Source organism: Mycobacterium kyorinense (assembly GCF_002101735.1).
Lineage (GTDB): Bacteria > Actinomycetota > Actinomycetes > Mycobacteriales > Mycobacteriaceae > Mycobacterium > Mycobacterium kyorinense.
The window spans coordinates 1-54873 of the sequence record NZ_LQPE01000138.1 but is presented as its reverse complement, the minus strand read 5'-3'; the positions used below and the strand labels follow the sequence as shown (position 1 = coordinate 54873).

At 67.4% G+C, this 54873-nt stretch carries 56 protein-coding genes and 1 pseudogene (1 of these 57 only partly in view); 33 read left to right on the top strand and 24 right to left on the bottom strand.

What is annotated here, in order from left to right:
- Both AWC14_RS17270 and AWC14_RS17265 read left to right on the top strand, forming a co-directional pair.
- Positions 1-443: the 3' portion of a hypothetical protein gene (locus tag AWC14_RS17270; protein ID WP_057003375.1), read on the top strand. It extends 217 nt beyond the left edge of the window; 443 of the gene's 660 nt are visible here — the last part of the coding sequence; its start codon lies beyond the left edge, outside the window; it ends in the stop codon at positions 441-443.
- 13 nt (positions 444-456) lie between these two features.
- Positions 457-990, top strand: a complete 534-nt coding sequence (locus AWC14_RS17265) for a WXG100 family type VII secretion target (RefSeq protein WP_045380302.1) — start codon at positions 457-459, stop codon at positions 988-990.
- An 8-nt stretch (positions 991-998) separates the two neighbouring features.
- Here AWC14_RS17265 and AWC14_RS17260 read toward each other — a convergent pair whose 3' ends face one another.
- Positions 999-2378, bottom strand: a complete 1380-nt coding sequence (locus AWC14_RS17260; RefSeq protein ID WP_045380304.1) for an acyl-CoA dehydrogenase family protein — start codon at positions 2376-2378, stop codon at positions 999-1001.
- Positions 2379-2450: 72 nt separating this feature from the next.
- Positions 2451-2864 (bottom strand): WhiB family transcriptional regulator, encoded by a 414-nt coding sequence (locus tag AWC14_RS17255; protein WP_057003376.1) that lies wholly within the window; start codon positions 2862-2864, stop codon positions 2451-2453.
- 143 nt (positions 2865-3007) lie between these two features.
- Here AWC14_RS17255 and AWC14_RS17250 point away from each other — a divergent pair, with 143 nt between their 5' ends.
- The 5 genes from AWC14_RS17250 (at position 3008) to AWC14_RS17230 (ending at position 6448) form a co-directional block, all read left to right on the top strand.
- Complete coding sequence (locus tag AWC14_RS17250) at positions 3008-3748, top strand: helix-turn-helix domain-containing protein (RefSeq protein ID WP_057003377.1); 741 nt, start codon at positions 3008-3010, stop codon at positions 3746-3748.
- An 8-nt stretch (positions 3749-3756) separates the two neighbouring features.
- Entirely contained in the window at positions 3757-4575 is an 819-nt protein-coding gene (locus tag AWC14_RS17245) for a C40 family peptidase (RefSeq protein WP_045378956.1), read from the top strand.
- A 61-nt stretch (positions 4576-4636) separates the two neighbouring features.
- The gene (locus AWC14_RS17240) at positions 4637-5803 is read left to right on the top strand and encodes a DUF4226 domain-containing protein (RefSeq protein WP_045378953.1); all 1167 of its coding nucleotides are present in this window, start codon (positions 4637-4639) and stop codon (positions 5801-5803) included.
- Between the two features lie 13 nt (positions 5804-5816).
- Positions 5817-6134 carry an ESX-1 secretion-associated protein gene (locus AWC14_RS17235; RefSeq protein ID WP_045378950.1) on the top strand — a complete coding sequence of 106 codons (318 nt, stop codon included), beginning with the start codon at positions 5817-5819 and terminating at the stop codon, positions 6132-6134.
- Positions 6131-6448, top strand: coding sequence for a DUF2694 family protein (locus AWC14_RS17230; protein WP_045378947.1), 318 nt, complete (start codon positions 6131-6133; stop codon positions 6446-6448). Before AWC14_RS17235 ends, AWC14_RS17230 begins: the two co-directional genes overlap by 4 nt.
- Here AWC14_RS17230 and AWC14_RS29020 read toward each other — a convergent pair.
- Positions 6440-6583 (bottom strand): hypothetical protein, encoded by a 144-nt coding sequence (locus AWC14_RS29020; RefSeq protein WP_162835656.1) that lies wholly within the window; start codon positions 6581-6583, stop codon positions 6440-6442. The two genes, AWC14_RS17230 and AWC14_RS29020, sit on opposite strands and share 9 nt — an antisense overlap.
- A 69-nt stretch (positions 6584-6652) precedes the next feature.
- Here AWC14_RS29020 and AWC14_RS17225 point away from each other — a divergent pair, with 69 nt between their 5' ends.
- The 14 genes from AWC14_RS17225 (at position 6653) to eccA (ending at position 24069) form a co-directional block, all read left to right on the top strand.
- The gene (locus AWC14_RS17225; RefSeq protein ID WP_045378944.1) at positions 6653-7813 is read left to right on the top strand and encodes a DUF5631 domain-containing protein; all 1161 of its coding nucleotides are present in this window, start codon (positions 6653-6655) and stop codon (positions 7811-7813) included.
- Positions 7814-7849: 36 nt separating this feature from the next.
- The gene (locus AWC14_RS17220; RefSeq protein ID WP_045378941.1) at positions 7850-8167 is read left to right on the top strand and encodes a DUF2710 family protein; all 318 of its coding nucleotides are present in this window, start codon (positions 7850-7852) and stop codon (positions 8165-8167) included.
- On the top strand, positions 8164-9090 hold the full coding sequence (locus AWC14_RS17215) for a transglycosylase SLT domain-containing protein (protein WP_045378938.1): 927 nt from the start codon (positions 8164-8166) through the stop codon (positions 9088-9090). The genes AWC14_RS17220 and AWC14_RS17215 overlap by 4 nt, the downstream gene beginning before the upstream one ends.
- Before the next feature lie 2 nt (positions 9091-9092).
- Positions 9093-10574, top strand: coding sequence for a type VII secretion protein EccB (eccB, locus tag AWC14_RS17210; RefSeq protein ID WP_057003378.1), 1482 nt, complete (start codon positions 9093-9095; stop codon positions 10572-10574).
- Positions 10575-10576: 2 nt separating this feature from the next.
- On the top strand, positions 10577-14656 hold the full coding sequence (locus AWC14_RS17205; RefSeq protein WP_045378933.1) for a type VII secretion protein EccC: 4080 nt from the start codon (positions 10577-10579) through the stop codon (positions 14654-14656).
- Between the two features lie 30 nt (positions 14657-14686).
- A complete protein-coding gene (locus tag AWC14_RS17200; RefSeq protein ID WP_193393847.1) occupies positions 14687-14968 on the top strand; it encodes a PE domain-containing protein in 282 nt (93 codons plus the stop codon).
- 9 nt (positions 14969-14977) lie between these two features.
- Positions 14978-16147, top strand: coding sequence for a PPE domain-containing protein (locus tag AWC14_RS17195; protein ID WP_052425585.1), 1170 nt, complete (start codon positions 14978-14980; stop codon positions 16145-16147).
- A 160-nt stretch (positions 16148-16307) separates the two neighbouring features.
- Positions 16308-16622: a hypothetical protein gene (locus AWC14_RS17190; RefSeq protein ID WP_045378930.1), complete on the top strand. Its 315-nt coding sequence runs from the start codon at positions 16308-16310 to the stop codon at positions 16620-16622.
- A 21-nt stretch (positions 16623-16643) separates the two neighbouring features.
- On the top strand, positions 16644-16934 hold the full coding sequence (locus tag AWC14_RS17185) for a WXG100 family type VII secretion target (RefSeq protein ID WP_045378927.1): 291 nt from the start codon (positions 16644-16646) through the stop codon (positions 16932-16934).
- A gap of 47 nt (positions 16935-16981) precedes the next feature.
- Positions 16982-17776 carry an ESX secretion-associated protein EspG gene (locus AWC14_RS17180; protein ID WP_235215907.1) on the top strand — a complete coding sequence of 265 codons (795 nt, stop codon included), beginning with the start codon at positions 16982-16984 and terminating at the stop codon, positions 17774-17776.
- Positions 17777-17780: 4 nt separating this feature from the next.
- On the top strand, positions 17781-19262 hold the full coding sequence (gene eccD / locus AWC14_RS17175) for a type VII secretion integral membrane protein EccD (protein WP_081968147.1): 1482 nt from the start codon (positions 17781-17783) through the stop codon (positions 19260-19262).
- The gene (gene mycP, locus AWC14_RS17170) at positions 19259-20785 is read left to right on the top strand and encodes a type VII secretion-associated serine protease mycosin (RefSeq protein ID WP_045378921.1); all 1527 of its coding nucleotides are present in this window, start codon (positions 19259-19261) and stop codon (positions 20783-20785) included. The genes eccD and mycP overlap by 4 nt, the downstream gene beginning before the upstream one ends.
- Positions 20782-22290, top strand: a complete 1509-nt coding sequence (gene eccE, locus AWC14_RS17165) for a type VII secretion protein EccE (protein ID WP_052425584.1) — start codon at positions 20782-20784, stop codon at positions 22288-22290. Before mycP ends, eccE begins: the two co-directional genes overlap by 4 nt.
- 6 nt (positions 22291-22296) lie before the next feature.
- Positions 22297-24069 carry a type VII secretion AAA-ATPase EccA gene (gene eccA / locus AWC14_RS17160; RefSeq protein WP_045378918.1) on the top strand — a complete coding sequence of 591 codons (1773 nt, stop codon included), beginning with the start codon at positions 22297-22299 and terminating at the stop codon, positions 24067-24069.
- A 21-nt stretch (positions 24070-24090) separates the two neighbouring features.
- On the opposite strand, the gene AWC14_RS17155 is transcribed toward eccA, so the two are convergent.
- Together AWC14_RS17155 and AWC14_RS17150 are read right to left on the bottom strand one after the other, a co-directional pair.
- A complete protein-coding gene (locus AWC14_RS17155) occupies positions 24091-24531 on the bottom strand; it encodes a nitroreductase family deazaflavin-dependent oxidoreductase (protein ID WP_045378915.1) in 441 nt (146 codons plus the stop codon).
- Between the two features lie 15 nt (positions 24532-24546).
- Entirely contained in the window at positions 24547-25380 is an 834-nt protein-coding gene (locus AWC14_RS17150; RefSeq protein WP_045378912.1) for an NmrA family NAD(P)-binding protein, read from the bottom strand.
- Between the two features lie 114 nt (positions 25381-25494).
- Between AWC14_RS17150 and sigI the strand changes: the two genes are divergently transcribed.
- Positions 25495-26367, top strand: coding sequence for an RNA polymerase sigma factor SigI (gene sigI / locus AWC14_RS17145; protein ID WP_045378909.1), 873 nt, complete (start codon positions 25495-25497; stop codon positions 26365-26367).
- 5 nt (positions 26368-26372) lie between these two features.
- Positions 26373-26792 carry an SRPBCC family protein gene (locus AWC14_RS17140; RefSeq protein WP_045378906.1) on the top strand — a complete coding sequence of 140 codons (420 nt, stop codon included), beginning with the start codon at positions 26373-26375 and terminating at the stop codon, positions 26790-26792.
- Positions 26793-26798: 6 nt separating this feature from the next.
- On the opposite strand, the gene AWC14_RS17135 is transcribed toward AWC14_RS17140, so the two are convergent.
- Positions 26799-27938 (bottom strand): MinD/ParA family ATP-binding protein, encoded by a 1140-nt coding sequence (locus AWC14_RS17135; protein ID WP_081968146.1) that lies wholly within the window; start codon positions 27936-27938, stop codon positions 26799-26801.
- A gap of 645 nt (positions 27939-28583) precedes the next feature.
- Between AWC14_RS17135 and gltB the strand changes: the two genes are divergently transcribed.
- Entirely contained in the window at positions 28584-33167 is a 4584-nt protein-coding gene (gene gltB, locus AWC14_RS17130) for a glutamate synthase large subunit (RefSeq protein WP_085241372.1), read from the top strand.
- Complete coding sequence (locus AWC14_RS17125; protein ID WP_045378900.1) at positions 33160-34626, top strand: glutamate synthase subunit beta; 1467 nt, start codon at positions 33160-33162, stop codon at positions 34624-34626. Before gltB ends, AWC14_RS17125 begins: the two co-directional genes overlap by 8 nt.
- Positions 34627-34999: 373 nt before the next feature.
- On the opposite strand, the gene AWC14_RS17120 is transcribed toward AWC14_RS17125, so the two are convergent.
- Positions 35000-35848 (bottom strand): LLM class F420-dependent oxidoreductase, encoded by an 849-nt coding sequence (locus AWC14_RS17120; RefSeq protein ID WP_045378897.1) that lies wholly within the window; start codon positions 35846-35848, stop codon positions 35000-35002.
- Between the two features lie 58 nt (positions 35849-35906).
- On the opposite strand from AWC14_RS17120, the gene AWC14_RS17115 reads away from it, so the two are divergent.
- Both AWC14_RS17115 and AWC14_RS17110 read left to right on the top strand, forming a co-directional pair.
- Positions 35907-36341, top strand: a complete 435-nt coding sequence (locus AWC14_RS17115; protein WP_057003379.1) for a hypothetical protein — start codon at positions 35907-35909, stop codon at positions 36339-36341.
- Positions 36342-36415: 74 nt separating this feature from the next.
- The gene (locus AWC14_RS17110; protein ID WP_045385646.1) at positions 36416-37420 is read left to right on the top strand and encodes a PHP domain-containing protein; all 1005 of its coding nucleotides are present in this window, start codon (positions 36416-36418) and stop codon (positions 37418-37420) included.
- A 2-nt stretch (positions 37421-37422) separates the two neighbouring features.
- On the opposite strand, the gene dinB is transcribed toward AWC14_RS17110, so the two are convergent.
- Positions 37423-38640 carry a DNA polymerase IV gene (gene dinB / locus AWC14_RS17105; protein WP_045385648.1) on the bottom strand — a complete coding sequence of 406 codons (1218 nt, stop codon included), beginning with the start codon at positions 38638-38640 and terminating at the stop codon, positions 37423-37425.
- Between the two features lie 24 nt (positions 38641-38664).
- Positions 38665-39303, bottom strand: a complete 639-nt coding sequence (locus tag AWC14_RS17100; protein ID WP_045385664.1) for a TetR/AcrR family transcriptional regulator — start codon at positions 39301-39303, stop codon at positions 38665-38667.
- A 77-nt stretch (positions 39304-39380) separates the two neighbouring features.
- Between AWC14_RS17100 and AWC14_RS17095 the strand changes: the two genes are divergently transcribed.
- The gene (locus AWC14_RS17095) at positions 39381-40850 is read left to right on the top strand and encodes a flavin-containing monooxygenase (RefSeq protein WP_045385650.1); all 1470 of its coding nucleotides are present in this window, start codon (positions 39381-39383) and stop codon (positions 40848-40850) included.
- Here AWC14_RS17095 and rraA read toward each other — a convergent pair.
- The 10 genes from rraA to AWC14_RS29015 form a co-directional block, all read right to left on the bottom strand.
- The gene (gene rraA, locus AWC14_RS17090) at positions 40847-41329 is read right to left on the bottom strand and encodes a ribonuclease E activity regulator RraA (protein WP_142281734.1); all 483 of its coding nucleotides are present in this window, start codon (positions 41327-41329) and stop codon (positions 40847-40849) included. The two genes, AWC14_RS17095 and rraA, sit on opposite strands and share 4 nt — an antisense overlap.
- Before the next feature lie 2 nt (positions 41330-41331).
- On the bottom strand, positions 41332-41832 hold the full coding sequence (locus tag AWC14_RS17085; protein ID WP_045385654.1) for an Rv3852 family protein: 501 nt from the start codon (positions 41830-41832) through the stop codon (positions 41332-41334).
- A gap of 73 nt (positions 41833-41905) precedes the next feature.
- Positions 41906-42424, bottom strand: coding sequence for a copper resistance CopC family protein (locus tag AWC14_RS17080; RefSeq protein WP_045385656.1), 519 nt, complete (start codon positions 42422-42424; stop codon positions 41906-41908).
- The gene (locus AWC14_RS17075) at positions 42421-43092 is read right to left on the bottom strand and encodes a YcnI family copper-binding membrane protein (RefSeq protein WP_081968385.1); all 672 of its coding nucleotides are present in this window, start codon (positions 43090-43092) and stop codon (positions 42421-42423) included. Before AWC14_RS17075 ends, AWC14_RS17080 begins: the two co-directional genes overlap by 4 nt.
- A 2-nt stretch (positions 43093-43094) precedes the next feature.
- Positions 43095-43751: a DUF6474 family protein gene (locus AWC14_RS17070; RefSeq protein WP_045385658.1), complete on the bottom strand. Its 657-nt coding sequence runs from the start codon at positions 43749-43751 to the stop codon at positions 43095-43097.
- 101 nt (positions 43752-43852) lie between these two features.
- On the bottom strand, positions 43853-44251 hold the full coding sequence (locus AWC14_RS17065; RefSeq protein WP_045385660.1) for a helix-turn-helix domain-containing protein: 399 nt from the start codon (positions 44249-44251) through the stop codon (positions 43853-43855).
- A 335-nt stretch (positions 44252-44586) separates the two neighbouring features.
- On the bottom strand, positions 44587-45285 hold the full coding sequence (locus AWC14_RS17060; RefSeq protein ID WP_045385662.1) for a TMEM165/GDT1 family protein: 699 nt from the start codon (positions 45283-45285) through the stop codon (positions 44587-44589).
- A gap of 282 nt (positions 45286-45567) precedes the next feature.
- Entirely contained in the window at positions 45568-46104 is a 537-nt protein-coding gene (locus tag AWC14_RS17055; RefSeq protein WP_057003380.1) for a hypothetical protein, read from the bottom strand.
- Between the two features lie 166 nt (positions 46105-46270).
- Positions 46271-46894, bottom strand: a complete 624-nt coding sequence (locus AWC14_RS17050) for a superoxide dismutase (RefSeq protein WP_045382076.1) — start codon at positions 46892-46894, stop codon at positions 46271-46273.
- A 153-nt stretch (positions 46895-47047) separates the two neighbouring features.
- A complete protein-coding gene (locus AWC14_RS29015; RefSeq protein ID WP_162835660.1) occupies positions 47048-47203 on the bottom strand; it encodes a hypothetical protein in 156 nt (51 codons plus the stop codon).
- Positions 47204-47583: 380 nt separating this feature from the next.
- Between AWC14_RS29015 and AWC14_RS17045 the strand changes: the two genes are divergently transcribed.
- The 3 genes from AWC14_RS17045 to AWC14_RS17035 are packed head-to-tail and all read left to right on the top strand — an operon-like array spanning position 47584 to position 49824.
- The gene (locus AWC14_RS17045) at positions 47584-47928 is read left to right on the top strand and encodes a rhodanese-like domain-containing protein (protein WP_045382078.1); all 345 of its coding nucleotides are present in this window, start codon (positions 47584-47586) and stop codon (positions 47926-47928) included.
- Between the two features lie 41 nt (positions 47929-47969).
- Positions 47970-48995, top strand: coding sequence for a DUF4328 domain-containing protein (locus AWC14_RS17040; protein WP_045382081.1), 1026 nt, complete (start codon positions 47970-47972; stop codon positions 48993-48995).
- Between the two features lie 4 nt (positions 48996-48999).
- Entirely contained in the window at positions 49000-49824 is an 825-nt protein-coding gene (locus tag AWC14_RS17035) for a glycerophosphodiester phosphodiesterase (RefSeq protein ID WP_045382084.1), read from the top strand.
- A 6-nt stretch (positions 49825-49830) separates the two neighbouring features.
- Here the strand turns inward: AWC14_RS17035 and AWC14_RS17030 are convergent, their stop codons facing one another.
- The 3 genes from AWC14_RS17030 to AWC14_RS17020 are packed head-to-tail and all read right to left on the bottom strand — an operon-like array spanning position 49831 to position 52499.
- Complete coding sequence (locus tag AWC14_RS17030; RefSeq protein WP_081968233.1) at positions 49831-50931, bottom strand: LCP family protein; 1101 nt, start codon at positions 50929-50931, stop codon at positions 49831-49833.
- On the bottom strand, positions 50931-51692 hold the full coding sequence (locus AWC14_RS17025) for a CPBP family intramembrane glutamic endopeptidase (RefSeq protein WP_045382087.1): 762 nt from the start codon (positions 51690-51692) through the stop codon (positions 50931-50933). Before AWC14_RS17025 ends, AWC14_RS17030 begins: the two co-directional genes overlap by 1 nt.
- A 27-nt stretch (positions 51693-51719) precedes the next feature.
- Positions 51720-52499, bottom strand: a complete 780-nt coding sequence (locus tag AWC14_RS17020) for a DUF2470 domain-containing protein (RefSeq protein ID WP_045382090.1) — start codon at positions 52497-52499, stop codon at positions 51720-51722.
- 86 nt (positions 52500-52585) lie between these two features.
- Here AWC14_RS17020 and pheA point away from each other — a divergent pair, with 86 nt between their 5' ends.
- Positions 52586-53509, top strand: a complete 924-nt coding sequence (gene pheA, locus AWC14_RS17015) for a prephenate dehydratase (protein WP_045382093.1) — start codon at positions 52586-52588, stop codon at positions 53507-53509.
- Entirely contained in the window at positions 53506-54195 is a 690-nt protein-coding gene (locus tag AWC14_RS17010; protein WP_045382096.1) for a histidine phosphatase family protein, read from the top strand. The genes pheA and AWC14_RS17010 overlap by 4 nt, the downstream gene beginning before the upstream one ends.
- A 6-nt stretch (positions 54196-54201) precedes the next feature.
- On the opposite strand, the gene AWC14_RS17005 is transcribed toward AWC14_RS17010, so the two are convergent.
- Together AWC14_RS17005 and AWC14_RS17000 are read right to left on the bottom strand one after the other, a co-directional pair.
- Positions 54202-54393, bottom strand: coding sequence for a hypothetical protein (locus AWC14_RS17005; protein WP_045382100.1), 192 nt, complete (start codon positions 54391-54393; stop codon positions 54202-54204).
- A 2-nt stretch (positions 54394-54395) separates the two neighbouring features.
- Positions 54396-54808 (bottom strand): annotated as a pseudogene (locus tag AWC14_RS17000) (metallopeptidase family protein); the annotation flags it as partial.
- Positions 54809-54873: the final 65 nt, after the last annotated feature.

Sequence of the window (54873 nt, the reverse complement as noted above, 5' to 3'; positions counted from 1 at the left end):
AGCGATTGGTGGACGCTGGCGGTGTCGATGCTGCCCGGGCGCGGGTGGACAAGGGCCTCGACGCATGGTCGTTGCAGCAGCAGATCGTTCACTACCCCGGCGACACGTGGCGAATGGGGCAAACCGCGGATCAGTTGTTCACCTCATTGCAGAACACCGCGACCAACTGCGGATCGACGGCGCCCGGCGCGCAGGTGACGGTGACGACGCCGCGCTCGCATTGCCCGAGCATGCAACGAGGCGGCTGTAGTGAAATGGCTGCCGTCCTCGACGTGCCGTTGACCCAGACCAGCGCCCATGTCTATCTGGCGAGTGTCGGCAGTTCGGTCGCCGAGTTGGCTGTGTGGTCGACCGGAAGCCCCGGGGTGGCGTGGGCGGCGCCCAGCGACGCGGACGTGTTCTCCGCGATGAATCCGCAACTGTGCACAGTGTGGGAATGCTGACCAGGGGCCGCGCATGTCGTTCCCGTTCACGATTGCCGAGGTCGAGAAGGCGAATTTCGACGCGTTGACGCAGGCGGCGGGGCAGGTTGGCTCGCATCTGCGGGCGATGCAGCAGCAGCTGAAGGTCGGACAAGAAGCCCTTGAGCGGCTCCGCGGCGGCTGGGAGGGGCAGGCGTCAGACGCGGCGGTCGCACGAGTCGGGCGCACGCTGGAGAAGCAGCAGCGAATCGTTGACGCGCTTCAGCGGGTCCAAAAGGCCTTGTCCGAGAACGGATCCGAATTGTCGGCGACGCGGGCCGGCATTCTGCGGGGCGTCGAGCATTCCGGGCAGCAGGGCTGGCAAGTGGGCAGGGACGGCGGGCTGTCGGCGCAGCAGGGCCGGGTCTTGGATCGGCTTGCCAAGATGAGCCCGGTGACGGCGCTAAAACTGCAGCAGGTTGCCGCGACCAAGTCACTGAACATCAAGCGGCAGTTGGCCGATCTGGACAAGTACGACCGGCAGCTTGCGCGGCAGCTGCGCGAGGTGGTCCACGATCTGGAGGGCTAGGCTGCGATTCAGCGCGGGGGGCGGAGCACTTTCATCGCGATTCGCTTGACCGGCTCGGGAATCCGGTCCTGCACCGACAGCGCGGCCTCGGCCGCACGCGACCGCAGCGGCGCGCCGCGGCCGAACATACGATTCAGCGGTCCACCGGACGGTTCGATCTCGAAATGCAGGGGCGGCGCGCCCTCCGAGGCACCCAATGCCTGGGAGATGACGATGCGTTGGATCTCGCTGGTGCCCTCAAAGATGGTGTACAGCTTGGCATCTCGATACCACTTTTCGACGGGGTGGTCGGTGATGTAGCCCCAGCCGCCCATCGTCTGAATGGCGCGTTCGGTTGCCCGGACCGCGACCTCACTGGCGGCCATCTTCGACATCGAGCCCTCGCCGCGGTCGAACGCAATGCCGTTAGCAGCCATCCAGGAGGCCCGCCAGGTCAGCAGCCGGGCGGCGTCAATTTGAGTGGCCAGCTCGGCTAGCGGAAACGCGATGCCCTGGTTGTCGATGATCGGGCCGCCGAACGCTTCGCGCTGGGTGGCGTAGGTGGTCGCGTATTCCAGTGCGGCGCGGGCGATGCCGATCGCCTGGGCGGCGACCATCGGGCGGGTCTGCTCGAAGGTGCCCAGCGTGGCCGAACCCGACTTTCGCCCACCGGCGACCACTTCGCGGGCCTTTGCCAGCTTGTGTTCGAGTTTCTCTTGCCCGCCAAGCAGATTGGCTTCCGGAACCCGCACGTTGTTGAAGCGCAACTCCGCGGTGTGCGACGCCCGACAGCCCAACTTGTCGAGCTTGCGTACCATCTCAAGCCCGGGCGTGCCGCCCGGGACCACGAACAGCGCCTGGCCGCGGTGACCGAGCTCCTCGTCGACGACGGCGTTCACCACATGCACGTTCGCGATGCCGCCGTTGCCGATCCACATCTTGTGGCCGTCGATGACCCAGTCGCTGCCGTCGCGGCGGGCAGTGGTCCGCAGGTTGCGGACGTCGCTGCCGCCCTCGGGTTCGGAGATTGCCAGCGCGGCCAGTTTGAGGTCGCCCGGTGTTCCGAAGCATTCCGGCGCCCACTGGAGCATCTGTTCAGGGGAGGCGGCCTGGCCGATCGCCGAGAGCGCCAGTGCCGGCATCACGATCGCCAAACCGATTCCGGCGCAACCCCAGAACAGTTCCTCCATGAATATCGGCAGCGACAGCCCCGTCGGGTCACCGATCAGGTCGCGGTAGAACAGCGGACTGTAGAAGCCCTGCTGGGCGGCTTCCTCGAGCACCGGCCAGGGGAATTCCTGGCGCTGGTCATACTCGAGTGCGACCGGGCGGATCACCGATTCGGCGAACTCGTGGGTGCGCTTGGCCAGGTCGTGCTGCGCTGCCGTCGGTGTCAGGTCGAAGGTCATGAATGCGGCCCCTGCCGTCGCGTCGTCCGACTCGAACTGTTGCCGCTTTGGGGACCGATCAAACCCGACCGGTCAGGCGGCCGACTGCGGACCAAGCGGGGTCGGCAGATGAAACACCGCGGTAGTCCTCGGCATGGCGTCGCTCTGGCGACGCGCGAGCAGCGCGGCATTTTCGGGTAGCTGTCGGGAGTTGATGTCGCCGACCGCGATACGGCGCAACGTGTTGTGAGCCTGCGCGAGCTGTTCACGCTTGCGGTACTGCCCTCCCGGCAGTTTCACACCCGCCCACACGCCGTACTCCTCCCGGTGCTCGACGGCGTAGCGGGCGCATCGGCGCTGCTGAGCAAGCGGGCAGCGGCGCAGGCAGAGCAGCCGCGCCTCGGTTGCCGAGCGCTCATACGCGCGGGCCTTGGCGGCGCCGTCGCCACCGTCGTCATCGGCGTAGCCGAACCACAATTCCGGATTGGCTGAGCACGGGTACCCCATTTGGTCGTCCTCCCCTTGCGACTGAAACGTAGCCGGGAGCGTATACGTGTTTATACCGCGCCGCAAGGAAACGCTATGGATTCGTATATTCGTATCTTTGTCAGCGGTGCTGTGTACTATCCGGATATGGCCGGAGCGCTACGGTGAGCCGCGAATCGGCGGGAGCGGCTATCCGAGCTCTTCGCGAGGCCCGGGACTGGTCGTTGGCCGATCTCGCGGCCGTCACCGGTGTCAGCATCATGGGGTTGAGCTACCTGGAGCGCGGCGCCCGTAAACCGCACAAAAGCACCGTTCAGAAGGTGGAAAACGGCTTGGGCCTGCCACCCGGCACGTACTCTCAGCTGCTGGCGGCTAGCGACCCAGAGGCCGAGCTGGCCCGATTGATGTCCTCCACGGCGGCCGAGCCGACGGGCACCCGACCCGCCTCGATCGTGGTCGACCGGCACAGCGACACCGAAGTCCTGGAGAGATACGCCGAGGCCCAGCTGGAAGCGCTCCACACAGTGATCGAGCGTCTACCTGCGAAGACATCAAACGAATATGAGACGTATATTCTCTCTGTGATCGGACAGTGTGTGAAGGCCGAACTCCTGGCCGCTAACTCCTGGCGGGTCGCGGTCAACGCCGATGCGGATTCGGCGGGCCGGATCATGCAGCATTTGGAAGCAATCGACGCCACCCGCAGCGCGCTGCTACAACGAATGCCGGTGAGCCTGAGTGCACGATTCGACCAGGCGTGCTCGCAGTCTTCGTTGCCGGAAACCGTCATCGCGGCACTACTCGGGGTCACCGGCGACGAGATGTGGGACATCCGAAATCGAGGGGTTATCCCCCCGGGAGCGCTCCCACGCGTCCGCGCTTTCGTCGAACACATCAGCAGCTAGGGCAGGACGTGAGCCAGGGGGAGCTGGAGCTTCTGCGGCGTGCCCATCAACTGTTCATGGGCAGCGTCCCCGGCGCGAGCATGGATGCGGTGGCGCTCGACGTACCAGGCGCCGTGCCCGCCACCGGTGCGGGGGCGCAGCGGTATCACCTCGCACTCCACACCAGCCGCGAAGCTTTGCGTTCGGCTGCTCGCACCGATGCTGCGGCAGCGAGTGTTATCGCCGACGCACGTCGGGACCACCTGGCCGCCCGCGGGCACACCAAGACCGTGCTCGACGAAGCCCGCGCCGACGCCGCGGTCGCACCCGACACTCCGATCGCTCAGCGCGAGGCCGCCCGGCGCCGGGTGGCGCGGCTGCGCGCCCAGCGAGTGCACGTGCTGTCGGCTCGTGAGCGGGCCCGCCGGCACCGGGTGGTGTTGCGGCTGCTGCGTTACCGAGCGTCGCGGCGGCGGGCCTTGGGGCTATCGCAGTTGCCTGCGGCAAACGGCCGCACCGGGATCGCGGTACGCGCCGCGCTGTCGCGGCTGGGTCGGCCCTACGTCTGGGGCGCAACCGGACCGGATCGGTTCGATTGTTCCGGGCTGATGCAATGGTCCTACGCGCAGGCCGGAATCCCCTTGAGCCGCACCACTTACCAGCAGATCCATGACGGCGTCCCGGTGCCGCGCGCACAGGTGCGGCCGGGGGATCTGGTGTTCCCGGCCGCAGGGCACGTTCAGATGGCCATCGGCAATAACCTGGTGGTGGAAGCCCCTTACTCGGGCGCCACAGTTCGGATCAGCGCATTGGGCAACAACGTGCAGATCAGGCGCCCACTGCCCTGAGCCGGTCGAGGTTGTTAGCCGATGAATTGTCGCGGGGTAGTGGCCCCGGTACCTTCGCCGCATGGAGGGGCCGCTCTTGCAACACCAGCTCGGGGATGCGGCCGAAGCCATAAGATGCGCTGAATCCCTTCTGGCACACCAGAACTCGACTGCCGCACAGATCGACCTGCAAGTGGTCAACGCGATACTCAATGCGCATGCGAAGACATCAGACGGTCGCGATGCGCTCGACGCCTTGCAACACGAGGTTCAGACGGCCGTGCGGACTCGAACCGATCTGGACACTCCTTCCGGAGCGCGCGATTTCCAGCGCTTTCTGATCACCAAGCTCAGGGACATCCGCACCGTGGTGGCGGATACCGGCCTCGACGATACGTCGAAGTCGGCGCTGATGGCGGCGTGGACGTCGCTATACGACGTCTCGAAAACGGCAGGCGGCGACCAGAGCGACACCCGGCCATCCCCGGGTGGTTCACCGCCGCCGGGCGATCCGCCAGATGTACCGGACGACGAGCTCGATCCCTATCTCGATTCGCTGCTGGCCGACGACCCAGGCCTCATGCCCGCCGAAGCGCCACCACAGGGCGGCGCCACAGCGATGCCGATGCCACCGGCCATGCCGGGCATGCCGAACCTCGGCGGGGGCGGGATGCCGAGTTGGGGGATGCCGGGCGGATTGCCGTCGCCGACGATGCCGGAGATGGACTGGGAACGGCCGGCCGGGCACGACGACGTGGAGGCGGAAGACCCAGTGCCACAAGAAGAATCAGCGCCGACACAAGACGACCACCAGGAGTCCGACGACTCCGCGCCGCCGGCCACGCCGGAGCCTGCGGCGCCCGAAGGGCCAACCACGGTCACACTCCCCAACGGCGAGAGCGTCACCGCCGCCAGCCCCCAGCTCGCCGCCGCGATCAAGGCCGCCGCCGGCGGCACACCCATCGCGGATGCGTTCCGGCAGCAGGGAATCACGATTCCACCGCCCGGCACCGCGGTCGCCGAGCCGGTCGACCCGTCGCGGGTCTCGCCGGGCGACATCGGCATGTTCACCAATCGGCACGCTCTTGCACTCGGCAACAGCAAGGCCCTTCTCGACGGCCAGATCCAGCACATCTCCACCGTCAAGGGGCCCAGCTTCCTCGGCTGGGAGCACCCGCCCGGGCCGGCGGGCGTCGCCGCTGCGCCCGAAACCCCGACACCCACCAGGCCGGCCGCGCCACCGAATTGAAAGAAGAAACCGGATGTCAGAAAGAATCCGCGTGGTGCCGGCGCAGTTGCGCGCCGCTGCCGAGCATCACCAGCAGATGTCGGACTATCTGCGCTCGATCCCGTCGTCGCATCCGGCGATTCAGGACAGTCTCGACTCGCTGGGCCCGATCTTCTGCGAACTGCGCGAGGCTGGACGAGATCTGCTCGACCAGCGACGCCAGTGCTATGAACAGCAAGCCGACGACCATGCCGATATCGCGCACACACTGCGGACAGCGGCAAACATGTGGGAACAGCACGAGGACGACGCCGCGCACAACCTGGGCAACGTCGGTGACGACGCTCGATGAGCGATCCGAACCCCGATTTCGACACCGTTCATCCCAGTGGACACATCCTGGTCCGCTCCTGCCGCGGCGGCTATCTGCACAGCCTCACGCTGAGCGTCGAAGCAATGGACACCGACGCCGCAACGTTGGCCCAGGGCATCTTGCTGGCCGCGGACGTGTCCTACCTCAAGGCGGTGCTGGAAGTGCGCGGTGAGATCGTCGCGGCCGGCCATACCCCGTCTGCCGAGGTGCCGAATGTCCACGACCTCGACGCGGCGGTCGAAAGGTTGCGGGCGCATCGGCTGCACCGATCGGCCCGGTCCCGCCTACGGTAGCCGTGTCGCGGCGGCCGCACCCACGGGCGCGATATCGGTGGGAGGCTCGATGGGATTGGCGCCGAACAACTCTCGCGCACGATCGAGCAACAGCCGCACCTCGTCCAGCTGCCGGTGCAGCGCAGAATCAGCCATGACCCCACGCTAGTCACGCCGCGTGATGCCCACAATTCAGCAAGGCCCGCGCACCGGTACGCTTGGCCGGTGGCGATCTTCGGTCGGATCACGGCGCGTCAGCGCCTCCGGAGAGCGGCTCAGGAATCCCTCGCGATTCCGCCCTTCGGCTCTGCGGTCGACTGCACCCCCTGGGTGGTCGGCGAACTGTGGCCTGCCGAGCTGTCCACGATCACACCCGAAAATGCTTCCGTCGCAAGGTATCTGCGAGCAGAACTGGATCGGATAGTCCGTTCTGCCAACGAGCAGTTACGCACGATCAGGCGAGCGGGGGCGACGGGTCCGGCCCAGCAAGCAGAAGAGGCCCGCGTGGTCGACGGCGCCCGTGCGCTTGCCGCCCAGCGGGTCGAGGCAGCGCTTCGCCAGCTCGACAAGAAGATGGAAGACCTTCCCACCGACAACCTGCCGACGATCTCACCCGGACCCGGTGACGGGCCCAGCGCCGAAGATACACAGCGCCTTCCGGTCATCACCGTGGCGGCGGAGGATCCGGCCGATGAGCAGCCGGCGATTCAGGAGGTGGAGGCTGCGGCCCAGCCCGAATCGGATCAGGAACGGTTGCATCGGCTGGTCGAGTTCATGGCCCGCCAAGAACCCGGGTTGTGCTGGGCGGCGGGGGACCGGGAGAACGGCATAACCGTTGTGGCTACGGACCTTGCCGAGGGCTGGATACCGCCAGGTATCGCGGTGCCGCCCGACGTGCGGTTGCTGCCGCCCCAACGCCGCACCGGGGACGCGGTCACGATTCTCGGTCCCACGACGGTCTCGGCGACCTACGCGCCCGGCGATCCGCTGGCATGGTCTTTCGGCTGGGCAACCGAATTCGACCCCGCCGCATATTCGGTGCGGGCCCGGCGGTTGCCGACCGTCGACGACCTCGGTTGGCTACTGGCCGGGGCCACGCACATGCGTGACGGTCTGCCGCGGATGGTCCATACCCTGGCCAAGGCCGCTGCGGCGAAAACGCCCATCCTGGAAACCGAAATCGAGGAACTGCGCGTGCACCTGGAAACCGCGCGGCTCCAGTTGCTGGCCCAGTACCCGGAAGTGGACCACGCGGCCCTGCTCAACTGCCTGCTGTTGGCCGCCGCCGAAGGCATGGCGAGCGGGGACCGGCTGACGGCGAATTACCACTTCGCCTGGTACCAGGCCCTCAACGCGCCACTACCTAAGAAGCGATCCACACGGTGAATTGACCCCGATCGCGGTGGTGGAAATACTGCGACGATGTCGGGGGTGGGCAGTCGCGCAGAGCTGAGCGACAGCGGTCTCGTCGAGGCCGTTCTGCGGGATCTGAGCGAAGCTGCCGACCGTTGGGCGGCACTCGTCGCCGAGGCCGAGACCGTCAGCTACAGCGTCGATTTGGGCGACGCACATGTGGTGACCAATGCGGACGGCAAGCTGATCGCGTTGACGTTGCACCCGGACGTCATGGCCGGCTACACCCATGTCGAACTGGCCGACCGCCTGAACCTCGCGATCGCGGCGCTGCGTGCAGAGGCCGAAGTCGACAACCGGGCCAGATACGGCGGCAGCATCCGATGAGCCCGGATCCACTGACGCTGCAGGCATTCGAGCTGTTGCATCGCGCCCACAGCCTGTACGGTGTTCAGCCGTCGGTCGGACCCGTCGAACTGGCGAGGCAGGCGGGGCGGCCCGGGATGTCCACGGAAAGCCAGTTCCACGCACCGGCGACCCGGCGCGCGACGGCCGCGCTGAACCATGCCGCGGCGACGGACCACGAAATGGCCACCGTGGTGGCGGACGCCGGCGCCCAACGTGCCCACGGACGTCACGCCAGTCGCATGATCCTGGACGATGCGCATGGCGACCCGATGCCGGCAACCGACACCGTCCTGGGCCGACGAGAAGCCTTGCGCCGCATGGTCGCGCGGCTGCACATGCAACGACGAGGTCTGGTGCGCTCACGTCGACATGCGCGGCTCCTGGCACGGCGGCTGCGCCGGCTCGACTACGGGCACCGGCGCCGCGTCGCGCGGCCGGCGCGCCGTTCCGCCGCTGGTTCCCTGCCGCTCAGCGCAGTGGGATACGAACGCCTTCTTCGGCCGAGCAACCGAACCAGGGACTACATCTGCGCCGCAATGGATCACCTCGGAATCAGTGATCCAGTGGCCCGGCGCAATTGGCTGCACGGATACCAGACACTGATAGCCCGGGAGTCGGGAGGTCGGCCATCAGCGGTCGCGTCGGCGCCGGCCACCGAACCGGGACCACTACAAGCCGACGGCCAGCGGCTGGGCTTCGCACGCGGCATCACGCAGACGATCCCGACCACATTCGCCCGCTACCACCAACCCGGTACCTCGACCAATATCTACGACCCCGTCGCCAACATCTGCGCGTCGATGAACTACGTGATGCACCGCTACGGAGTTAGAGCCAACGGCGACAACCTGATTGCGCTGGTGCAGCAAGCGGACGCGAACCGGCCGCCGAAGGGATATTGATCGTGCCGCTCAACTTGTCCAACCGCGACCAGAATTCGGGCCACCTGTTCTACAACCGACGGCTGCGCGCCGCCATCACCCGATATTCGGTTCGGATGAAACACGACGACCGTAAACAACAGGCCGCCTTGGTGTTGTCGGTGGTGTTCGCGCTGCTCGGTGCAGGCTGGATGGCGTTGCTGCACTTCATGAAACCGGCGGGCCTCGTCGGGCAGTCGGCGCTGATCGGCGACCGGGACACCGGAGCGGTCTACGTGAAGGTCGACGGCCGGCTGTATCCCGCCCTCAATCTGACGTCCGCGCGGCTAGCAGTGGGAAACGCCGGCGCTCCGACCTGGGTCCGGTCCACGGAGATTGCGAGGTATCCGACCGGGCCGATGATCGGCATCCCCGGAATTCCAGATAACCTCGCTGTCACACCGGCATCGACCTCGGCTTGGTCGATATGCGACACCGCGACGTTCGCCGGTAATAACGCATCACCGGTGGTGACCTCGATTGCCGGAGTGCTTCCCGACTCGGCCCCGACGCGACTCGACCAGGCCATCCTGGTGACCCACCGCGACTCGACCTATGTGATCTGGGGCGGGCACCGGTCACGGATTGACCCTGCAGATCGATCGGTGACGTTCAACCTCGGGCTGGATCCTGGCGTGACACGCCCCATAGGCATCTCGAATGCACTGTTCGATGCCATGCCTGCGACGGAACCGATTGTGGTTCCGCCGATTCCCGAAGCGGGAGCCCCGTCGACGTTCTTGGTGGACGCGACAGTGGGCAGCGTGCTGGAAACCCGCGACGCCAACGGTGTGGTCAACGGCTTCTATGTCCTGCTACCGGACGGAGTGCAGAAGATCAGCGGTTTCGTGGCAGATTTGTTGCGGACTGCGGATCCGCAGGGCATCGCCACACCCAGGCTGGTTTCGCCCGGCAAGTTGGTCAACATTCCAACGGTCGACAAACTCAACGTCGACTACTACCCGCTGCAAAAGCTGACGTTTGTCGATACTTCGGCCCTCCCCGTTACCTGCCTCACCTGGTCGAAGCAGCCCGGCGACCATCAGGCCGAGATCAAGATCTTCAGCGGTCGACGCCTGCCGGTGCCGCCCAGCATGGACTCCCACCTGGTGTCGCTGGTGCGTGACGACCGCAGCACTGACTCGGTGGAAGCCGACCAGACATTGGTACTGCCGGGCGCCGCGAATCTTGTTGCAACAACCAGCGGTGTGGTCACCGCTGGTAGCCGGGAGAGCCTGTACTGGCTTTCGCCGCAGGGGGTGCGGTACGGAATCCAGTGGGACAAAACAACCTTGCAAGCGCTGGCGCTGAATCCGCGCGACGCCCTGCAGGCACCGTGGCCAATCCTGCGCACCTTTGCGCCCGGGCCGGCGATCAGTCGGGACTACGCGCTGGTGGCCCGCGACACTGTTGGCGGCGCGGTCGCGCCGCTTCCTGCCGTGAGTCATGGTGGGGCGGAAGGGTAGCCATGTCGAAACGCGGGTTCGTGCTGGCTGCCCGGACGGCAGCGCCGACGGTTCCGCCCACCCGGGTGGCGGTTGATCCGCCGCTGACGCTGCCCGAGCATGAACCGCGAAACATCCTGCTGATGATCGCCCTGCCGGCCGTTTTGGTGGGGATCCTGGGAACGCTGGTGGTGATGTACACCTCCGGTATCCGCTCGCTGCAGTCCGGGTTCTTCCCGATGATGGGGCTGTTCGGTTTCGGTGCCCTCATGGTCAGTGGGCGTTTCGGTCGAGGCCGCCGGATCACTTGGGGTGAACAGGAAAAGCGGCGCCGCGCCTACTTGCGTCAACTGGACGAGCACCGCGACCAGGTACAGCGCGCCGCGCAGGATCAGCGACGCAGCCAACTGTTCATCCATGCCGATCCGCAGCGACTGGATACCGTCATCGGTGGTCCACGGATGTGGGAGCGCCGACCGGACGACCCAGACTTTCTCGACGTCCGACTCGGGATCGGCGTGCAGCAAACCGGTGACTATGCGGTGTCCCTGCAATGGCCCGACGTCCCGGTTGGCGAAGAGCTAGAGCCGGTGACGGGCGCCGCATTACGGGATTTCATCCTGGCGCACAGCAAGATCCGTGGCATCGGGAAAGTGCTGAGCCTGCGTTCGAAGCCCGGCTTCAGTTTCATCGGTGATCCCGGTGAGCTGCACGGCGTAGTGCGTTCGATCGTGTGCTCGCTCGCTGTTTATCACAGCCCCACCGATCTGAAGGTCTTGGTCGTCACTTGCCGTCCCGGGCAGTGGTCCTGGCTGGTGTGGCTGCCGCACAACCAACATGACGAAATGTTCGACGCCTGCGGGCCGCGACGATTGGTGTTCACCTCACCCACCGAACTCGAGGAAGCGCTCGATACCGAGTTGCACCGCAAAGGGCGAGGGCCGTGGACCCCGCCGATGGGCTCCAGCCCGACGCTGACCCCGGCGCCGATGGAAGCGCGGCCTTGCCTGACGTTAGGCCCGCACTGGCTGATCGTCGACGACATGGTCGGGACGCCCGAGGCCTGGGAGGCGGTCACCGGGCGCAAAGGCATGGCCGGAATCACGGTGCTGCGGTTGGGGACCCGTCCCGGCATCGGGGTAGGTTTCACCGACGACGAGCGTTTCGAGCTGCGCGATGGAAGGCTCTGGCACCGCGACGCGTTCTACGCCGTTCCTGACATGCTCCCGGACAGCACCGCCAACCGCTACGCGCGAATGCTGGCACGGTGGTCGTTGACCGCCACCAGCGAACCGCGCGAAACCGACAGCCAGGGCGGTGAGCTGCTGCGAGCGTTGGGCATCGCTGATCCGCGCCAACTCGACGTCGACCGGCTCTGGGCGGACAGCCGCGGCCGCGGCGACCAGAACTGGGCCCTGGTGCCCGTGGGAGTGAAACCCAGCGGTGAAGTGCAGCATGTCATCCTGCGCGCCAAGGACTTCGGCGGCTTCGGATTTCATTCGGTGGTAATCGGCACGTCCGGTTCCGGCAAGTCGGAATACTTCTTGTCGCTGTGCAGCGGCATTGCGCTGACGCATTCACCAGAAGCGTTCACGGTGATCTTCGTCGACATGAAGTTCGAGTCCGCCGCGCAAGACCTCCAGGGCTTCCCACACGTTGCCGGCTCGCTGTCCAACTTGGGCAACGACGAGCGGCACCTCGCCGAGCGGATGCGCAAAGCCATCAACGGGGAAATCGCCCGACGTTATCGCCTCTTCAAGGAGGCCGGCGCCCGCGACGCCAACGAGTACGAGGAGATGCGTCTGGCCGGCCGTGATCTCGAGCCGGTGCCCATTTTGCTGGTCATCATCGACGAGTACCTCGAGCTGTTCGTCCACCACCCGAGCTGGGTCGACCTGGTGATCCACATCGGGCAAGAAGGCCGTGGATGCAACGTGTTCTTCACGCTGGGCGGCCAGCGCCTGGATCTGTCGTCGCTGAGTAAAGTCAAGAGCAACATCGCTTTTCGGGTAGCCCTGCGCGCCGAGACCGCCGAAGATTCCCGCGACGTGATCGGCAGCGATGCGGCGCTGCACCTGCCGTCGAAAGAAAATGGCTACGCACTGCTCAAGGTGGGCCCGCGAGATGTGGAACAGTTTCGCTGCTTTTACGTGTCGGCGCCGTTTGTGCTGCCCAAAAAAACCGCCCAGATGGCTCGGACCGTCGACCGCAGCTTTTCCAGGCCCCGCCTGCTCACCTGGGAGTACCAGCCGCTGAGCGCCGCGGACAGCGCTGCACTGGTTTCCGACGAGCCGCAACAGGCGGATGAGTTTCTTTTCGACTCCGACGGATTCCGGAAGAAGAAACTCGTCGACGTCATCCGCGAATCGCTGATCTCCCACCCGGCGCGTCCGCCGCACCAGATCTGGCTTCCGCCGTTGGACGTCAGCGAACCGATCGACGCAGTGGTGTCGCGGTGGCGCGGTAAGCCATGGACTGTCGACTACGGGCAGAATCCAGGGCTGCTCCTGCCTGTCGGAATAGTCGATATCCCCGAGGAGCATGCGCAGCGCGTGCACGCGATCGACGCGCAGATGGACAACGTCATGGTGGTCGCCACGGCTCAGCGCGGTAAGTCGACGGCATTGACGACGTTGATTGTGTCCGCCGCGCTGATGTATCGGCCGGAACGGGTCACCTTCTTCTGCATCGGTGCGTCACTGTATCCGGTCGACGACATCCCACACGTGGCCTCAGTGGTGAGCCTGACTGACAGCGAAGGCGTTTCGCGAACCATCGCGGCCATCGAGGGGCTGATCCTCGCACGAGAGGCGTCGTTCAAGCAGTATCAAATCGACGTCGGCGAATTCCGCGAACGACGGTTCGGAGCAGGTGGCGGCAGCACCGATGCCGAGGACAGATTCGGCGATGTGTTCCTTGTCATCGACAACTTCGGCGACCTCTATGACAAGGAGCCCCTCATCGGTGATCGCGCGATCGCCGTCGCCCGGCAGGGCTTGTCCTACGGGGTGCACGTCATCAGCAGCGCCAATGCGTGGCTGGTTGGACAGAAGCAAGCGCTGCTCAATGTGTCGAATGCGCGGATTCAGTTGCGGCTCAGCAATCCGGACGAGACACAGATGGGTACCACTTTCGAGCAGCGCAAGGCGGCGCGAAATACGCTGGACCGGCCGGGCTTCGGCCTTACCAGGCAAGGCTACGAGTTGCTGGTTGCGCTGCCGGAGATCACCGGTGCCGACGGCTCGCGCGTGCCGGCTCACGGGGTCGGGCGTCGAATCGCCGAGATGACCGGCACCCGAAGGCTGGAGAGCCTCGCGCGGCTGCCCGGATCGATTCCGCTGCGCCGGGTGTGGGAGAGCTTCGCCGCCACAACCGAGGCCGCAGACAGCCTGAACATTCCGTTCGCGGTCGGTGAAAGCGCTTTGCAGCCCGTATCGCTGTCGATGCGACGGCTGCCCAATCTGCTCGTGGTCGGCCGCCAATTGTGCGGGAAGACCACCGCTTTGGCCGCGATCGGCCAGGCCATCGTGAGCCGGCTTGAGCCGGCGCAGGCGCAGATCACGATCATCGACCCGAAGACGTCACTGATCGGCCAAATCCGTGCGCCACACGTGCGTACCTACGCGTACACACCTGACCACATCGACGAGGTAATCGCAGATTTGGCGCAGATCATGCGGGACCGGCTGCCGCCCCTGGGCTTGAGCCAGGACGAACTGCTCAACCGGCGCGGCTGGGACGGTCCACACCACTTCGTCCTGATCGACGACGAGCAGGAGCTGCGACCGCACGGCGAGATCGGAAAGCCTGCCTGTACCGCACCGCTGTGGGGTCTGATCGAGCGCGGACGCGAAATCGGGCTGCATGTCATCGCCTCTCGGCTGCCGGGCAACTGGGCGGGGGTGTCGGTGATGAACCCGTTCTTGCAGAAGATGACCAATTCGCGTGCGCCCACGCTGTTCATGGACAACGATCCGGCAGCGGTCAAAGTCTTCGGCCGGATCAGCGCCCAGCAGCTGCCGCCCGGCCGGGGTTTGTTGGTGACCACCGATGGAGCGATCGAGGGGGTGCTCGTCGGCGCTCCCGAGTCAGGCGATCAATGAAAAGGAGATAACGTGTTGCCACTCAACGTAATGCCAGGCGCTGTGGATGCATCGGCGGCTACCGAAGCGGCAATCAGTGCCGAATCCGCCGCAACCACGGCCACGGCCGCGGCCGCGCTCACAGCTGTCGCACCCATGGCTGCGGATCAGGATTCGATCGCGTTCGCTGCTGCACTGAGCGCCACAGGTGTCGCCTACCTTGGGGCGGCCGCCGAGCACGTCGGCCAGCGTGCCGGCTACGCGGGCAGCCAAGCACTCGCGTCCGGCACGTATGTCGCCACCGAGGCGATCCGCGCGGCCAACCTGGCGTAGGCCGGCATCATGCCCGACCCGAGGTGGACCGGCCCACCGGAGACGATCGCGGCCATTTTCGAAACCGGTTGCCCAGCTTCGGTGCTCGCGAACAATGCGGCGTGGGCGGCCGAATCCGGATGCCATGAAGCATCGGCAGGCCTTTCGACGGTCAACATGGCGGCTACCGCCGCGTCGTGGCTCGGCATGGGTGCCAGCGCCTCGACGGCGGCCGGACTGGGCCTCAACGCCGGATTGCAGATGCTGGTCGGTTGGATCGCGGAAAAGATCGCGGTTACGCAGGCTGCCGTGGATGCATTCACAAGCGCGCGATCCGCGGTGATTCCCTCGACCGTGTGTCAGGCCAATCGCGATGAGTGGGCCAGCGCCAACGCCACGAACTTCTTCGGAATGCGCACACCGGAAATCGTGGCGCTGGATACCGAATACTTCGGTGAACACTGGCCGCACAATTCGAGTGTGGGATGGGGGTATTCGGCTGCGCTGGGCAGCTTGACGGCCGCGCTTGCCGTCCCGCCGCCCGTCGCCCCGATGGGCGGATCGCCGGCAGCACCGGCGGCGGCGAGCGAGGCCGTCGCGCAAGCGGCCGCGCAAACCGGCATGAGCGACGCGATGCGTGCGTCCAGTCAAGCCACGCAGACCGCAATCGCGCCGGCCGACACGACCGACCAGGTCGGTGCACTTACGCAGGTACTGCGGGCACCGATGCAAGCGTTGCAGCCGATGACGACGCTGGCGCAGTCGCCGATGCAAGCGGCGCAGGGATCAGCCCGCATGCCTCAAGCCCTGATGCAGTCGGTCACCGGCATGTTCCCGGCGTCGTTCACCACTGCGCCCGAAGCCGCCGCGCCGGCGGCTGTGGAAAGTGGATCGCCGGGCGGTTTACGGGCTGGAACACCAAGCAGTACAGGAGGTATGGGCGGCTACCCGGGTGCCGGCTTGACCAGCTACACCCGTCCCGCCAACGGCTTCGAGCCGCCGACTGGTGGAAGACCGGCCGGGCTGCTGCGCGCCGATTCACTCGGCGCCCTGCGTGAACTGCACGGCCCGACGACGTCGTCGGTGGCAGGCGGCGCATCACTGCCGCTTTCGGCCGGGGTGCCCGCACGCGAGAGTGGCGGGACGGAAAAGAAACGTCCGCGCGTCTCCGTCGACGACGGAGAAGACAAACAGACCTGAAACCTTTGCTGGACTACCGAATCCTGCTGATTCCGAACCGTGTATCAGTGACTCACAGCTTGCCAGCAACTGAAGTGACACTGCGCCGTACGCGCATAGACTTCGAGCCAACCTCCGGGTCGGTGGTCCGGACGGAATGAAAAAAAATCTAGGAGCAGGCATGGCAAACGCTACGATCGTGACACCCGAATTGCTGCGAAGCACCCAGCAAGCCATCGAATCGGCGTTGCAGTATGCAACCGCGGTGGCCAACGACTACCTGAGCGGGCACGAAAACGTCATCAACGTGTCGACCTGGCATGGCCAGGCGGGATTCACGTCGTTGGCCACCGCTGGCCAAATCAACCACGATCTGCAGCAGACCGTAGCGGGCGGTCAGCGCCTGGCCCACGGGCTCGGCCGCGCGGCCGTGCTCATGGAAAACCACGAAGCCGATGCCGCCCACGGTTTCACCGGTCTCTTCGGCGCCAGCTGATCAAGCAAAGGAATCAAGGATATGTCAGACCAGATCACCTACAACTACGGAGCTGTAACGGGTTTCGCATCAGACGTCGCCTCGCGGGCAGCTCAGCTGATGGAAATCCACGACGACATCCAGCACCGCACCCAAGCACTGGCCGACTTCTTCCAAGGTGCCGGTGCAACAGCGTTTTTCGACGCCCAACAACAGATGCTGCACGGCCTGGAGGGTCTCATCCAATCCGTCAGCCAACACGGGCACGTCGTCAACAACACGGCCGAAAGTGCCCAGGCCACCGACCAGGCGATCAGCCAGGCTTTCATTTGAGAAGCCGGTAGTGGGGGCGCTCGGTGTTGACCACCACCGTAGATGGTTTGTGGGTCCTTCAAGTTCTCACCGGTATCGAGGTGATTGCACCCGAGCTGGGACTACGGCCGCATCTGCCCAGCGTCGAAAGCCGCCAACTGGCGCTGGCGCATCCGGTGACCGCCGAATTGCGCGAGCAGGGCGTCGTTGACGCATCAGGGCAGGTCGATCCTCCTGTGCTGGAATGGCTCACAGTGCTGTCCCGCCGGGACATCGCACTGTATGTCCAGCGCCAATCACCGGGCGCGGCGTCGTCGGCGCGGGCGCTTGTGGGGCGATACGCCAATTGGTGGGCGGCGATCGAACGGTCAGCGGAGCTGATCCAGATCCGTGGGGCGGGCGCCGCCAGCACCGAGGACGCCGCGAACGCCGTGCTGAGCACCGTGATCGAAAGCGTATGCGGCCGGGAGCCGCCGGCGCGACTACGGCCGGTGACGATGGAGCTTGCGGCACTGCGTACTGCAGCTGCCGACCCAAAGACATTGCACCGGTTCTTGCTTCACCAGCGTCTCGACGCAGATCAGGTCCAGTTGCTGATGTCGGCCGTCGACGCGAGGCGCACGGTCCAGACGTCTGTCGTGGCGATCCAGTCCGGGCCTGTCCGGGTGCACATCGACGACGGTGCGCTGACCATCATCGACACTCCCGACGGCCGGCTGGTGACCGAGCATGTGGCAGACGGCGGCAGAACGTGGATGATCGTCGCGCCCGGAACGGCGAACAGCATTGCGTCGGCGGCCACCCGCATGGTGCAGCGCCTGCCCGCGGGCGAACGGTGGTATTCGCATCGAAAAGCCGTCTAGGGCAATGGCCAAGGTTGCGTATCCGTCACGCTGCGCCGTCGCGGTGGTGTGCGGCGAACACCTCATTTCTCAGGTGTACCCGGCATCCGTGCCGATCGAGATGTTCATCGACAGCGTCGTCGAGCTGCTCGCCGACGAGCTCAAGCGGCGACGGGCGCGCGGACTATCGACCGGCGTGCCCTACGAGCTACACAGGGCCGACGGAACCCGGCTCGACAACCACAAAACTCTCGACGACCTCGGCGTCGAAGACGGGACCACCTTGGTCCTGGTCCCCAGTGCGGGAGGCGAATCGTTTGAGCCGCACTACGAGTCACTGTCGACTGGATTGGCGCGGATCGGCAAGAAGCTGTTCGCACCGGTCACCGCGAAGACCGCGTCGGACACCGCCGTGATGATTGTCGCGATGGTCGCGGCGACCGTTCTCGCGCTCGCCGGACGGGTCCGGGCCGGCAGCGATTCGCTGGTGCCCAGCATCGTCACCGCAGGATCGGGTGTGGTGGTCGCCGCCGGCGTGGTCGCGGTCCGGCTGTGGTGGCCGCAGCGCACCGACCTCGTCGACGGATTCGCCTGGATCGCAATGCCGCTGCTGGCGACGAGCCTTGGCGCGGCCGCACCGGGGCCGCTCGGAGCTGCTCATCTATTCATCGGTAGTTTCGCGCTCGCGGTGATGAGCTGGGGCATTGCCGCGGCGACGCGACGTCACATCACCGTGGCGGCAACCGTGGTGACCCTGTGCGCACTGGGCGGGGCGGTCGCCGCGGGCCGGATGTGGCGACCCATTCCGGCCCAGAGGCTCGGCATGTGTGCGCTTGTCGCAGTGCTGATGGTCTTGACGCTCGCCCCGACCATCACGCTGTGGGCCACCCGGATCCGGCCACCCCACTTCGGGTCGATTACCGGGCGAGACCTGTTCCGTCGCAGCGACGGTCGGCCGCCTGACACCGTGTCACCGGTCGGCACCGAAGTGGAGGAGGAGCCGGACCTCGACTTCACGCCGAGCGGGGCACAGATCACGGCCGCGGCGGTGCGGGCCAATGCAGTGCTCACCGGAATCTGTGTGGGCGTCGCGGCGGCGCTACCGGCGGGGGTCTGGGCGACCCTGATGCCGGGGTCCGGCCGCGGCCTGGCGGCCGCGATCCTGGCCGGGCTGTTCGTGGTGATTTTCATCAGCCGCGGACGGGCCTTCGCTGACAAACGGCAAGCCGTCGCGCTGGTGTGCGGCGCCGCCGCAGCGATGTGTACCGCCGCCGTCAAATACGTTGTGCACCAGCCACCGCAAGCCATCGAACCGATGGTGTGGGCCGCACTCGCCCTGGCTGGCTTCGGCGGGGCGGGTCTGGTTGCGGCGCTGCTCGTGCCGATCACCCGATTCACGCCGCTGGTCCGAATGGCGGCCGAATGGCTCGAACTGGCGGCGATCGTCGCAGTCGTGCCGTTGGCCGCCTGGATTTCAGGACTGTTCACCTGGGTGCGCATGCGATGACCAGGTGGCCGCGCCGTGTCTGGTCGATGGCGACTGCGACGACGCTGATCGCGTTGCCCCTCAACCTCACTGCGGCGCAGGCCATCCCGGTGCCGAACGTCGACCCCGGCCAAGTGCCGCCAGACATCAGGCCGGCCCCGGATCAGCCCATGCGGCAAAGCAACGAGTGCGCCCGGCCGATAGCGATCGCCGACCCGAACGTGACGGCCACCGCCCCTGGGTTCACGATGCTTAACGTCAGCAAGGCGTGGCAGTACTCGACCGGCCACGGGGTGCCGGTGGCCGTGATCGACACCGGAATCAATCCCACCGGCCGGTTGCCTGTCGTCGCCGGCGGCGACTACATCATGGGCGGCGACGGGTTACTGGACTGTGACGCCCACGGCACCATCGTAGCCTCGGTGATACGCGCTGCACCCCAAGGAATTCCGATGCCTGCCCCGATGCCGCCCACGCCGGCGTACCCGGCTCCGGCGGGCTCTGCACCCGTCGATTCGGCACCACCCGCTCCAGCCGAGCAACCGGAACCCAGTGAGCCGGAGAACCCCGTGGCGCCAGCGCCGCCGCAAGACGCGCCCGACGGCGTCGCCGGGGTTGCGCCGCATGCCGTGCTCATCTCGATCCGCCAGTCCTCCCGGGCCTACGAGCCGGTCAATCCGCAACCTGGCGACGCCGAAACCCGCAGAAAGGCCGGAACACTCGCCACGCTGGCGAAGGCGCTCGTGCACGCGGCCGACATGGGCGCGAAAGTCATCAACATCAGTGTGACGTCGTGTGTGTCGGCGGCCGACCCGTTGGACCAGAGTGCCGTGGGCGCGGCGGTCTGGTATGCCGCCACCGTGAAGGACGCGGTCATCGTCGCCGCAGCGGGAAACGACGGCGAGGAGTCGTGCGTGCAAAATCCCGTCTTCGACCCATTGGAGCCGTCCGACCCGCGTGACTGGCATCAAGTCAAAACCGTGTCGTCGCCGTCGTGGTTCGCCGACTACGTGTTGTCGGTGGGCGCAGTCGATAACACCGGCATGCCGATCAGCAAGAGCCTTGCCGGACCGTGGGTGGCGGCCGCGGCGCCGGGTGTCGGGATCATGGGACTCTCACCGCAAACCGCCGGTGCGGTCAACGCATATCCGCCACACCGCCCCGGCGAACACCCGATGCCGTTTTGGGGAACGAGTTTCTCGGCCGCCTATGTGAGCGGCGTCGCCGCACTGGTCCGCGCCAAATACCCACAGCTGTCGGCCCATCAGGTCATCAACCGGATTGTGCTGACGGCGCATAACCCGCCGCGCGGCGTCGACAATCAGGTCGGCTACGGCGTGGTGGACCCGGTGGCTGCGCTGACGTTCGATGTGCCGCCGGGAGATCGGGTTGCCCCCGGGGCGCAGCGGCGGGTGATCGTCCCGCCCGCGCCGCCGCCGGCACCGGACCGTAGGGCCACCACAATGGCGGTGGTGTTCGCCGGCGCGGTGCTGGCCGCCGCCGTGTTGACATCGATCATCCGCCGCGCTCGGCGGGCACGATGAACGCGGCAGCCACGCTGATTACCGCCGTCGGTGTCCTGCTGGGCGGCCTCACCGGATGTGCAATGAGCGGATACCCCGGTGCGGCAGCGGGTTTAACACTGGGAGTGCTCGTCGGCGTGGCTCGGTTGCGACGCAGGCCGCTGTGGTCGTGGGTGATCTTACGTCTGCGGCAACACCGGCCAATGTCATGGAGCACACCCGCGACAGTGGCCAGCGATCACGCAGTGGCAGGCATCCGATACCAGGACGGCGTCGCAGTTGCCGCGGTTCAGGTGCTCGGAAAGCCGCACACCCCAACGCTGCTCACCGCCTCGGGGTCGGCGTATACCGTGAACGCGCTCGACGTCGCCAATCTGCAGGCACAGCTGCGGCAAAGCCTTGGATTGACCATCGATTCGCTGAGCGTGGTCAGTACCGGTGCACGGCGACGCAGCGGCGCTGACTATCCGCGGGTGTATGACACCTTGATCGGTACCGCTCCCTACGCCGGACGACGCGAGACCTGGATCATCGTGCGCGTCGCGGCGGCGCAGAACGCCGAGGCGCTGCAGTGGCGAAAGTCGCTCGGAACCGCGACGCTGGCCGCCGCGCAGCGAATCAGCAACAGCCTGCGGCAGCAGGGGATTCGAGCGAGGCTGGCAACTGCCACCGAGATCGTCGAACTAGAGCGCCGACTCGGACGGTCCGCGCTCGACGCGGGCGCCCGGCGCTGGAGCTCGGTCCGCAGTGACATCGGCTGGTTGACGACCTACTGCCATCAGCCGCACGACAGCACGGCAGATAACCTGACCCAGGCCTGGGCAATGCCCGCCGAGGGAATAATCCAGAACATCACACTTTGCGGCGACGGGACTGCATCGACCGCCATCACGGTGCTCAGTGCGCAGCCGCCGAAGAAGCCGCCGATCCCGATGGTGCGGCGGCTATCGGGAGAGCAGATGCCGGCCGTGACGGCCAACCTGTGCGGCCCGCGGCCGGTGCTTCGGGGACTGCGGCGGGGAGTACTGCACCGCCCGTTCCTTGTTCCGATCGGCCCGACTGGTGTGCTGCTCGGCAACGTCACGGGTGGCGGCCGGCTAGCAGTGCCGTTCGACGACCCGATCGAATCCAGTCGCGTACATATCGCAGCCGACGACAATGTAGCGAAGCTGATCGTGATCCGGATCGCCGGTATCGGCGAGCCCATCACGCTGCACACCCGAAACCCGCAGCGCTGGTCCAGTGTTCGTATGCCCGACATCGCACTGACGGACCGGTCCCGACCTGTCGGCGGAACCACCGTCAGCGTCACCGACGGCACCGTCGAGCCGGCACCCCGGCCGAGCACGTTGGTGACCATCGGGCCGCCCGGTGCGCCCTATTGCGGAACCGCCGACGTTGTGATCACACAGGCCGGCCCAACGACAGTGGAAGTGCGCGCGGCCGGCCAGGTGCACACGGTGGAGATCGAGTCGCTTCGCGCCGAAACCCGCTACGTGTCACCGGAACCCGGCGCGCCCGCCTAGACGACCATGTCGATTGTCGTGGCCCGCAGACGGTTCGATCAAGCGGTGGCGTTGCTCGACAGTGACCCAGCCAACGCCCAGGCCTGGTTTCGGGAGGCGACCGAGATCGATCCGTCAATGGCCGATGCGTGGCTGGGTCGGATTGCGACCGGTGACGACGCGTTGTCGACGCTGCAGAACCTGCACGCGTGCAGCGGCCGGCTGCGCAGGGAAACCAACCGACTCGGCGTGTACCTGTCGGCGCCGGTCAAGGCCGGGCCGTATTTGTCGATCGCGGTGACCGAGTCGCCACACGTCGGTCTTGCTCTGGCGAGCGCACTCGTCGACCACGGCCAGTATGAGAAAGCGGCTGTGCTACTCGACGATTCGTCGCTACTGGACGGCTGGGAAAACCATCAGTGGCAGCAGCATATCCGCGCGTATCTGATGTTCGCTGCGCAGCGATGGGCGGACGTGGTATCGGTCGCGGCCAGCAGCTTGCCGCCGCAAGCCGTCATCATGTCGGCGGTCAGCGCGGCCACCAATGCCTTGGCCGCCCACGCGGCGGCCCATCTCGGGCAGCCGCTGGTCGCGATCGACTGGACGAACCGGACGCAGCTGTGTCCGGGCGAGCTCGAGCTGATCGCCGCAGATTTGGCGTATGTGCGCGGGATGGCCCACCGTCTTCTCGGCGAAAAAGACGATGCGCGGATCTGGTTGTCGAAGGCGACGATCAACGGTGCGCTGATCGAATCAGCCAAGCGGGCCCTGGCCGACACGGCGCTGCAGCTCGCGGTCACCGACGAGGAAACGATCAACACTCGCACCGACAGGTGGGACGTCACCACCGAGCGGTCCGATCGGCAACGAAGCGACCAGGAGAATGCAGAGCGGCGCGCCGCCCTCCTGGCGGAGGGACGCGCGTTGCTGGACAACCAGGTCGGTTTGGCCGACGTCAAACGTGCGGTGGCCGAACTCGAGGACCAGATCCAGGTGCGGGCACTGCGATTAGCGGCTGGTCTGCCGGTGGCCAGTCAGACGAACCACGTTCTCCTCGTCGGCCCGCCCGGAACCGGGAAAACCACCACGGCAGAGGCGCTGGGCAAGATTTACGCTGGGTTAGGCATCGTCGCGCATCCCGAGATCATCGAAGTGAAGCGAGCCGACTTCTGCGGCGAATACATCGGGGCCTCGGGACCCAAGACCAACGAGTTGATCGACCGTTCCCTTGGTCGAATCCTTTTCATGGACGAGTTCTATTCCCTGGTCGAGCGTCATCACGACGGCCGGCCCGACATGATCGGCATGGAGGCGGTCAACCAGTTGCTCGTCGCGCTGGAGGCGCACCGTTTCGACTTCTGCTTCATCGGCGCGGGCTACGAACAGGAGGTCGACGAATTCCTCACCGTCAACCCGGGTTTGGCTGGCAGGTTCAACCGCAAACTACGGTTCGAGTCCTACACGCCCGACGAACTCGTCGAAATCGCAGTAAGATACGGCGCACCGCGTGCGACGGTGATGGAGCCCGCGGCCCGTGACGCATTCAACGTCGCGTGCACGACGTTGCGGGCTTACCTGGCACCGGACGGTACCCATGGCATCGACGTCATGCAGAACGGGCGGTTCGCCCGCAATGTGATCGAACGCGCCGAACGATTGCGTGACTCACGAGTGGCTGCCCGGTACCGAGCGGACAAATGCTCGGTGACCGTGGCAGACCTGGAAACACTTGGCGCGCAGGACATCACCGCCGCGGTGATCGAGGCCTGCGCGGACAAGCATGTACCGGTGGTGCTCTGAGCGGGCGCAGCGGACGTCCGATCACACGGGGTCGAAGCGGAATACCGCTATCCGGTCGGCCAGCGCCTCGAACTCGTCGGGCGTGCCGTCGCGCACCAGCCCTGAGCGCTTTGCGAACCCGACACCGACCGGAACCTCGGTCGCGAATGCGCGCAGCACCGGGCGTGCCTGTTCGGCGGTCAACTCGACGATCCTGACTTGCCGAGACCGGCGTCCCCGGCGCAGCGTGCCAGTGCCCGCTGCCCGGGCATTGGCCGCCCAATCCGCGCCGGGATAGCCTGCCACCACGTAGAGCCCGCCGTCGAGTTCGAACGGAGTCATCGGGGTGCTGCGCGGTTGGCCGGACTTTCGGCCGGGCACCGTCAGCACCATGGCCGGGCCGGTCGGGATGCCGAGCTTTTGCACGGCGATCATCACCTTGTTCATCGGCTTGAGATAGCGCGGTGGGCGTAGGTCCGTCATGACATGTCTCCCTTGCTAGTTCGTGAAAGCATCGCGTCGCTCGGCTACCCACTCCGCGAATGTGACCGCCGGGCGGCCCACGATCTTCTCCACTTCATGGGTGACCAGCGCCGGCTTGTCGATGGTCTCAGCGAGCAGCGCGATGTAGGCGTCGGCGAATTCGGCGCCCAGCCCGATCCGGATGAACCGCTGCCGCACTACATCCGGCGGCACCTCGCGGTAGGTCAGCGGGCGGCCCAGAACAGTGCCAATGATTTCCACCAGCTCGGAGTTGGTGAACGCCTGCGGCCCGGTCAACGGGACCTTGCGACCGTCGAGCTCGTCGCTCAGCAACGCCCGCGCGGCGACGGCGGCAATGTCGCTGTCGACGATCGGGGCAGTCGACGCGCCGGCGCACGGGCCGCCGACCACGTCGCCGGCCCTGATCTGCGCCGCCCACATGCCGAGGAAGTTCGACGCGAACACCCCGGGCCGCAGGCTCACCCACGCCGGGCCGGACTCGACCGCGAACTGCTCGACTTCCTTGTTGCGGTCTCCACGAAACCGCGACGGCTGCCGCGAGAAGTCGTCGTCGGCGTTGAGCGCGGACAACGCCACCAGCTTGGTGACACCGCTGCGTACCGCCGAGTCCACGACCTCGGCCAGCTGTGCACCCAAAGCGCGGGAGTTCAGGAACACCGCCGAGGCTCCCTCGAGCGCGTCGATAGGCGAAGTCATTACCTCGACACCGGCGGGGAAGTCGGCGTCGGGATTGCGGGTGATTGCCCGCACGCGGTAACCGGCTGCGGCTAATTCGTTGACGAGGGGCCGGCCGACATTGCCGGTCGCTCCGGTCACGACGATCGTCATGGTGTGCTCCTTCGTGTAATCGAGATAGTGCTTTTCACCAAGGACGGGACGAAGCGTGGGAAAGTTACAAGGCGAAATGTGTAACTTTCTGAGCGGCCATCTCGTCGTCGTTACATGACCGCACCACAGTCAGAGCTGCTCGGCGAAGCCTGGCGACGCCATCGCCCGTATCTGGTCAACCTCGCCTACCAGATGCTCGGTGACATCGGTGACGCCGAAGACGTTGCGCAAGAAGCGTTTCTGCGGCTGTCCCGCGCCGACCTGAGCCGAATCGACGACGTTCGCGGGTGGCTCACGGTGGTGGCCGGCCGGCTGTGCCTCGATCAGGTCCGCTCGGCCCGGGCCCGCCGTGAGCATCCGGAAGACATCGGCCCGGATGTGGCCGCGCTCAACCAATCTCGGCGCGTGGACCCAGCCGACCGGGTCACGCTCGACGATGAGGTCCGCACGGCACTGCTGGAAGTGCTGCAGCGACTCAGTCCCGGTGAACGGGTGTCGTTCGTGTTGCACGACGTGTTCGGGGTCCCGTTCGACGCCATCGCCGAAACGGTGGGCCGTCCGGTAGGGACCTGCCGGCAGCTGGCCCGTCGCGCACGGGCGAAGTTCACCGACGAGCGACCGAAGCTGACCGAGGTGCCGACGGCCGAACATCAGCTCGTCACCGAAAAGTTCATCACCGCCTGCGCCAACGGCGACTTGGAAGGACTGGCCGCGGTGCTGGATCCGACGGTCTGGGGGAGCGGGACGCTACTGGCCGACCCGGCGCCGCCGCCCCAGATCAACCACGGCGCGCCCGCCGTCGCCACCAACCTGCTGCGCTACCTGGGTCCGGGGGTGACCCTGGTCAGCGGGCCGGCCGGCCAACCAGTGGTGCTGGCCTTCGCCAAGCGTCGGCTCTTCGCCGTGATCGTGCTGAGCATCGACAACGGTCTGGTCACCAAGATCGAGGCAACCGTCGATCCGGCGGCCCGCGCTGCGGCATTCTGAAGCCCATGCGATACGTCCGTGAAGAAACCGTGCACGCGCCCGCCGAACGGGTCTGGCAGCTGCTGGTCGACGTGGCCGGCTGGCCCAACTGGACGCAGTCGATGCGCGAGATCACCCGCCTGGACGACGGCCCATTGGCAGTGGGTAGCCGGGCGCGCGTGACCCAGCCCAAGGGCAGGCCGACGGTGTGGACGGTGACCGAACTCGAGCCGCTGCGCAACTTCACCTGGGTGGCTCGCCAGCCCGGCCTGTCCTTCGAGGCGCTGCATTGGATCCAGGACGCCGGCGACCACGTGCGGACCAGGCTCGAGTTCGCCGCGCACGGTCCGCTGGGCTGGTTGGCGTCCCTGCTCGGGGGATCGCGGATCCGCTCCTATGTCGACATGGAAAGCGCCGGGCTCAAACGGGCCGCCGAGAGCGGCTGATTCCCGCTACCGGACGCGACGTTCCCGCGCGGCCGCGGGCTCCGTCGCGAAAAACCCCGCGATCGCCGCAGCGATCTCCAGGAAGCTGCGCCGCGTGGCGGGAGCCATCTCATGGCTGACGTCGATCACGCCGCCGGGCCGCAGGTGGGGATCGAAGGGCACCTCGACCACCATCTGACCGCGGTCGAGGAACTGGCGGGCCAACACCGAACGGGTGCGCTTGTCGGCGTGCCCGTCGGAATCGTTGAGCACCACGACGCTGCGGCGCAGCAGACCGGTCCGGCCGTGCGCCGAGAGCCATTCCATGGTCTGCGCGGCGGCCGAGGCCCCGTCGGCCCACGGCGAGGACACCACGATCAGCGCATCCACGTCGCTCAGCGCCTCCTGGGTGACCGGCGCGTCCATCGTCGAACCGCAGTCCACGATCGAGATGGTGAAATGCCGGTCCAGCCGCAGCGTGGCCTCCCGGTAGATCGCCGGGTCGAGCACTCGCCGCGGGCCCGCCGGCGGCTCCCCGGCCAGCACGTACAGGCCGGCGGAATTGCTGCCCACGCGGGCGCTGACGTCGGCGAACGACTGAATGTTCTTGTCGGCGGTCAATTCCCAGTACGAGCCACTGTTCTGGGGGTCGATTCTGCTGCCGAGCCGGCCGAACGCGGTGTCGGCGTCGATCGCCACGATGCGGTCCTGCCGGCGCAGTTCGGCGAAAATCGACCCGACGCTCGCGGCGACCGTGGTTTTGCCGACCCCACCCTTGCCGAGCACACCGACCTTGTAGTTGCCGTGCAGCACCGACTTGATCACCGCTTCGAATTCGGCCTCCCGGCGTTCCTGCGGCGACGGGCCGAGGTTGATCAGACCGCGGGAGGCCGTCCAGAGCACACGCCGCCAGCCGCGGCCGGGGACCGGCCGTTGGGGCGGTGCAGCAGGCGCGGGCGCGACCTCGATGCCAGACCAGCGATCGGGTTGCGGCACGCCGACGGGACGTCCGGGCGGGGGGTGAGGCGGCTGATGCGGGCGAAGCGGCTGGGACGGCTGGGGCATCACGCGAGGGGCTCGGACCGGTGGGTACGACGGGCGTGCCAAGGGTGTCTCGGGCGGTGCGGGCCGCAGACGGTCCCGCAGGAAATCGTCGCGATCGCTCATGAGCTCCCTAGCTCCATCCGGCAACTGCAGGCATGGAATCAGTATCAGCCACCGGCCGGCGTGAAAAGCCCCGGCGGCGCTGCGCCGGCGTCGTGCAAACTCGCCTTCGGCGCAGCTTGCTCGCGGATGTGCGCGGTGCAACGGTTAGCGCGGCCGACCACGACAGCAGCGCTGCCACGCCTTATTGGTGAGTTACGTCACCGGCCGGAGCGCCCGCTGTGATCTGGCCCATTGCGCCGCGACGCGGCAAGCGACGATCACAGCAAATTGGCCGGGGACGGCCCCGGCGGTCGCCCACCGCCTACCACGGCGCCGTCGGTGCAAATACTCAGCGGCGCAACCGGACCCGGCAAAATTCGCCATGGGCGATGGCTGCGTCGGCGCAGTATGCCCAACCGGCGGGTTACTATTGACCAAGTTGGCATGTCAGGCGGGTTTTGTCATATCGTTTTACGACTTGTCGAGACCGGGTAAACAGGGCCACCGTTCAGCGCTGCACGGACGTTCCCCTGTCCGGATCATCGCCACGTGGCGACCAGCATATCGACAAGACCGAAGGGGCCCAGCCCGCATCCTGAAGGGCGCGGCGCCGACGGAGCCGCAAATGAATGCCGCGCAGAAAGTTTTCTGGAAGGTCAGGTGGGAATGGCGCCCAACCGCGTCGGGCTGTACAACCCCGCGTTCGAGCATGACTCGTGCGGGGTGGCCATGGTCGTCGACATGCATGGCCGCCGCAGCCGCGACATCGTGGACAAGGCGATCACCGCGCTGCTCAACCTCGAGCACCGCGGCGCCGCCGGCGCCGAGCCGCACAGCGGGGACGGCGCGGGCATCCTGATCCAGGTTCCCGACGAGTTCCTGCGTGCGATTGTCGACTTCGAGCTCCCGCCCGCCGGCAGCTACGCCACCGGCATCGCGTTTTTGCCGCAGTCGCCCAAGGACGCCGCCGCGGCCTGCGCGGCCGTCGAGAAGATCGTGCAGTCGGAAGGCTTGGAGGTGCTCGGCTGGCGCGAGGTGCCCACCGACGACTCGTCGCTGGGCGCGCTGTCCCGCGACGCGATGCCGACCTTCCGTCAGCTGTTCATCGCCGGCGCCTCGGGCATGACCCTCGAGCGGCGCGCCTACGTGATCCGCAAGCGCGCCGAGCACGAACTGGGCACCAAAGGTCCCGGGCAGGACGGCCCCGGTCGCGAAACCGTTTATTTCCCAAGCCTTTCCGGTCAGACCCTGGTCTACAAGGGCATGCTGACCACGCCGCAGCTCAAGGCCTTCTACCTTGATCTACAAGACGATCGGCTGACCAGCGCGCTGGGCATCGTGCACTCGCGGTTCTCGACCAACACCTTCCCGTCCTGGCCGCTGGCTCATCCGTTCCGGCGTATTGCCCACAACGGCGAGATCAACACCGTTACCGGCAACGAGAACTGGATGCGCGCGCGCGAGGCGCTGATCCGCACCGACATCTTCGGCTCCTACGACGACGTGGACAAGCTGTTCCCCATCTGCACGCCGGGAGCCTCGGACACCGCGCGCTTCGACGAGGTGCTGGAACTGCTGCACCTCGGCGGGCGCAGCCTCGCGCACGCGGTGCTGATGATGATTCCCGAGGCATGGGAGCGCCACGAGTCGATGGACCCGGCGCGCCGCGCGTTCTACGCCTACCACTCGTCGCTGATGGAGCCGTGGGACGGCCCGGCGTCGATGACGTTCACCGACGGCACCATCGTGGGCGCGGTGCTGGACCGCAACGGCCTACGGCCATCGCGGATTTGGGTGACCGACGACGGCCTGGTGGTGATGGCCTCGGAGGCCGGGGTGCTCGACCTCGACCCGTCGAAGGTGGTACGCCGGATGCGGCTGCAGCCCGGCCGGATGTTCCTGGTGGACACCGCGCAGGGCCGCATCGTCGACGACGAGGAGATCAAGGCCGAGCTGGCCGCCGAACAGCCGTACCAGGAATGGCTCGAGCGCGGCCTGATTCCGCTCGACGAGTTGCCGCAGGGCAACTATGTGCGGATGCCGCATCACCGGGTTGTGTTGCGGCAGTTGGTTTTCGGCTACACCTACGAGGAGCTCAACCTGCTGGTGGCGCCGATGGTCCGCACCGGCGCCGAGCCGATCGGGTCGATGGGCACCGACACTCCCGTTGCGGTGCTGTCGTCGCGGCCGCGGATGCTGTTCGACTACTTCCACCAGTTGTTCGCCCAGGTGACCAACCCGCCGCTGGACGCCATCCGTGAAGAAGTGGTGACCAGCCTGCACGGCACGCTGGGGCCGGAGGGCGACCTGCTCAACCCGGACGAGAACTCCTGTCACCAGATCGTGTTGCCGCAGCCGATTCTGCGCAACCACGAGCTGGCCAAGCTGATCAACCTCGATCCCGACGTCGAGATCAACGGACGCCGGCATGGCTTGCGGTCCAAGGTGATCCGCTGCCTGTACCCGGTTGCCGACGGCGGCGCAGGCCTCAAGGAAGCGCTCGACGACGTGCGGGCACAGACGTCGGCGGCGATCGCCGACGGCGCGCGGATCATCATCCTCTCCGACCGGGAGTCCGACGAGACCATGGCGCCGATCCCGTCGCTGCTGGCCGTCTCGGCGGTGCATCACCACCTGGTGCGGGAACGCAGCCGCACCAAGGTCGGCCTGGTGGTGGAGGCCGGCGACGCCCGCGAGGTGCACCACATGGCCATGCTGGTCGGCTTCGGCGCGGCGGCGATCAACCCGTACATGGTGTTCGAGTCGATCGCCGACATGCTCGACCGGGGCGTGATCACCGGGATCGACCGCGAAAAAGCGCTGCAGAACTACATCAAGGCCGCCGGCAAGGGTGTGCTGAAAGTGATGTCCAAGATGGGCATTTCGACGCTGGCGTCCTACACCGGTGCGCAACTGTTCCAGGCTGTGGGCGTCTCCGAGGACTTGCTCGACGAGTACTTCACCGGCTTGACCTGCCCCACCGGCGGCATCACGCTCGACGACATCGCCGCCGACATCGCCGCCCGCCACGCCCTGGCGTTCCTGGACCGGCCCAACGAGCGGGCGCACCGCGAACTCGAGGTGGGTGGTGAATACCAGTGGCGCCGTGAGGGCGAGTACCACCTGTTCAACCCGGACACGGTGTTCAAGCTGCAGCACTCCACCCGCACCGGGCAGTACAAGATCTTCAAGGAATACACGAAGCTGGTCGACGACCAAAGTGAGCGGATGGCGTCGCTGCGCGGGCTGCTGAAGTTCCGCCAAGGTCTGCGTCCGCCGGTCCCGCTGGACGAGGTGGAGCCGGCCAGCGAGATCGTCAAACGCTTTGCGACCGGCGCGATGAGCTACGGCTCGATCTCCGCGGAAGCACACGAGACGCTGGCCATCGCGATGAACCGGCTGGGCGGCCGGTCCAACTGCGGTGAGGGCGGCGAGCACGTCAGCCGCTACGAGCGCGACCCCAACGGCGACTGGCGCCGCAGCGCGATCAAGCAGGTCGCCTCGGCCCGGTTCGGTGTCACCTCGCACTACCTGACCAACTGCACCGACATCCAGATCAAGATGGCCCAGGGCGCGAAACCCGGTGAGGGCGGCCAACTTCCGGGCGGCAAGGTGTACCCGTGGATCGCCGAGGTACGCCACTCCACCCCCGGTGTGGGTCTGATCTCGCCGCCGCCGCACCACGACATCTACTCGATCGAGGACTTGGCGCAGCTGATCCACGACCTGAAGAACGCCAACCCGGCGGCGCGGATCCACGTCAAGCTGGTCTCCGAGAACGGGGTCGGCACGGTGGCAGCCGGTGTGTCGAAGGCGCACGCCGACGTGGTGCTGATCTCCGGGCACGACGGCGGGACCGGTGCGACGCCGCTGACGTCGATGAAGCACGCCGGCGCGCCGTGGGAGCTGGGACTGGCCGAGACTCAGCAGACGTTGCTGCTCAACGGGTTACGCGACCGGATCGTGGTCCAGGTGGACGGCCAGCTCAAGACCGGCCGCGACGTGATGATCGCCGCGCTGCTGGGCGCCGAGGAATTCGGCTTTGCCACCGCGCCGCTGGTGGTGTCCGGCTGCATCATGATGCGGGTGTGTCACCTCGACACGTGCCCGGTCGGGGTGGCCACCCAGAACCCGGTGCTGCGGCAGCGGTTCACCGGCAAGCCGGAGTTCGTCGAGAACTTCTTCCTGTTCATCGCCGAAGAAGTGCGGGAATACCTGGCGCAGCTCGGGTTCCGCACGCTCAACGAGGCCGTCGGCCAGGTTGGCTCGCTGGACACCACGCTGGCGCGTGCACATTGGAAGGCGCACAAGCTCGACCTGACGCCGGTGCTGCACGAGCCGGAATCGGCGTTCATGAACCAGGACCTGTACTGCAGCTCCAGCCAGGACCACGGCCTGGACAAGGCGCTGGACCAGCAGCTGATCGTGATGAGCCGCGAAGCGCTGGATTCGGGGACACCGGTTCGTTTCTCCACGACGATCGCCAACGTGAACCGCACCGTCGGCACCATGCTTGGTCACGAGGTGACCAAAGCCTATGGCGGCCAAGGCCTTCCGGACGGAACCATCGACATCACGTTCGACGGGTCGGCCGGCAACAGCTTCGGCGCATTCGTGCCGAAGGGCATCACGCTGCGGGTCTACGGCGACGCCAACGACTACGTCGGCAAGGGCCTGTCCGGCGGGCGGATCGTCGTGCGTCCCTCCGACGATGCGCCGGAAAGCTATGTCGCCGAGGACAACATCATCGGTGGCAACGTGATCCTGTTCGGCGCCACCAGCGGTGAGGCGTTCCTGCGGGGAGTGGTCGGCGAACGCTTCGCCGTGCGCAACTCGGGCGCCCACGCGGTGGTCGAGGGAGTCGGCGATCACGGCTGCGAGTACATGACTGGAGGCAAGGTCGTCATCCTCGGCCGCACCGGGCGCAACTTCGCGGCCGGGATGTCCGGCGGCGTGGCCTACGTCTACGACCCCGACAGCGTGTTCCCCGACCACCTCAACACCGAGATGGTGGAATTGGAGGGCCTCGACGAGGACGACCTGGAGTGGCTGCACGGCATGATCCAGGCCCACGTCGACAACACCGATTCCGCGGTCGGCCAGCGCATTCTGGCTGACTGGGCGACGCAGCAGCGCTGCTTTGTCAAGGTGATGCCCCGCGACTACAAGCAGGTTCTGAAGGCGATTGCCGAGGCCGAGCGCACCGGCACCGATGTCGACGAGGCGATCATGGCGGCAGCGCATGGCTGATCCGAAGGGCTTTCTGAAATACACCCACCGCGAGACACCGAAACGTCGACCGGTGGAACTGCGGCTGCGCGACTGGAAGGAAGTCTACGAGGACTTCCCGCACGAGACGCTGCAACAGCAGGCCACCCGCTGCATGGACTGCGGAATTCCGTTCTGCCACAACGGCTGCCCGCTGGGCAACCTGATCCCGGAATGGAACGACCTGGTTCGCACCGGCCGGTGGCGTGACGCGATCGAACGGCTGCACGCCACCAACAACTTCCCCGACTTCACCGGCCGGCTCTGTCCGGCGCCGTGTGAGTCGTCGTGCGTGCTGGGCATCAACCAGGATCCGGTGACCATCAAGCAGGTCGAGCTGGAGATCATCGACAACGCCTTCGACGAGGGCTGGGTGGTGCCGTTGCCGCCGGATCGGTTGACCGGCAAGACGGTTGCGGTGGTGGGATCCGGCCCGGCCGGGCTGGCCGCCGCGCAGCAACTCACCCGGGCCGGGCACAGCGTAACCGTGTTCGAGCGGGCCGACCGGATCGGCGGGTTGCTGCGCTACGGGATCCCCGAGTTCAAGATGGAGAAACGCCACCTGAATCGCCGGCTGGACCAGATGAAGGCCGAGGGCACCGAATTTCGCGCCGGCGTGAACGTCGGGGTCGACATCACCGCCGACCAACTGCGTGCCGACTTCGACGCGGTGGTGCTGGCCGGCGGCGCCACCGCCTGGCGTGATCTGCCCATCCCGGGCCGCGAACTGGACGGCATCCACCAGGCGATGGAATTCCTGCCGTGGGCCAACCGGGTGCAGGAAGGCGACGACGTGCTCGGCCCGGACGGCCAGCCGCCGATCACCGCCAAGGGCAAGAAGGTCGTCATCATCGGCGGTGGCGACACCGGCGCCGACTGCCTGGGCACCGTGCATCGCCAGGGTGCGGCCAGCGTGCACCAGTTCGAGATCATGCCGCGTCCGCCGGACACCCGGGCGCCGTCGACGCCGTGGCCGATGTACGAGCTGATGTTCCGGGTGTCGTCGGCGCACGAAGAGGGCGGCGAGCGGGTGTTCTCGGTCAACACCGAGGAATTCGTCGGCCGCGACGGCCACGTCACCGCGCTGAAAGTGCACGAGGTGACGATGCAGGACGGCAAGTTCGTCAAGACCGAGGGCAGCGACTTCGAAATCGAAGCCGACCTGGTGTTGCTGGCGATGGGCTTTATTGGACCTGAGCGGGCCGGCCTTCTTTCGGATCTCGGGGTGGAGTTCACCGAGCGCGGCAACGTCGCGCGCGGCGACGACTACGAGACCTCGGTGCCGGGCGTCTACGTTGCCGGCGACATGGGGCGGGGCCAGTCGCTGATCGTCTGGGCGATTGCCGAGGGGCGCGCCGCGGCGGCGGCCGTGGACCGCTTCCTGATGGGCCAAAGCGCGCTGCCGGCGCCCATCAAGCCCACCGCAGCACCGCAACGCTAGTCACATTTGACTCAGCTGAAACATTTGATAAATTGCTCGGCGAGTCTTACTCTGTTTGCCAGACGTTAGGTGTGTAATAACCCGATGTGGGCGCCGCCGAGCGTGGTGCCTCGGTTTGGTTGACCGACCGCAGGAGTGATCACTGTGCATATCAACCCAGTCCCCCGGTCGCGGGTGGGGCGAATCGCCTGGTCATGGTTCCGGCACCCGGTTAAGAGCCGTGAGTTCCCGGCCCGTCACGAGCGTCTGGTGACCGCAGAAGAGCTCCTGCGTTTCGGCGTTTGACGCTCTTCCGACAGCCGGGCCGACGACCCCGCGGGTTTGCTCTACGTGATCAACCTGTTATCTGGCGTAGTCGGCGCTGTGACCGGGCTCACGTGATCAGCCCCGAGCCGCGAATCGCTTCGGCCAACGGTTCGAGCACCGCCGGGTCGTGCGGCGGGGTGATGTACACAATCCCCAGATCGAGGCCCTCGGCGGCCAGCCCGGCGGCGTCGTCGACGACCTTCTGGTAATTGCGGTCCGGGTCCAGGCGCAAGTGCGCCGACAGCATGATTTCTTTCGGATCGCGCCCGATGTCGGCGCAATGCCCGGCCAGCACGTCGCGCTTGCGAGCGAACTCCTCGGGTGGGCCGCCGACGAAGTTCCAATGCTGGGCGTAGCGGGCGGTGATCCGCAGCGTGCGCTTCTCGCCGCTGCCGCCGATGCAGATCGGCGGGTGGGGGCGCTGCGGACCCTTCGGCTCGTTGCGGGCGGCTTTGAGCTGGTAGTACTTGCCTTGAAAATCGGAGCAGTCGGTGGTCAAAAGGCTGGTCAGCACCTCACAGGCCTCTTCGAACCGGTCGAAGCGTTCTTTGAGACTGCCCAGCTCGATGCCGTAGGCCCCGGACTCTTCCTCGTTCCAGCCGGCGCCGATGCCCAACTCCAGCCGGCCGTCGGAGATGATGTCCAGCGCCGCGGCCATGTTGGCCAGCACCGCGGGGTGGCGGTAGTGGATGCCGGTGACCAGGGTGCCCAGCCGCAGCCGGGTGGTGGCCTGAGCGAGCGCGGTGAGCGTGGTCCAACCCTCGAGGCAGGGTCCGGTGGAGTCGCTGAAGATCGGGTAGAAGTGGTCGAAGGTCCACCCGGACTCGTAGACGTCGATGTCGTCGGCCGCTTTCCAGACGGCCAACATCTGTGCCCAGGTGGTGTCTTGCGGAGAGGTCTTGAACGCGAATCGCATTATCTGAGCCTAGCCAGGCATCGAACTCGCCGAGCGCCCAACTAGACTCGGCCGGACCATGTGCTGCGACCTCGGTATCGACGCCAAGATCACGCTGCTGGCAGCCGGCCTGATCTTTCTGCTGGCGCTGGGTTTGGGAGTCTGGAAGTACCGGCAGATCATGACCGCCGAGGATCATCGCGCGCACCCGTACGTCGACATCGCGCATCGCGCGGCCCTGCTGTATTCGTTCGCCACTCTGCTGACGGCGGTTTTCGTCGAGCTGAGCGCCTGGCCGACGTGGGTGAACCTGGTCGCGGCGATGGTGTTGGTGTTCTTCTTCGTCGGCGCGATCCTGAGCTACATCGTGCACGGGGCGCGACGGGACACCACCAACCAGTTCGAGCATCCCGATCGAGGGCTGGTGGTGTCGATGGCGTTCTTGATCGTCGGTGAGATCGGCGGCTTCGGGGTGTTGCTGGCCGGATTCGTCGCGGGACAGCTGCCAGTCTGAGCGGCGATCGCAAGCGCGGCGTAGCCGGGGGCAGCGGGTCGCCGCCATCCTGACAGCGCGGGCACACTGGTGGTATGGATCCGGTAGCCGCGCTACGAGAGATCGCCTACTACAAAGACCGGGCGCGCGAAGACCCGCGTCGGGTGATGGCCTACCGCAACGCCGCAGACATCGTCGAGGGCCTGAGCGAGGACGAGAGGGAGCGTCACGGCCAGGCCAACAGCTGGCAGTCGCTACCGGGCATCGGGCCGAAAACCGCGAAGGTGATCGACCAGGCCTGGTCTGGCCGCGAACCCGAGTATCTGATCGAATTACGCGCTGCCGCAGAGGATCTCGGCGGAGGCGACATCCGGGCCGCACTGCGCGGGGATCTGCACCTGCACTCGAACTGGTCGGACGGCTCGGCGCCGATCGACGAAATGATGGCCACCGCCTCGGCGCTGGGCCACGAGTACTGCGCGCTGACCGACCACTCGCCGCGGCTGACCATCGCCAACGGGCTGTCGCCGGACCGGCTTCGCAAGCAGCTCGACGTAATCGACGGCCTGCGTGAGCAGTTCGCGCCGATGCGCATCCTGACCGGGATCGAAGTCGACATCCTCGAGGACGGCAGCCTGGACCAGGAACCCGAACTGCTGCAACGCCTCGACATCGTGGTGGCAAGCGTGCACTCGAAGCTGTCGATGGATTCTGAGTCGATGACCCGCCGGATGGTGCGAGCCGTCAGCAACGAACACACCGACGTCCTCGGCCACTGCACCGGCCGGCTGGTCGCCGGCAATCGCGGCATCCGGCCGGAGTCCAAGTTCGACGCCGAAAAGGTGTTCACCGCCTGCCGCGACCACGGCACCGCGGTGGAGATCAACTCTCGGCCCGAGCGGCGTGATCCGCCGAGTCGCCTGCTTAACCTTGCCCTGGAGATCGGCTGCGATTTCAGCATCGACACCGACGCTCACGCCCCGGGCCAGCTCGACTTCCTCGGCTACGGCGCGCAGCGGGCGATGGACGCCGGCGTGCCCGTCGAGAGGATCGTCAACACCTGGCCGGTCGACAAGCTGCTGGCGTGGGCGGCGTCGTGAAGTCAGTCCGGCAGGTGCGGCATCTCCAGTCCGGGATCGCGGCCAACCAAGATGCCCCGCGTCAGCGCGGCCTTGCCGTAGCGGTCACGCACCCGGTCGACCGCCGCGTCGATCGCTGGTGGCCGCGTTTCAGCCGGGGTGAACGGGAGCAGCAATTGTTCGGCGCCGCTGCGGTCGATCTCGGCAACCGCGAAGCCGACCAGGGTCAGTCCGCGCTCGGCGATCAGCGGTGCCGCCGACGCGACCAGGCGCCGCGCGGCGGCCAGGATGATCGGTGTCGACGACGTGGCCCACGGCAACGTGTGGGACCGGCTGGCACGGGTGAAGTCGTCGAACCGCAGGCGCAGCACCACCGTGCGACCGGTGCGGCCGGCCTTGCGCATCCGGCTGGTGATCCGGTCGATCAGCGTGATGACGACGGCGTCGACCTCGGCCGGCGACATGGTGTTGCCGGCCCGGCCCAACGCGCGCTGGGCGCCGATCGACCGTCGGCGCACGGCGGTGCTCACCCGTCGCCGGTCGAGATTACGGGAGAGCGCATAGAGCTGGTGACCCATCGCCCTGCCGACCAGCGAGGCCAGCATCGACTCGCTGAGTTCGGCGACGTCGGCGACGGTTTCGATGCCGTGCGCGCGCAGCTTCTCCGCGGTTACCGCGCCCACGCCCCACAGCCGCCGGACCGGCAGCGGGTGCAGGAAGGCGAGCTCGCGTTCGGGCGGCACCAACAGCAAGCCGTCGGGCTTGGCCTCGCGGCTGGCGACCTTCGCCAGGAACTTCGTCCGGGCGATGCCGACCGTGATCGGCAGCCCGACGCGCTCGCGCACGTCCTCGCGCAGCCGGGCCGCGATCTGCACCGGTGAGCCCGAAACCCGTTGCAGCCCCGACACGTCCAAGAACGCCTCGTCCACCGAGATGGGCTCCACCAGCGGAGTTGTGTCGCGGAAGACGTCGAACACCGCGTCGCTGGCGCGCATGTAGGCGCTCATCCGCGGCGGCACGACTACCGCGTGCGGGCACAGCCGCCGCGCCTGGCCCCCGCCCATCGCGGTGCGCACGCCGTAGGCCTTGGCCTCATAGCTGGCGGCCAGCACCACCCCGCCGCCGACGATGACCGGCCGGCCGCGCAGCGCGGGTTCGTCGCGCTGTTCGACGGACGCGTAGAACGAGTCCAGGTCCGCATGCAGGATCGAAGCCTGGGCAGGGGAAGCCCGCACGAACATATGTTCGCATGCGGAGACGACAGATCAGCGGGGTTCGTTGTAGATGCTGGTTACCCAGACGTGCACCAGCGTTTCCAGCAGCTGCTCGTCGGGCACCGACGGACGCTCCTGGGCGAACGACGTCAGCATCACCTTTTCGTTGAGCAGGTTGAGCGCCGCGGACAGATCGCGGGCCGGCAGCGTCACTGGCGCGGCGCCGCGGGAGCGTTCGGCTTCGATGACGACCGCGATGTGGTCGACCCACTTTTGCATGAACCTCGACCACAGGTCGCCGATGTCCTTGTTGGTGCGCGCCGCGTCGGCGGCCAGCGACACCGCGCGGTGCGACCCGAACGTCTCGACGAAGACGTTGATGCCGGTGCGCCACAACGTCTTGATGTCGGCCGGCGGGTTCGCGACCATACCCTCCAGCGCGGAGTCGGCCTCGACGATCACCCGCTCGAACAGGGTGAGCAGGACCGCGTCCTTGGACGGGAAATAGAAGTAGAAGGTGGGGCGGGACAGGCCGGCGCCTTTGGCCAGGTCGTCCACCGAGATCTCGGCGAGCGGACGCTCGGCCAGCAGCCGCTCAGCGGTAGCCAGGATCGCGAGCTCGCGGTCGTCGCCGGAGGGGCGGGTCGAACGCCGTCCGCGCGGCGCGCGTGCCGGGCTGGTGGTGGTCACAACCGCCACTTTACACGCCGTTGAGTAATTCAACAGTGTGTTGACGAACTCAACACTGTGTTGATACCGTCGGTTACATGACCGAACACCTTGACGTTGTCATCGTGGGCGCCGGCATCTCCGGCATCAGCGCGGCCTGGCACCTGCAGGACCGCTGCCCGAACAAGAGCTATGTGGTCCTCGAGCGCCGCGACGACCTCGGCGGCACCTGGGACCTGTTCAAGTACCCGGGCATCCGCTCCGACTCCGACATGTTCACGCTCGGCTTCCGGTTCAAGCCGTGGCGCTCGGCCCAGTCCATCGCCGACGGGCCCTCGATCAAGGCCTACATCAAGGAGGCCGCGGCGGAGAACGGCATCGACCGGCACATCCGCTACCGCCAGAAGGTGGTGGCCGCCGACTGGTCCGACGCCGACAGCCGCTGGACGCTCACCGTCGAGCACGACGGCCAGCAGAGCACGATCAGCTGTTCCTTCCTGTTCGCCTGCAGCGGTTACTACAACTACGACGAGGGCTACTCGCCGAAGTTCGAGGGCGCCGACGACTTCGAGGGCACGATCGTGCACCCGCAGCACTGGCCGGAGGATCTCGATTACGCGGGCAAGAGGATCGTCGTGATCGGCTCCGGCGCGACCGCGGTGACTCTGATTCCGGCCCTGGTGAATTCGGGCGCGGAGCACGTGACCATGCTGCAGCGCTCACCGACCTACATCGGCTCGCTGCCGGCTGTCGACCCCTTCGCCGAGCGGGCCAACCGGCTGCTGCCGGCCAAGGCCGCACACTTCGCCAACCGCTGGAAGGCGATCGCCTTCAGCACCGGTCAGTACCAGTTCTCGCGGCGCTTCCCGAAAGCGATGCGCAAGACGCTGCTGACGATGGCCAAGCGGCGGCTGCCCGAGGGCTACGACGTCGAGAAGCACTTCGGCCCGCGATACAAGCCGTGGGACCAGCGGCTGTGCCTGGCGCCCAACGGGGACCTGTTCCGCACCATCCGCCGCGGCCAGGCCGACGTCGTCACCGACACCATCGACCGGTTCACCAAGACCGGGATCAAGCTGCATTCCGGCGAGGAGTTGCAAGCCGACATCATCGTCACCGCAACGGGTTTGAACCTGCAGCTCTTCGGCGGCGCGCAGATCCGGCGCAACGGCGTGCCGATCGAGCTCAACGACACCATGGCCTACAAGGGCATGATGCTGACCGGCATGCCGAACTTGGCGTTCACCATCGGCTACACAAATGCGTCCTGGACGCTCAAGGCCGACCTGGTATCGGAGTTCGTCTGCCGGGTGCTCAACTACATGGACTCCCGCGGGTACGACACCGTGGTGCCGCAACACCCGGGCGACTCGGTGGACGAGCGCCCGCTGATGGACTTCACCCCGGGCTATGTGCTGCGGGCGCTGGACTACCTGCCGAAGGCCGGGTCGCGCACCCCGTGGCGGCTCAAGCAGAACTATCTGCTGGACCTGCGGCTGATCCGGCGCGGCCGAGTCGACGACGAGGCGCTGAGCTTCAGCAAGAACCAGGTGGCGGTCGCGGCCTAGGCCGCGGCGACCACCACGATGCCGTCGTCGTCGCTGTAGGCGACGTCACCGGGCACGAAGGTGACGCCGCCCAGTTCGACCGGGACATCCCGTTCGCCGGCGCCGGTCTTGCTGCTCTTACGCGGATTGGTGCCCAGCGCCTTGATGCCGATGTCGATGCCGCGCAGCGTCGCTGCGTCCCGGACCGCGCCGTGCACCACCAGCCCGGCCCAGCCGTTGGAGCGGGCGAGTTCGGCGATGACGTCACCGACCAGCGCGGTGTGCAGCGAGCCCGCGCCGTCGACCACCAGCACCCCGCCGTCGCCGGGCTCGGAGAGCACAGACTTCAACAGCGCGTTGTCCTGAAAGCAGCGCACGGTGCTGATCGGCCCGGCGAATTGCGCGAGGGCGCCGAATTGGCGGAATTGGACGTCACAGCTGCGGACGTCGGGCCCGATGTCGTCGACGAGGTCGGCGGTGGGCCGGAAAGTCACCGGCACGGTCAGCTGCCGCGCCGGCGTAGTTGGCGCACCAGCAGCAACGCCAGCAGAGCGACCGCGACGGCTACCGCGAGCGTCAGCGGCGAGCGGCCGGCGGGCGATAGTGCCGGCGCCGCGGCCACTGGGTTGTTGGCCGCAGCAACCGTCGACTTTGCTTGTGCGGCAGCCTCTTTGGCGCCAGCGGCGAGTTGGCCGTTGGTCTCGATCCGTGGCTGTTCGACAGGTTTGACGGGAGCCGGCTCGGCTTTCTTGGCAGGCGCCTTCTTTGCGGGCGCTTTCTTTGCGGGCGCCTTTTTGGCCGGTGACTTTTTGGCGGGCGCTTGCTGCGCCTTCTTTGCCGGCGCTTTCTTGGCGGCTGCCTTCTTGGCCGCTTTCTCGGGCTTGTCCGGTGCTTTGTCCGCGGGGGTCTCGTCGGCGGGAGGCGCCGGGGGTGACGGCGGGGTTGGGCCCGCGCCGGGTGCGTCTTCTGGTGCGTGGTCCGGTTGATCCTGCGGGTCTGCCATGCGGCCGCTCCTTTGCAGTTCCTCGTCGCGTACACCGGTCGACACCAACGGTCGAACCCCATCATGCCAGGGGCTACTGCCGGTGCCGCACCGCCCACAGCGCAGCGCCGGCCACCAGCACCACCGCCCCGACCGCAAACGGCCACACCGGGACGCCGTCGGCGCGGTGGTCCTCGGGGTATGCCGCCGGGCCGGGCGTTCCGGTGCCCGCAACGGCGAGCCGAAACGACCACGAACCCGTCACCACATGCCCGTCTGCCGAGGTGACCCGGTAGTTCACGGTGTAGTTGCCGGCCGGACCCAGCGGCCGCAACGCGACGCTGACGACCGCGCCCTGCACCTGCGCGTCCCCGGTCGACCACAGTTTGCCGTCCGGCCCGACGACCGCCATGGCCGCGAACGTGGTTTGCAGCCGTTCGTTGAACGTGGCGCTGACCCGGGCCGGGCCGGCGTTCACGACGGCGTTCTCGGCCGGGTCGGCTGCCACCCGGACGGCGTGCGCGGCGGCGGGTCCGGCGGTCAGGGTGACGCCGACGGCGGCCAGTACCGCCAGCAGCAGGCTCAACGCCGCGGCGCGCGCCGCGACGCTCATGTCCGTCGCCGGATCAGCGTCAGCGCGACGCCGAGGGCGGCGACCAGCAGGGCAGTGCCGGCCAGCAGTCGGGCGGTGTTGTCGGGCGCCGGCTTGGGCTGACCGGCTTGCGCCGGGTCTGTCAGCGGACCCGGATGCGGTGTGCCGTGCTGGTGTGGCGGCGGCGCGACCGGCCCCGGTCTCAATGCCAGGCTGGGCGCTGGGTGTTCCGGCTCACCGCCTCCGGGCAACGGCGGCTGGTCCCACTTGACCACCGACCCGTCGGCATAAGTCTGGGTGGCCGGGAAGCTGACAGTGTCCGCGTCGGGCAACTGCACCGATATCCGGAACAGGGCAAACTGATCCGCCGGGATGCCGCTATTGGGCGCGGCCGTCCACGTGACCGAGTGCACGGTGCCCGCCGCGGTGTCGCGGTCGAGTTTGACCGTCCAGCCAGGCATGGTTTCGGTGCTGGCCGACGCCACGTCGGGCAGCGCCACCGACAGCGCGGTGGTCGGCGCTCCCGTCGGGGACTCATTGGGCACCGAAAACGTGACGATGGCATGACCGCCGCGGACCGGGTTGTCGCTGCTGGCATGGACATGGGCCGACGCCTGCGCGATACCGAGCATGGCGGCGCAGTACAGTCCGGCCGCGGCTGCGGCCGCGATGAGCGGGCGTGGCCGCATGCTCAGGCCAACCCGAGCCGCGCCATCAGGTCGGCCTCGATCTCGTCGAGCTGTTTGGAGATTGCGGCGTGGGCGGACCGCCGCCGCGAGGCAGGCATGTTCTCGGCGGCCGTGATGGCCGCCGAGAGGTCGGCGAGCCGATCGGAGATGGCCGCCGCGAACTGCTTGGTCTCCGCGTCTTTGGGCTTCTTCTCCTGCACCGTTCGCAGCGACTGCTCGGCTCCGGCGATGCGAGCCGACAGCCGCGCGCCGTGTCCGGAGAACTGCCCGATTTGCGCCAGCGGAACGCCGAGCTGATCCGCGCGGCGTTGGTCCATCAGCCCGCGGGCCGCGATCGCGGCCCGGTACACCAACGGCACCACGATCGGTGCGAGCAACCGTGAGACGGTCAGCACTCGACGAATCCGGGTGGGCGACAACAGTTTGCCCTCTCGCACCGCCTTGAGTTCGGCCTCGGCCACCTTCAGCGCCGACCGATCACTGTCGCGTTGCGCCTTCAGCTGCGCTTTGAGCGCCTTGGTCTCGGCTCGTTGTGCGGCCTTGAACCGGCGCGCCTCGTTCTTGGCGGCCAGCTTGGCCTCCAGCTTGGCGCGGGCCTTGATCGCACGAGCCTCGGCACGACGCATCGCGCGGCTTTTTCGCTTGCGGAACAGGCCCATTCCCGGCCGCCTCCCCGGTTTCTCGTCGGCTGTCGCGATGCGTGATCGCTGGGCCAACCCTAACCGGAACAAGACGTCGTTAGGTTGTCAGGTCGGGGCAGTTACGCGTCGAGGTGCTCTTTGCGCCGCAGTTCGTCAACCCGCTGGATGATGTCCTGTTGCGCCTCGGGAGACAATCCACTGGCGCGCAACGCGATTCGGCGAATATTCTCGTCGCGCATCGTCGCCAGCCAGGTCAGCTCCTTGTCGAGCTTTTCGTAATACTCGTCGTCGGTGAAGTAGGCCGGCTTGATGCGGAAGAAATTCGCGAGGGCCGCCATGGTCGCCGCCGACGGGTTGGTGCGGTTGCCTGAGCGCAGTTGTGACAGGTAGGGAGCAGACATCGTGATGCCCTCCGCCTTGAGCGCCGCGATCACCTCAGCGGACGTGTGCGGTCCTCGTCCGGGTGGGTAAACCGTGTCGAACAGGCGGTTCAGGCGCGCAGCGAACGTCGTGCTCATCGATATGACCTCCACCAGGGTTGGTAGGACGAATGATTCCAGGCACGTATTTGCTGATCATCGTAGCGACACTTATCGGATGAACCAAGTGCAAACCTGGAGCGAATTAACTTCGGCGGCCCGAGCCGCCGCCGGCGACGCCGGCGAAGCGCTGCGCGCGCGTTGTACAGCGGATTCTCATGATGCACCAAGCGAATTGTGACGCGTTGCGTTGTTATCGCTGCGGGCGGGCGGGCGCGACGGCATCAGCGAGCGAACAGAGCTTGCGCCGGGCAACCAGCCGGCTGCGACGACGCGTCGAAAAGCGGCTTTGCTGTCGAGGGGGTAGGCGCCGTTCAGCCGACGCCCGGGGACGCCTCTGGGACGGGCGCGGCAGCCGAGCGGGTGCGGACAAATCGCACCATCGCGGCGATAGTCGCGACGAGCACTGTCGCCGCGGTCGCACCGACGGCTACCCACCGCCAGCCCAGCGCGCCGTCGAACAACATCCACAATCCGAAGACCAGGAACAGCAGGCTGGCCAACACGTGCAACAGCCCTTCGGGCAGGCGCCGGTGCAGCAGGATCCCCGCGGCGATCGCCAACCCGTCGGCGACGATCATCGCGACCGTGGTACCGATCCACACGCCCGCCCAGTCGTGATCGCTCGCCAGCGCGACGGTGGCCAGCGTCGTTTTGTCGCCCAGCTCGGCCAGCAAGAACGACGACACGACGGCGAGCAGCGCGAATCGGGGCTCCCGGACAGGGCGCACGCAGTCGTCGTCGCCGCTGGTGCCCTCCCGCCACGTCCACACCGCGAAGACGAAGAACGCGATCGCCGCCGCGAAGGCCATCGGCTGAGCCGGCAGCGTCAACCCGAGAAAGTGCCCGATCGCCACCGAAATGCCATGTGCCACGCAAGCCGCGATGCCCACCCCGCTCAGCACCACCCACCAGCGGTACCGCAGCGCGTAGGTCATGGTGATCAGCTGTGACCGGTCGCCGAGCTCGGCGAGGAAAACCACCCCGAAGCTCAGGAGCGCGGCTGCGAGCATGTGTGGCGACCTTTCGACGCGTCGTCGACGGACCCGTGGTCCCCCGAACATCGGGCCGAAGGTCTCGCCCACCGACCGAACGGCCGGTTCGCCTGCCGGGCTGGTTGCCAGTATGTCGACTCGACGATTGCGGGCTACTCCCCTTCGATAATCGATGCCCAGGCTAGCGGCCGTAACCGATCGGCACCAGCGGGAGCGACGAGTTCGGCTACCCGTATTTCCCGATTCGCCAAGTGCGGGCTTGGGATTCGGCCACCTCACAACCGAGGCATCGGAAATGCGTTATGCGGCAAGCAGCATCGCCAGAATCGCGGTATCGGGGTGGCTGATGGGGTCGACACCGACGCGGCTCACCATCGAGGTGACGGTGCCGTCGGCTTCGGCTTCCACCCACGCCGCCCGGTGTTCGAGGCCCAGATAGGGCAAGCCGGGCAGCAGTACACAACCCGAAGCCGCGCCGGTGCATTCCGGCAGCGACGGCATGGTCTCCGACGGCGGATGCAACATCAACAGCGCCGGCGGTTGGCGATCGGCGAAATAGCCTGGCTGGATTGCTGATTCGCCGACGACCGGCCCTTCCGCCAGCACCAGCCCGACGCTGCCCGGCGGCGCCGGAGACTCCGGCAATTCCTCACGGGCGCCGAATACCGTTGTAGTGGAAAGTAATCCAGGAAGTGATGCGACCCGGACCGCAACCATCAGCAGCTGCGCCCACTCCTTCGTCGAATCAGGCCAGCGGCCGAAGATCACGAAGCCCTTCAGGACACCGTGTGAATGGAACGGGGCGACTTCGACGGCCCTGCCTGACCCAGTTTCCATATGGCCCTCCGCGATACCTCACTCACAACACCCCGGCGGGTCGATGAGCACAGCATGCGCCAGGTGAGGAGTACCCGCAAGCGGACACGGCCAACCGCGGTGGACCGCCAGAAAAGGAACGGGGCGCCGCGCAAAAAGCGCGACGCCCCGACTCGAGTGCGCAGGATCAGCCGGCGATGAGCCCCTTGGTCTTCGAGGTCGCGGCGTCATAACGCGCCTGCACGTCGGCCCAGTTGACGACGTTCCAGAACGCCTTGGCGAAGTCGACCTTGACGTTCTTGTACTGCAGGTAGAAGGCGTGCTCCCACATGTCGAGGAGCAGCAGCGGGACGACGCCGAGCGGGAAGTTGGACTGGTGGTCGTACACCTGGAAGATCAGCAGCTTCTCGCCGAGGTTGTCCCAGCCGAGGGCCGCCCAACCCGACCCCTGCACGGTGGTGGCGGCCGCATGGAACTGAGCGCGGAATTTGTCGAACGAGCCGAACGCGTCGTCGATGGCCGCGGCCAGCTCGCCGGTCGGCTTGTCACCGCCGTTGGGCGACAGGTTCTTCCACCAGATGGTGTGGTTGACGTGGCCGGCCAGGTTGAACGCCAAGTTCTTCTCGTTCAGCAGGACGGTCGACTGGTCGTCCTTGGCGCGTGCTTCCTCGAGTTTTTCAAGCGCGTCGTTCGCGCCCTTCACGTAGGTCGCATGGTGTTTGCTGTGGTGAAGCTCGTTGATCTGACCGGAGATGTGCGGCTCCAGTGCGCCGTAGTCCCAGTCCAAATCGGGCAACGTGTAGACAGCCACGGGATTCCTTCCTTCGATAATCGTTGCTGACCTGCTTCTGATGCTCACTCAAGGTTGCCGCCGGGCAATCGAGCCCAACACGATCAACCCTGCTCCATGACTGCGCGCACCGCAACAACGGGTGCACTAAGGGCATACCCGGCGGGCGCGTGTTCAGACCAACACGATGACGGCGAGGACCGCCAGCAAAACCAGGGCGATCAGACCGGCGCGCACACCGGCGAGCAGGTACGAGCGGTTACAGGCAGGCGAACTGCTGTACCAATGCGACGACGTCGCCGACTGTGGTCCGACCGGTTGCGTCGTCATCGGATGACCCTGATCTGCACGTCCAACTCGCCCCCAGTGAGATGAGTCACAAACAACTTCGGTGGTCGCGATCATAACGCCTCGTGAACCGCCGGAAAAATTGAACCGGCGTCAGGGCGCTGACCAGCAGTTGCCGTCGTCCCGGCGAGATGCTTAGCGCGGCGATGAATTTCGCTCGCGGCGTGGTTGGGCTGTCGATTGACGGACCCGTTATTGCGCTGTTATCCACAGCTACCGTTGCGCCGGGCCTATTGACGCGCCGTCAATGGCCGCGCGGTGCACACCGGAGCTGTGCATAAACCTGTGGAAACTGTGGATAGCCGGTGGTAGCTGAGCGGCGGCTTCTGCGCCGCCGGGCGGCGCGTGCCAAGATCGACCCCATGCCTGCTGAACCGGTGGTTGCCCAGACGGATATTGCCGCCCTGCCGACCGAATTCGGCTCGGCGGCAGTGTTGCTCGACGTGCGCGAGGACGACGAGTGGAAACGTGGCCACATCGCCGGCGCCCAACACATCCCGATCGCCGAAGTGCCGGCGCGCCTCGACGAGATCGACCCCCAGGCCGAGCTGTACGTCATCTGCCATGCCGGCGGCAGGTCCCTGCGGGTAGCGCAGTACTTCCAGCAAAACGGGTACCGACCGGTCAACGTCAGCGGCGGCATGTTGGCGTGGGCGGGCGCCGGGCGCCCGGTGGTCACCGACGGCGGCGGCCCGGGCAGCGTCTGAGGACCGAGCCACCGCTTCCGACACGCTTTAAGCTGGCGCTCATGATCCAAGCGTGCTCTCAGTGCGGCACACGCTGGAACGTGCGTGACCGCCAGCGGGTGTGGTGCCCGCGGTGCCGCGGGACGCTGCTGCCGCCGTCCCCCGAGGGGCAGGCGGTCGACCCGCGGTGGAGCGCTCGGAGCGCCGCACCCACGGCCGGCCGGCGGATGCCGCCGCGGCTGCCGCCGGGTTACCGATGGATCGCCGTGCGGCCCGGCGCGCCACCGCCGCCGCGGCGCCGGCGGCGGCCACTGGGACCCACCCCCCGCTACGCGGTCATACCGCGATGGGGACTGGTCGATCGCGTCGAACCAGGCGCGGCGACGCCGGCCGCGGCCGTGCCGCCCGGCCCGTCGGCGGCGCGCGTGCGCACCACCCTGTTCGCCACTCTCGTCGTGCTCGGCATCGCGGCGCTGGTGCATTTCGTGCGCTATCTGCTGCTGATCATCAACCGCGGCACCCTGCTCAACCCGTGGGTGGCGGGCGCCGCGCTCTGGCTTGGCGTGTTGGCCAGCGCCGCCGCCATCGCGATGGTGATCACCTGCGCCGTGGTCCTGATCCGATGGCTGATCGCCCGCCGCGCCGCCGCGTTCGCGCATTACGGCCTGCCCGAGCCGCGGTCGGCACGGGCGCTGTGGGCCGGGTGCTTCATACCGCTGGTGAACCTGCTGTGGGCGCCGGTGTACGTCATCGAACTGGCCGCCACCGAAGACGTCCTGCCGCGGCTGCGCAAACCCATCCTGCTGTGGTGGATCGTCTGGGTGATCAGTACGGCGGTGTCGATCTTCGCCATCGCGACCAGCCGGGCGCAAGATGCCCAGGGCATCGCCGACAACACCGTGACGACAATATTTGCCTACCTGGTGGCCGCCGCTGCCGTGGCCGCAGCCGGGCGGGTGTTCGAGGGCTTCGAGCGCAAACCGGTCGAACGGCCCGCGCATCGCTGGGTGGTGGTCGCCGACGATCGCGGCGACGCGCCGGGATCCGCTCCGGCTGTTGAGTCGGAGGGCGAGGAACCGGCAGCATAGGGATATGACGCGGGCCGACGAGGTGCTCGCCCGGCACCCACACGTGGTAGCCCATCGCGGCGCCTCGGCTTCTCGGCCGGAACATACCCTGGCCGCATACGATCTCGCGCTCAAGGAGGGCGCCGACGGCGTCGAATGCGATGTCCGGCTCACCCGGGACGGCCACTTGGTCTGTGTGCACGACCGTCGGCTGGACCGCACGTCCACCGGCGCCGGTCTGGTCAGCACGATGACGCTGGCCGAACTGCGTGAGCTGGAATACGGGGCCTGGCACGACAGCTGGCGTCCCGACGGGGCGCACGGCGACAGCGGACTGCTGACGCTCGACTCGCTCGTCGCGCTGGTGCTGGACTGGAACCGGCCGGTGAAGATCTTCATCGAAACCAAGCACCCGGTGCGCTACGGCGCCCTGGTGGAAAGCAAGGTGTTGGCGCTGCTGCAGCGTTTCCGGATCGCCACGCCCGCTTCCGCGGACCGCTCCCGCGCGGTGGTGATGTCGTTTTCGGCGGCCGCCATGTGGCGTATCCGTCGCGCCGCACCGCTGCTGCCCACGGTGCTGCTCGGCAAGGCCGCCCGATACCTGGGCAGCAGCGCGGCCAGCGCCGTCGGCGCCACCGCTGTTGGGCCGTCGATTGCGACGCTTCGTGAGCATCCCGAGCTCGTCGACCGCGCCGCGGCCCAGGGGCGGGCGCTGTACTGCTGGAACGTCGACCATTACGACGACGTCAGATTCTGCCGGGAAGTGGGGGTGGCGTGGCTGGCCACCCGTCACCCCGGCCGGGTCAAGGCCTGGCTGCAGGACGGGCTGACGGGCGCAGGGTTGGACTAGACCGCTCTACGGTTGGCCGTCGAGAGCCGGTACGGGCGCGTCCGCGGCCAGCGCGTCGAACAGGTGGGCCGCCGCGTCGTGATCCCACACCACGACCGAGCCGGCGTCGCTGCCGGTGAATTCGCCGATCGGCACAGTCAGCGTGGTCGTCGCGCCATGCAGCGACCAGCCCAACCGGGCAAGGTCCCAGACGTGGTCGCCTTGGTCGACGGTCAGGGCGTCGGCGGCGGCGTGCGGCACCGAATACCACCGCCACGGGTTGAGCCATACGCCCGGGCTGGTGGCGCGGTGCAGCAGCGCCGACATGAACTGCCGCTGGTTGGCCATCCGGTCGAGGTCGGCCCGCGGCGTCGCGCGTGTGCGGACATAGCCGAGTGCGTTGGGGCCGTCGAGCTTCTGGCAACCGGCCGGCAGGCTGATTCCGGCCAGCGGGTCGTCGATCGGGGCGCTGGGGCAGGCGGTCACTCCGCCGAGCGCGTCGACGAGGTCGGCGAACCCGCTGAAACCGACTTCGGCGTAGTGGTCGAGCCGGACCCCGGTGGCCTGCTCGACGGTCTGGGCCAGTAAAGGCGCACCGCCCATCGCGAAGGCCGCGTTGATCTTGTCGCGGCCGTACCCGGGTATCGGCACATAGGAGTCGCGCGGAATCGACACCATCGTCGTGGGAGTGGCCGACCCGATGGCCGGCACGTGGACCAGCAGGATGGTGTCGGTGCGGCCGTTGCCGATGTCGCCGCCGGTGGCCAGGGCCTGCTGCTGCTCGACGGTCAGACCCTGGCGGCTGTCCGAGCCGACCAGTAGCCAGGTGGTGCCGCGCCCGGCGGCCGGGCGGCCCGGATAGTCGGTCAGCACCGGTGTGCGGTGCAGGACGGTGTCCATCCACAGCGTGCCGCCGAGGATGCCGGCACCGAACAGCAACACCGCGATCAGCAGGCTCAGCGCAATCACTTGACCCCATGCGCGTTTGCGACGAGCTCGGGGCGCGGCCGGTTGCGCCGGCGGTCGACGGGGCGGCGGAGAGGGCGGGGGCGGCGGCGCCGGCCGGCGATAGCTGGGGTCGCGGGGGATCAGGGGCGGCGGTTCTCGGCGGGGGTGCTGGCCGGTCATCAGTGCAACCACCCGAGGTGACCGCGCAGAAGGGCGTAGCCGACGAACGCGACGGTGTCGATCAGCCCGTGGGCGATCACCAGCGGCCACAGCCGGCCGGTGCGCTGCCAGACGTAGCCGAATACCAGCCCCATCGCCAGGTTGCCCAGCCCGGCGCCGAAACCCTGGTAGAGGTGGTAGGCGCCGCGCAGCAGGCTGGAGTAGATCAGCGCCGCGCCGCCGGACACGTCCAGCTGCCGCAGCCGGGTGATCAGGTAGCCGACGACGATGACTTCTTCGGCCCACCCGTTGGCGAACGCGGCGGCCACCAGCATCGGGATGCGCCACCAGGTGTCGCTGAGACTCGACGGGATCACCGAGGCGTTAAGGCCCAGCATCCGCGCCGCGACATACAGCCCGAGCCCGGGCAGCCCGATCAACGCGGCCAGGCCGACGCCGCCGCCCAGATCGGCACGCCAGGAAAAGCGCCCCAATCCGATTGCTGCCGGCCGCAAACCGCCACGCCACAGCAGGTACAGCCCGAGCCCGCCCCACGCGATCAGCTGCGCGACTACCGCCGCGTTCAAGCCGAGGTCGACCAGGTCGAAGTAGGACCGCCGCGGGTTGAGCGGGATCCGCTGGGCGCTCAGGTTACGCAGCACCGCGTCGGTGAGTTGCAGGATCGCGGTGACGGCGCTGACGCCGAAGGTGACGCCCAGGACGACGACGACCTCGATGCGCAGCGTTCGTCGCTGCACCAACTGGTCCTCGGGCGCGGTCACCTCGACACGGTAACCGGACCTCGGCCTCTAGTCCCGGCGCGCTCGCAGACCGTTCACAAACGGGCAACCCATCAACACCCGGATGGCCTGGCTGAGGCCCACCACGTCGTCGACCGGCTTACGGAACGGCAGCCGCACGTCGCGGTCGCCGTCGGCGCTTTCGATCCGCAGCCGCACCCCGTAGCGGTCGATGCCCAGCGGCCGCACGTCGCCGCGGCGCAGCCGGGCGGGCAGCCGGGAGGCCAGGCGCGCGACGACGTCGCGATGCGCGCTGTCGAGGTGGCGAATCCAGCACGACTCGAGCGCACAGAACGGGTCCGGCCGGGCGGCCAGCAGGTCCGCGACGCCGACGGACTCGGCGCCCGTCGCGTCGGTCACCACCACCGACTCGATCTCCAGCCGAAGCAGCGCATAGCGGGTGTCGCCGTCGGCGGGCGGCCTCGAGGCGGCCGTCTGGATTTGCAGCAGGGCAGGGTTCGGGTCCTCGGCGGCGATCAGGTCGAGCATGGCGGGCACCGCCGGCATCGGCAGCTGCTGGAGTCGCCCGCGAATCCACACCAGCGAGCGCACCGGCTCACGCAGCGGCAGCGGCGCGTAGTCGGCCAGTTCCAACACGGCCTGCGCCCCCGACGGCGCCGCGGCGTCGAGCGACACCGCCACGGCGAACGACCCGTCGCTGAGCAGGTGGTGCAGCGGCGTGGTGACCGGGTCGGCGCCCTCGATCGCCAGCAGCGCGCCGGTGGCCCGGAGGCAGGTGCTGCGGATCCGCTCGGCGGTCGTCGGCGCGGCGCAGGGAGCGAGGGTCATCGATCACCTTCCTTTAAGTGAGGTAAGCCTAACTTAACTAGATCGCGGCGAACGGCGCAAGGCTCTGCACCCGATAGGGTTTTGTCGTGGCTCGCATCGCGTATCTCGGTCCCGAAGGGACGTTCACCGAGGCGGCGCTGTTGCGGATGACCGACGCCGGCATGATTCCCCAGCGCGGCGAGGACGGCGTGCAGCCGATCCCCACCGAGAGCACGCCGGCGGCGCTGGATGCCGTGCGCGACGGCCGGGCCGACTACGCCTGCGTGCCGATCGAGAACTCGATCGACGGCTCGGTGATGCCGACACTGGACAGCCTGGCGATGGGATCGCCGCTGCAGGTGTTCGCCGAGATCACCTTGGACGTCGCGTTTTCCATCGTGGTCAAACCCGGCCGCAGCGTCGAGGAGGTGCGCACGCTGGCCGCCTTCCCGGTCGCGGCCGCGCAGGTGCGGCGGTGGGTGGCCGCGCATCTGCCCGGCGTCGAGCTGCGCCCGGCCAACTCCAACGCCGACGCCGCGCAGCAGGTCGTCGACGGCGTGGTGGACGCCGCGGTGAGCTCGCCGCTGGCCGCCGCCTATCGCGGGCTGGCGACGCTGGCCGACGGTGTCGTCGACGAAGCCAACGCCCGCACCCGCTTCGTCCTGGCCGGCCCGCCGGGCCCGCCGCCACCCCGTACCGGCGCGGACCGCACGTCGGTGATCTTGCGGATCGACAACGCGCCCGGGGCGCTGGTCACGGCGCTGTCCGAAGTGGGGATCCGCGACATCGACCTGACCCGCATCGAATCACGGCCCACCCGAACAGAGTTGGGCACCTACGTGTTTTTCCTGGACTGGGTCGGCCACATCGACGACGACGCGATCGCCGAGGCACTCAAGGCGCTTTACCGTCGTTGTGCGGATGTGCGCTATCTGGGTTCCTGGCCGACGGGCGTGGCCGCCGGCGTGCCGCCGCCGCAGTTGGACGAGGCCTCACGCTGGCTGGCGCGGTTGCGGGAGCCGGGGCGATGAGCGGTCGGCTGGTGTTGGTGCGGCACGGACAGTCCTACGGCAACGTCGATCGCCGGTTGGACACCCGGCCGCCCGGCACCGAGTTGACCCCGCTGGGCCGCGACCAGGCCCGTGCGTTCGCCCGCAATGGTCTGCGCCGGCCCGGTCTGCTGGTGCATTCGGTGGCCGTGCGGGCCGCCCAGACCGCCGCCGAGATCGGCAGCGAGGTCAACCTTGCGCCACGCGAAGTCGCGGGAATCCACGAAGTTCAGGTCGGCGATCTGGAAGACCGCAGCGACGACGACGCCGTGGCCGCATTCAACGCGATCTACGAGCGCTGGCATAAAGGCGAGCTCGATGTGCCGCTGCCCGGCGGGGAGAGCGCCGAGCAGGTGCTGGACCGCTACGTGCCGGTGTTGACCGATCTGCGGATGCGCTATCTGGACGACGACGACTGGACCAGCGACATCGTCGTGGTCAGCCACGGCGCGGCCATCCGGCTGACCGCAGCGGTGCTGGCCGGGGTCGACGGCAGCTTTGTGCTGGACCACCACCTGGGCAACGCCGAGTCGGTGGTGTTGACGCCGGTCACCGACGGACGCTGGAGCTGCGTGCAGTGGGGCGCGCTGACGCCGCCGTTCTACCCGGAGCCGGCGGCCACACCCGTCGCCGACGCCGTCGAATCCAGCACCGATCCGATGGGCTGACGCGGCTCAGACTGCGAGTGCCGCAGCCTCGGCGCACCCGCAACCGATGGCGTCGCAGTCCACGACGAAGGCGTGCGGCAGTATTTCCGGGCTGGCGCAGCCGTCCTCGGTGCACTCCGAGCGGCGCAGCGAATGGCGAATGACGGTGCCGTGGCAGTGATCCAAGCCTGCCCGGCAGTCGCGGCAGCTTGTGTCCATGCGCCGTTCTTAGCACTCGGCGCCGACAGATCGGCGATGCCGCGCCCGGCCGGCGCCGGTTAAATCAGGCCCAGCCCAATTCGTGCAGCCCGTCGTCGTCGATGCCGAAATGGTGGGCGATCTCGTGGATCACGGTGATCTTGACCTCGTCGACGACCTCGTCGTCGGAGTCGCAGATGTCGAGCAGCGCGTCGCGGTAGATCGTGATGGTGTCCGGCAGCGACCCGGCGTAGTTGGAGTCCCGCTCGGTCAAAGCGACACCTTCGTACAGCCCGAGCAACTCGGCGTCGCCGGGATGGCGGTCGGAGACCAGCACGACGACGTTGTCCATCACCGCGGCCAGCTCGGGCGGAATGAGGTCCAACGCGTCGGAGACCAGCTCGTCGAACCGCTGCGGATCCATCCGCACCGCCACCCGGCTAGCCTGCCGGCGGCGGCGGGGGTGGTGCCGGGGCTTCGGGCGGTGGAGGCGGCGGTGCC

What these genes read in the sequence shown, in the direction of transcription:
- AWC14_RS17115 (WP_057003379.1), top strand. Translation starts at nt 35,907, where the DNA reads ATGTGCTGCGACCTCGGTATCGACGCCAAGATCACGCTGCTGGCAGCC.
- AWC14_RS17065 (WP_045385660.1), bottom strand. Translation starts at nt 44,251, where the DNA reads ATGAGCACGACGTTCGCTGCGCGCCTGAACCGCCTGTTCGACACGGTT.
- AWC14_RS17230 (WP_045378947.1), top strand. Translation starts at nt 6,131, where the DNA reads ATGAGCGATCCGAACCCCGATTTCGACACCGTTCATCCCAGTGGACAC.
- AWC14_RS17135 (WP_081968146.1), bottom strand. Translation starts at nt 27,938, where the DNA reads ATGAGCGATCGCGACGATTTCCTGCGGGACCGTCTGCGGCCCGCACCG.
- AWC14_RS17190 (WP_045378930.1), top strand. Translation starts at nt 16,308, where the DNA reads ATGGCAAACGCTACGATCGTGACACCCGAATTGCTGCGAAGCACCCAG.
- sigI (WP_045378909.1), top strand. Translation starts at nt 25,495, where the DNA reads ATGACCGCACCACAGTCAGAGCTGCTCGGCGAAGCCTGGCGACGCCAT.
- mycP (WP_045378921.1), top strand. Translation starts at nt 19,259, where the DNA reads ATGACCAGGTGGCCGCGCCGTGTCTGGTCGATGGCGACTGCGACGACG.
- AWC14_RS17185 (WP_045378927.1), top strand. Translation starts at nt 16,644, where the DNA reads ATGTCAGACCAGATCACCTACAACTACGGAGCTGTAACGGGTTTCGCA.
- AWC14_RS17095 (WP_045385650.1), top strand. Translation starts at nt 39,381, where the DNA reads ATGACCGAACACCTTGACGTTGTCATCGTGGGCGCCGGCATCTCCGGC.
- AWC14_RS17265 (WP_045380302.1), top strand. Translation starts at nt 457, where the DNA reads ATGTCGTTCCCGTTCACGATTGCCGAGGTCGAGAAGGCGAATTTCGAC.
- AWC14_RS17220 (WP_045378941.1), top strand. Translation starts at nt 7,850, where the DNA reads ATGTCGGGGGTGGGCAGTCGCGCAGAGCTGAGCGACAGCGGTCTCGTC.
- AWC14_RS17085 (WP_045385654.1), bottom strand. Translation starts at nt 41,832, where the DNA reads ATGGCAGACCCGCAGGATCAACCGGACCACGCACCAGAAGACGCACCC.
- AWC14_RS17005 (WP_045382100.1), bottom strand. Translation starts at nt 54,393, where the DNA reads ATGGACACAAGCTGCCGCGACTGCCGGGCAGGCTTGGATCACTGCCAC.
- AWC14_RS17140 (WP_045378906.1), top strand. Translation starts at nt 26,373, where the DNA reads ATGCGATACGTCCGTGAAGAAACCGTGCACGCGCCCGCCGAACGGGTC.
- AWC14_RS17195 (WP_052425585.1), top strand. Translation starts at nt 14,978, where the DNA reads ATGCCCGACCCGAGGTGGACCGGCCCACCGGAGACGATCGCGGCCATT.
- AWC14_RS17110 (WP_045385646.1), top strand. Translation starts at nt 36,416, where the DNA reads ATGGATCCGGTAGCCGCGCTACGAGAGATCGCCTACTACAAAGACCGG.
- AWC14_RS17075 (WP_081968385.1), bottom strand. Translation starts at nt 43,092, where the DNA reads ATGCGGCCACGCCCGCTCATCGCGGCCGCAGCCGCGGCCGGACTGTAC.
- AWC14_RS17045 (WP_045382078.1), top strand. Translation starts at nt 47,584, where the DNA reads ATGCCTGCTGAACCGGTGGTTGCCCAGACGGATATTGCCGCCCTGCCG.
- AWC14_RS17255 (WP_057003376.1), bottom strand. Translation starts at nt 2,864, where the DNA reads ATGGGGTACCCGTGCTCAGCCAATCCGGAATTGTGGTTCGGCTACGCC.
- AWC14_RS17070 (WP_045385658.1), bottom strand. Translation starts at nt 43,751, where the DNA reads ATGGGCCTGTTCCGCAAGCGAAAAAGCCGCGCGATGCGTCGTGCCGAG.
- AWC14_RS29015 (WP_162835660.1), bottom strand. Translation starts at nt 47,203, where the DNA reads ATGACGACGCAACCGGTCGGACCACAGTCGGCGACGTCGTCGCATTGG.
- AWC14_RS17125 (WP_045378900.1), top strand. Translation starts at nt 33,160, where the DNA reads ATGGCTGATCCGAAGGGCTTTCTGAAATACACCCACCGCGAGACACCG.
- eccD (WP_081968147.1), top strand. Translation starts at nt 17,781, where the DNA reads ATGGCCAAGGTTGCGTATCCGTCACGCTGCGCCGTCGCGGTGGTGTGC.
- AWC14_RS17060 (WP_045385662.1), bottom strand. Translation starts at nt 45,285, where the DNA reads ATGCTCGCAGCCGCGCTCCTGAGCTTCGGGGTGGTTTTCCTCGCCGAG.
- eccA (WP_045378918.1), top strand. Translation starts at nt 22,297, where the DNA reads ATGTCGATTGTCGTGGCCCGCAGACGGTTCGATCAAGCGGTGGCGTTG.
- dinB (WP_045385648.1), bottom strand. Translation starts at nt 38,640, where the DNA reads ATGTTCGTGCGGGCTTCCCCTGCCCAGGCTTCGATCCTGCATGCGGAC.
- AWC14_RS17235 (WP_045378950.1), top strand. Translation starts at nt 5,817, where the DNA reads ATGTCAGAAAGAATCCGCGTGGTGCCGGCGCAGTTGCGCGCCGCTGCC.
- AWC14_RS29020 (WP_162835656.1), bottom strand. Translation starts at nt 6,583, where the DNA reads ATGGCTGATTCTGCGCTGCACCGGCAGCTGGACGAGGTGCGGCTGTTG.
- AWC14_RS17120 (WP_045378897.1), bottom strand. Translation starts at nt 35,848, where the DNA reads ATGCGATTCGCGTTCAAGACCTCTCCGCAAGACACCACCTGGGCACAG.
- AWC14_RS17215 (WP_045378938.1), top strand. Translation starts at nt 8,164, where the DNA reads ATGAGCCCGGATCCACTGACGCTGCAGGCATTCGAGCTGTTGCATCGC.
- gltB (WP_085241372.1), top strand. Translation starts at nt 28,584, where the DNA reads ATGGCGCCCAACCGCGTCGGGCTGTACAACCCCGCGTTCGAGCATGAC.
- AWC14_RS17200 (WP_193393847.1), top strand. Translation starts at nt 14,687, where the DNA reads ATGCCAGGCGCTGTGGATGCATCGGCGGCTACCGAAGCGGCAATCAGT.
- AWC14_RS17030 (WP_081968233.1), bottom strand. Translation starts at nt 50,931, where the DNA reads ATGACCGGCCAGCACCCCCGCCGAGAACCGCCGCCCCTGATCCCCCGC.
- AWC14_RS17150 (WP_045378912.1), bottom strand. Translation starts at nt 25,380, where the DNA reads ATGACGATCGTCGTGACCGGAGCGACCGGCAATGTCGGCCGGCCCCTC.
- AWC14_RS17240 (WP_045378953.1), top strand. Translation starts at nt 4,637, where the DNA reads ATGGAGGGGCCGCTCTTGCAACACCAGCTCGGGGATGCGGCCGAAGCC.
- AWC14_RS17080 (WP_045385656.1), bottom strand. Translation starts at nt 42,424, where the DNA reads ATGAGCGTCGCGGCGCGCGCCGCGGCGTTGAGCCTGCTGCTGGCGGTA.
- AWC14_RS17260 (WP_045380304.1), bottom strand. Translation starts at nt 2,378, where the DNA reads ATGACCTTCGACCTGACACCGACGGCAGCGCAGCACGACCTGGCCAAG.
- AWC14_RS17035 (WP_045382084.1), top strand. Translation starts at nt 49,000, where the DNA reads ATGACGCGGGCCGACGAGGTGCTCGCCCGGCACCCACACGTGGTAGCC.
- AWC14_RS17155 (WP_045378915.1), bottom strand. Translation starts at nt 24,531, where the DNA reads ATGACGGACCTACGCCCACCGCGCTATCTCAAGCCGATGAACAAGGTG.
- AWC14_RS17040 (WP_045382081.1), top strand. Translation starts at nt 47,970, where the DNA reads ATGATCCAAGCGTGCTCTCAGTGCGGCACACGCTGGAACGTGCGTGAC.
- AWC14_RS17010 (WP_045382096.1), top strand. Translation starts at nt 53,506, where the DNA reads ATGAGCGGTCGGCTGGTGTTGGTGCGGCACGGACAGTCCTACGGCAAC.
- AWC14_RS17020 (WP_045382090.1), bottom strand. Translation starts at nt 52,499, where the DNA reads ATGACCCTCGCTCCCTGCGCCGCGCCGACGACCGCCGAGCGGATCCGC.
- AWC14_RS17205 (WP_045378933.1), top strand. Translation starts at nt 10,577, where the DNA reads ATGTCGAAACGCGGGTTCGTGCTGGCTGCCCGGACGGCAGCGCCGACG.
- AWC14_RS17055 (WP_057003380.1), bottom strand. Translation starts at nt 46,104, where the DNA reads ATGGAAACTGGGTCAGGCAGGGCCGTCGAAGTCGCCCCGTTCCATTCA.
- eccE (WP_052425584.1), top strand. Translation starts at nt 20,782, where the DNA reads ATGAACGCGGCAGCCACGCTGATTACCGCCGTCGGTGTCCTGCTGGGC.